Origin of the sequence: Niallia endozanthoxylica, from assembly GCF_008710145.1 — a bacterium.
GTDB lineage: Bacteria > Bacillota > Bacilli > Bacillales > Cytobacillaceae > Bacillus_BD > Bacillus_BD endozanthoxylica.
Genome location: NZ_VYKL01000041.1, coordinates 1 through 57,671 on the forward strand (window position 1 = coordinate 1; position 57,671 = coordinate 57,671).

The 57,671-nt window shown below is 39.1% G+C and carries 40 protein-coding genes (1 of these 40 running past the window's edge); 9 read left to right on the top strand and 31 right to left on the bottom strand.

Annotation, left to right across the window (positions count from 1 at the left end; genetic code table 11):
- Positions 1-233: 233 nt before the first annotated feature.
- The 7 genes from F4V44_RS22705 to F4V44_RS22735 form a co-directional block, all read right to left on the bottom strand.
- Complete coding sequence (locus F4V44_RS22705) at positions 234-923, bottom strand: sugar phosphate nucleotidyltransferase (RefSeq protein ID WP_150442300.1); 690 nt, start codon at positions 921-923, stop codon at positions 234-236.
- The gene (locus F4V44_RS22710; RefSeq protein ID WP_150442301.1) at positions 924-1,901 is read right to left on the bottom strand and encodes a DMT family transporter; all 978 of its coding nucleotides are present in this window, start codon (positions 1,899-1,901) and stop codon (positions 924-926) included. It lies immediately after the preceding gene.
- Positions 1,888-3,768: an NTP transferase domain-containing protein gene (locus tag F4V44_RS22715; RefSeq protein WP_150442302.1), complete on the bottom strand. Its 1,881-nt coding sequence runs from the start codon at positions 3,766-3,768 to the stop codon at positions 1,888-1,890. Before F4V44_RS22715 ends, F4V44_RS22710 begins: the two co-directional genes overlap by 14 nt.
- 174 nt (positions 3,769-3,942) lie before the next feature.
- Entirely contained in the window at positions 3,943-5,433 is a 1,491-nt protein-coding gene (locus F4V44_RS22720) for an N-acetylglucosaminidase (RefSeq protein WP_150442303.1), read from the bottom strand.
- Positions 5,434-5,704: 271 nt separating this feature from the next.
- Positions 5,705-6,454, bottom strand: a complete 750-nt coding sequence (locus F4V44_RS28320; RefSeq protein ID WP_150442304.1) for a C40 family peptidase — start codon at positions 6,452-6,454, stop codon at positions 5,705-5,707.
- A 480-nt stretch (positions 6,455-6,934) separates the two neighbouring features.
- Positions 6,935-7,186, bottom strand: coding sequence for a hypothetical protein (locus tag F4V44_RS22730; RefSeq protein WP_150442305.1), 252 nt, complete (start codon positions 7,184-7,186; stop codon positions 6,935-6,937).
- A gap of 258 nt (positions 7,187-7,444) precedes the next feature.
- Entirely contained in the window at positions 7,445-8,749 is a 1,305-nt protein-coding gene (locus F4V44_RS22735; RefSeq protein ID WP_150442306.1) for a hypothetical protein, read from the bottom strand.
- Positions 8,750-9,202: 453 nt separating this feature from the next.
- On the opposite strand from F4V44_RS22735, the gene F4V44_RS22740 reads away from it, so the two are divergent.
- A complete protein-coding gene (locus F4V44_RS22740) occupies positions 9,203-10,201 on the top strand; it encodes an LCP family glycopolymer transferase (RefSeq protein WP_150442307.1) in 999 nt (332 codons plus the stop codon).
- 384 nt (positions 10,202-10,585) lie between these two features.
- Here the strand turns inward: F4V44_RS22740 and pssE are convergent, their stop codons facing one another.
- From pssE to F4V44_RS22755, 3 genes are read right to left on the bottom strand one after another with little or no spacing between them, the layout of a single operon-like run.
- Positions 10,586-11,065 (bottom strand): PssE/Cps14G family polysaccharide biosynthesis glycosyltransferase, encoded by a 480-nt coding sequence (pssE, locus tag F4V44_RS22745; protein WP_150442308.1) that lies wholly within the window; start codon positions 11,063-11,065, stop codon positions 10,586-10,588.
- Entirely contained in the window at positions 11,062-11,547 is a 486-nt protein-coding gene (pssD, locus tag F4V44_RS22750) for a PssD/Cps14F family polysaccharide biosynthesis glycosyltransferase (protein WP_150442309.1), read from the bottom strand. Before pssD ends, pssE begins: the two co-directional genes overlap by 4 nt.
- Before the next feature lie 6 nt (positions 11,548-11,553).
- Positions 11,554-12,654, bottom strand: coding sequence for a glycosyltransferase (locus tag F4V44_RS22755; protein ID WP_223882009.1), 1,101 nt, complete (start codon positions 12,652-12,654; stop codon positions 11,554-11,556).
- A gap of 547 nt (positions 12,655-13,201) precedes the next feature.
- On the opposite strand from F4V44_RS22755, the gene csaB reads away from it, so the two are divergent.
- From csaB to murJ, 3 genes are all read left to right on the top strand, one after another.
- The gene (gene csaB / locus F4V44_RS22760; RefSeq protein WP_150442310.1) at positions 13,202-14,308 is read left to right on the top strand and encodes a polysaccharide pyruvyl transferase CsaB; all 1,107 of its coding nucleotides are present in this window, start codon (positions 13,202-13,204) and stop codon (positions 14,306-14,308) included.
- Between the two features lie 136 nt (positions 14,309-14,444).
- Entirely contained in the window at positions 14,445-15,614 is a 1,170-nt protein-coding gene (locus F4V44_RS22765; RefSeq protein ID WP_150442311.1) for a glycosyltransferase family 4 protein, read from the top strand.
- A gap of 119 nt (positions 15,615-15,733) precedes the next feature.
- Positions 15,734-17,245, top strand: coding sequence for a murein biosynthesis integral membrane protein MurJ (gene murJ / locus F4V44_RS22770; RefSeq protein WP_150442359.1), 1,512 nt, complete (start codon positions 15,734-15,736; stop codon positions 17,243-17,245).
- Positions 17,246-17,352: 107 nt separating this feature from the next.
- Here the strand turns inward: murJ and F4V44_RS22775 are convergent, their stop codons facing one another.
- The 3 genes from F4V44_RS22775 to F4V44_RS22785 form a co-directional block, all read right to left on the bottom strand.
- Positions 17,353-18,669: an S-layer homology domain-containing protein gene (locus tag F4V44_RS22775; protein WP_150442312.1), complete on the bottom strand. Its 1,317-nt coding sequence runs from the start codon at positions 18,667-18,669 to the stop codon at positions 17,353-17,355.
- Positions 18,670-18,897: 228 nt separating this feature from the next.
- The gene (locus tag F4V44_RS22780) at positions 18,898-19,446 is read right to left on the bottom strand and encodes a transposase (RefSeq protein WP_150442313.1); all 549 of its coding nucleotides are present in this window, start codon (positions 19,444-19,446) and stop codon (positions 18,898-18,900) included.
- Positions 19,447-19,641: 195 nt separating this feature from the next.
- Positions 19,642-21,321, bottom strand: coding sequence for a S8 family peptidase (locus tag F4V44_RS22785; RefSeq protein ID WP_191090814.1), 1,680 nt, complete (start codon positions 21,319-21,321; stop codon positions 19,642-19,644).
- Between the two features lie 317 nt (positions 21,322-21,638).
- On the opposite strand from F4V44_RS22785, the gene F4V44_RS22790 reads away from it, so the two are divergent.
- Positions 21,639-23,117 carry an N-acetylmuramoyl-L-alanine amidase gene (locus F4V44_RS22790; protein WP_191090815.1) on the top strand — a complete coding sequence of 493 codons (1,479 nt, stop codon included), beginning with the start codon at positions 21,639-21,641 and terminating at the stop codon, positions 23,115-23,117.
- 137 nt (positions 23,118-23,254) lie between these two features.
- Here the strand turns inward: F4V44_RS22790 and F4V44_RS22795 are convergent, their stop codons facing one another.
- Positions 23,255-24,157 (bottom strand): S-layer homology domain-containing protein, encoded by a 903-nt coding sequence (locus F4V44_RS22795; protein WP_150442316.1) that lies wholly within the window; start codon positions 24,155-24,157, stop codon positions 23,255-23,257.
- Between the two features lie 325 nt (positions 24,158-24,482).
- On the opposite strand from F4V44_RS22795, the gene F4V44_RS22800 reads away from it, so the two are divergent.
- On the top strand, positions 24,483-25,784 hold the full coding sequence (locus tag F4V44_RS22800) for an S-layer homology domain-containing protein (protein ID WP_150442317.1): 1,302 nt from the start codon (positions 24,483-24,485) through the stop codon (positions 25,782-25,784).
- Positions 25,785-25,912: 128 nt separating this feature from the next.
- On the opposite strand, the gene F4V44_RS22805 is transcribed toward F4V44_RS22800, so the two are convergent.
- From F4V44_RS22805 to F4V44_RS22820, 4 genes are all read right to left on the bottom strand, one after another.
- Positions 25,913-26,917, bottom strand: coding sequence for an S-layer homology domain-containing protein (locus F4V44_RS22805; RefSeq protein WP_150442318.1), 1,005 nt, complete (start codon positions 26,915-26,917; stop codon positions 25,913-25,915).
- A gap of 288 nt (positions 26,918-27,205) precedes the next feature.
- Complete coding sequence (locus F4V44_RS22810; protein ID WP_150442319.1) at positions 27,206-28,282, bottom strand: S-layer homology domain-containing protein; 1,077 nt, start codon at positions 28,280-28,282, stop codon at positions 27,206-27,208.
- A 198-nt stretch (positions 28,283-28,480) separates the two neighbouring features.
- A complete protein-coding gene (locus F4V44_RS22815; protein WP_150442320.1) occupies positions 28,481-29,776 on the bottom strand; it encodes an S-layer homology domain-containing protein in 1,296 nt (431 codons plus the stop codon).
- Between the two features lie 247 nt (positions 29,777-30,023).
- On the bottom strand, positions 30,024-32,489 hold the full coding sequence (locus tag F4V44_RS22820) for an S-layer homology domain-containing protein (RefSeq protein WP_150442321.1): 2,466 nt from the start codon (positions 32,487-32,489) through the stop codon (positions 30,024-30,026).
- 719 nt (positions 32,490-33,208) lie between these two features.
- Here F4V44_RS22820 and F4V44_RS22825 point away from each other — a divergent pair.
- Complete coding sequence (locus tag F4V44_RS22825; RefSeq protein WP_150442322.1) at positions 33,209-34,768, top strand: sensor domain-containing diguanylate cyclase; 1,560 nt, start codon at positions 33,209-33,211, stop codon at positions 34,766-34,768.
- A 178-nt stretch (positions 34,769-34,946) separates the two neighbouring features.
- Here F4V44_RS22825 and F4V44_RS22830 read toward each other — a convergent pair whose 3' ends face one another.
- Positions 34,947-36,416 carry an S-layer homology domain-containing protein gene (locus tag F4V44_RS22830; protein WP_150442323.1) on the bottom strand — a complete coding sequence of 490 codons (1,470 nt, stop codon included), beginning with the start codon at positions 36,414-36,416 and terminating at the stop codon, positions 34,947-34,949.
- A gap of 298 nt (positions 36,417-36,714) precedes the next feature.
- Here F4V44_RS22830 and F4V44_RS22835 point away from each other — a divergent pair, with 298 nt between their 5' ends.
- Positions 36,715-36,963 (top strand): hypothetical protein, encoded by a 249-nt coding sequence (locus F4V44_RS22835; protein WP_150442324.1) that lies wholly within the window; start codon positions 36,715-36,717, stop codon positions 36,961-36,963.
- On the opposite strand, the gene F4V44_RS22840 is transcribed toward F4V44_RS22835, so the two are convergent.
- From F4V44_RS22840 to F4V44_RS22870, 8 genes are all read right to left on the bottom strand, one after another.
- A complete protein-coding gene (locus F4V44_RS22840; protein WP_150442325.1) occupies positions 36,956-38,791 on the bottom strand; it encodes a SpoIID/LytB domain-containing protein in 1,836 nt (611 codons plus the stop codon). The genes F4V44_RS22835 and F4V44_RS22840 overlap by 8 nt on opposite strands.
- A gap of 380 nt (positions 38,792-39,171) precedes the next feature.
- Positions 39,172-39,816 carry an acetate uptake transporter gene (locus F4V44_RS22845; protein ID WP_150442326.1) on the bottom strand — a complete coding sequence of 215 codons (645 nt, stop codon included), beginning with the start codon at positions 39,814-39,816 and terminating at the stop codon, positions 39,172-39,174.
- A gap of 209 nt (positions 39,817-40,025) precedes the next feature.
- Positions 40,026-40,967 carry an HD-GYP domain-containing protein gene (locus F4V44_RS22850; protein ID WP_150442327.1) on the bottom strand — a complete coding sequence of 314 codons (942 nt, stop codon included), beginning with the start codon at positions 40,965-40,967 and terminating at the stop codon, positions 40,026-40,028.
- 177 nt (positions 40,968-41,144) lie between these two features.
- Entirely contained in the window at positions 41,145-42,149 is a 1,005-nt protein-coding gene (locus tag F4V44_RS22855; RefSeq protein WP_150442328.1) for a C40 family peptidase, read from the bottom strand.
- Positions 42,150-42,610: 461 nt separating this feature from the next.
- Positions 42,611-44,836, bottom strand: coding sequence for an S-layer homology domain-containing protein (locus tag F4V44_RS22860; RefSeq protein ID WP_150442329.1), 2,226 nt, complete (start codon positions 44,834-44,836; stop codon positions 42,611-42,613).
- A 137-nt stretch (positions 44,837-44,973) separates the two neighbouring features.
- Entirely contained in the window at positions 44,974-45,411 is a 438-nt protein-coding gene (locus tag F4V44_RS22865; RefSeq protein WP_191090816.1) for a hypothetical protein, read from the bottom strand.
- A gap of 33 nt (positions 45,412-45,444) precedes the next feature.
- Entirely contained in the window at positions 45,445-45,600 is a 156-nt protein-coding gene (locus F4V44_RS27595) for a hypothetical protein (protein ID WP_191090817.1), read from the bottom strand.
- A 14-nt stretch (positions 45,601-45,614) separates the two neighbouring features.
- On the bottom strand, positions 45,615-46,481 hold the full coding sequence (locus F4V44_RS22870) for an SPFH domain-containing protein (RefSeq protein ID WP_150442331.1): 867 nt from the start codon (positions 46,479-46,481) through the stop codon (positions 45,615-45,617).
- Between the two features lie 243 nt (positions 46,482-46,724).
- On the opposite strand from F4V44_RS22870, the gene F4V44_RS22875 reads away from it, so the two are divergent.
- Positions 46,725-47,765 (top strand): FUSC family protein, encoded by a 1,041-nt coding sequence (locus F4V44_RS22875; protein WP_150442332.1) that lies wholly within the window; start codon positions 46,725-46,727, stop codon positions 47,763-47,765.
- A 286-nt stretch (positions 47,766-48,051) separates the two neighbouring features.
- Here F4V44_RS22875 and F4V44_RS22880 read toward each other — a convergent pair whose 3' ends face one another.
- The 4 genes from F4V44_RS22880 to F4V44_RS22895 all read right to left on the bottom strand — a co-directional run.
- Positions 48,052-52,341 (bottom strand): S-layer homology domain-containing protein, encoded by a 4,290-nt coding sequence (locus tag F4V44_RS22880; RefSeq protein ID WP_150442333.1) that lies wholly within the window; start codon positions 52,339-52,341, stop codon positions 48,052-48,054.
- Positions 52,342-52,676: 335 nt separating this feature from the next.
- Positions 52,677-53,783, bottom strand: coding sequence for an S-layer homology domain-containing protein (locus tag F4V44_RS22885; protein WP_150442334.1), 1,107 nt, complete (start codon positions 53,781-53,783; stop codon positions 52,677-52,679).
- 282 nt (positions 53,784-54,065) lie between these two features.
- Entirely contained in the window at positions 54,066-57,185 is a 3,120-nt protein-coding gene (locus F4V44_RS22890; RefSeq protein WP_150442335.1) for an efflux RND transporter permease subunit, read from the bottom strand.
- Positions 57,182-57,671, bottom strand: partial view of an efflux RND transporter periplasmic adaptor subunit gene (locus tag F4V44_RS22895; RefSeq protein ID WP_150442336.1) — the 3' portion only. 920 nt of this gene lie beyond the right edge of the window; the window shows 490 of its 1,410 coding nt (coding positions 921-1,410); its start codon lies off the right edge, out of view; the stop codon is at positions 57,182-57,184. Before F4V44_RS22895 ends, F4V44_RS22890 begins: the two co-directional genes overlap by 4 nt.

A 57,671-nucleotide genomic window follows, 5' to 3' on the forward strand; every position in this document is an offset into this window, starting at 1 on the left:
AAGAACGCCACATTTGTGGCAACGTCTGTGTGACCCACATCCTGTGGGCCCCAACTAACCATCAGTGGGGGATGAAGAAAACCCCACTGATGGTTAGTTTCACTTTATAAATTGGAATTTACTAGAAACCTATTATAGGATACTCCCCCCTATTCTAATCGGAATCCCCCATACCGCTATGCCACACAAAAACACCTGAAGTTCAAAACTTCAGGTGTTTTTCCCGTTAGAAATTACGATTGCTTGACCAATTCCTGGACGCGATTATAATCTTCAATCGAATCAATTTCATAACTGTCGTCTGAATTAATCTTTTGCAAATAGACATTCAAACTTCCTATATTATCTTTTACGATATTGTCCCAGTACAAATCCGCAAAGTCTCCGCCTGTAATAGCTTCTTCCAATTTTCCGACAATGTATTCTCCGTCTTCTTTTGACCAGAAGGAAATCCCGCAAAGAATATAATCCTCGATATCGCTGCAAATTTCAAGGTCATAAATCTTCAAATTCTCATCATACCTGATGACCCATTCATCTTTGAAATCCTTCTTCACTGCACTAAAGTACATCGACCGCTGCGGGTCCGGCAAAAGAAAGTTTCGGGTTAAATAATTATCGGCGTCAATCACGTAGGATCCAGGCAGGTAATCTTTTACCAAATACATCGTATAAATATTGTTATACACATCATACTTATCATTATGAACAAGGGTGACGCCGTATTTTTCTGCCAAATAAGCAAACTTTTCCTGCAGGTACCCTGTAACAACAATGATTTCTTCTACCCCAATTTCCTGCAAATACTCGATTTGGATCTCAAGCATCGGCTTGCCGTTCACCGGAACAAGCGATTTAGGGGTAGTTAAAGTTAAAGGCCTTAATCTAGTACCCATTCCTGCTGCTAATAAAATAGCTTTCATTTAAGCGGTTCTCCTAATCTTACTTGATAATAGTTTTTTAAGTGAAAATTCATCAGGTCCAGCTACCGTCAAAACAGAACCCACCAATATCATAATACTGAATAAGAACATTTTCAACGTAAGCGGGGCGCCAAGGAACACAGCACTCAGAATAATCGCCCAAGCAGAATAAGAAATATTTAAGGCCATCGCACGCGTTGGTCCAATTCTGTAAATCGCACTGTAATAGAATAAATAGGAACCCGTTCCAGCTAATGCAATCACTGCAATAAATAGAATTTCTTTACTCATTAACGCCGTTCCCACCAATGGATAGGCATTCATAAATGGAAGAATGATGACACCATACGTCACAGCTGAAACCAATTGTCTCACCTGCAAGGACTGCTCAGGACTAATCTCATCATCCTTCATTCCATATGCCAGAATGACACATTCCATGCCCCAGCCGAATATCGCTCCAAGAACGAATAGAAATCCGATAATATAGTTGTCAGAAGCAAATTCTCCGCTTGAATAGCCTAATAAGAAAATAAATAAAATACTAATAAACAAGCCAATCCAGTTCTTTAACCTTAATTTATCCTTTAATAATAAGAAGGCCATAAAGGCTCCTACAGCCGGATAAATAGCTGAGAAGGAAGCTGTATAAGAGGCCCCGATATACTTAACAGCTAATACATAGCACGTCATTCCAATCGGTCCGCCGAGTAATGACCCAAGTATAACCCATCTGCCGCTTCTTGTTTTTAATTTTGAAAAAGTCGTCTTCAGCTCGCCGCGGAACAGCATAAACACCATCATCCAAAGAGTGGATAAGAAATCATGTAAAAAGGTGCTAACTAAAGGAGCTAAAAAAATCACTTGTTCACTTGATAAAAATAATGTAGAGGATAACACGATTCCAATTAAAATGGTATCGACTGCCCACAATAGCCCGGACAGAAGTCCAAAATACACACCCTTATTCTTTAACATACAATACGTGCTCCTTTATTAGCGGATTCATTAAATATCTTCTTGCACGATTAAAGCGATCCATTCCATAGGTTCCGAAATCATCACCCTTCGCTTCTTTAATACAAGTCCATATACTCCATAGGAAGTCTTGGAAAATCTTGTTCATAAGCATTCTTTTTTGAATGTCTTCTGGAACTTCATCTGACTCTAAGTACAGCCGTAAGAATAGCTCCTCATCTTCTTCCGAAAAATCACATTCAAGAGAATGAGCAGCCAGATCAAAAATGGGATCATTCATGCCGCCGTATTCCCAGTCAATCAAATAAATCCTATCTTCCCCGCTTTTCACAAAGTTCTCTGCAACTAAGTCGTTATGACATGGTACAAGCTGGAAATCCATTCGTTCATATTGACGTTTTAGCTCCATCACCTGACTTTTCACTTCTTCATACGGCTCGTACATTTTTCCATTTACCTCTTGTAAAAGCTGTTCATATTCAACCATTTTCGCAAATACATCGAATTGATTTTCCATCACAGCTCCTGATTGGTGAAGTTTCTTCAGCGCCGATGTCGTTAAGCGCATATTGTCCTCACGTTTTGCTGTGGTCGGGTTCAATGTTTCCGCATGTGGAATCAACCTAGAGATTTTCACACCTGTTTCTTCATTAAAATAAATCAATTCCGTATCAATTTCTAACTGGCTTGCAAGCATGGAATTTACTTTTTCCTCGGAACGGTTGATCATTTTTTCCGTACCATTTCCAGGCAGACGGAGTACATATTCCTCATTCTTGACCATGACCTTGAAATTCTTATTCGTCATTCCGCCAAACGGTTCAATTTTTTGAATATCCGTTGATGCCACTCCCATGGCTTCAACCAAATGATTTTTAATTTGGTTTTCACGGTATTCCGCTTCTTTTCTTTTTAAAATAGGAAACGTAAGCTTCATCACCTGCTCGTGCTGCTTCATTGTATCTATTTCAGCCCAAACAAGGTTATGGATTTTCAAGTAGCCAATATGGTAATGTCTAGCCACGTCTAAAAGCATATATTCATAGTTCATATATGGATTTTGATTGTTTTCCTTGAACTCTTTCACCATTTCAGCAAAAACTTCATAGGAAATTTTGCTGATGCCGACCATTTCTCCGTCCACACGATTAAATTGATGGATGTCCTTTGAAATTTTGTGTAAATAACCATCCTTAATTTCAACGAACGCCTCATCACCAGAGCCCGTTTCACTCGCAATCAACAAACAGTCCCGCTGTGGATGCGTAATCAGCTGGTTAATCGCACTTTCTTCAATTAATATATCCTCTTCAAACAGCAAAAAGTCATCGGTGATTTTTTCTTCCGCACATGCTAGGGAGGCCATAGAGCCTGTCCATTTATACTTTGGATTTTCAATAAATTGAATATCCGGGAAATCCGCCAGCTCTTCTTCTAAAGCTTCCTTTTGGAACCCTGTCACAATAATACACTTGGAAATTCCATTTCTCTGCAGCAGCTCCAAGTTTCTTCTTAATAGAGACTTTCCCTCTACTACTAGCAAGCCTGCAGGATAATCAAAGTCCTTTCTTTTCCCAGCGGCAAGAATAACAACTGTATCAATTTCCTTATAGGACTGCTGATGAATATTAATCTTCTTTTCTTTAAAAGACTCATACTCGCTTTTTAAAAATTCAATGCCTGTCTCCGTTATGTAATAGCTTGTATTTCTGCCTGATTTCTCACTGAAAACAAAGCCTTTTTCTATTAAATCATTAATTACATAGTTTACTTTACCAATAGACAGTCCGGTGCTGTCAGCTATTTTCTTTTGGCTAACATGATTATTTTTATTGATTACTTCCATGATGCGCAGTAAATGTTCCATACCCGCCTCCAAATAGATTCATTTTTTGAATGCATTATGATTTTACATTTCTTTTACTATACTGTAAACAAAATTTACTTTCTTAATATTTGTCAATCACCAACAAGCACGGTAATTTTTACATTTTTTCACACAAAAAGAGGCTGACCATCATGTGATCAACCTCTCATCCTATTATTTAAACACTGGCACATCAAAATGCAATGTATACCAGCTTAACGAATCATATAGCTTTTTCAAATTATTCACTTGCTTAGCAGCCCAGCCGATATCTGTTGCATATTGATGGGTACCAGGCTTTTTCGGATTCCATCTCATCTCATAGAGCGTGTCCTGTTGATAGGTTGGGTTGTGAATATATCTTTCACCAATATACTTGGCGCCGCCAATGATAGCGGCTTCAGGTGTAAACCAACCGTTTTGGTACGCATATTCTGCACCCAGTCTGATTGGATCCACGTCTCTGGCCTGGATACCAAACATATTATATACAACCTTCGGCTCTACTGGAGCACCGTCAACCGTATCAACTAGAATGCCTCTCGAAAGCTCCGACGTTCCATTCCCTGTTTCCAGTAAAGCATGTGAAATAAGATACAGCTCATTAATATTTTCTTTTAAGCTTGCTTCTACAAATGCTTGAGCTCTGCCGTCAAGAATGCCTTTGCCAGCCAGAACTTTGCGATTCAATTCATCCGCTGAAGCTCCGGTATTTTTCGAGAGTAATAAAAATTGATAATATTCCGCTGAATCAACAGAAAAATTCCTTGGATTCACATAATAAGCCACATCCTCAGGCTTTGCATAACGCCACGCATTGAAGCTGATTTCATACCAATTCCCTAAAACAGACAAAATTTCAACCGTATCACCGGCATTAAGTGTACCAACCACACGGTGCCCCTCACTATTGCCTTCTCGGACATTTAATGGGGATGTCGTCACCGTTCCGACTAATGGGTTCACCGGGTCAAGCTGTATGTAAGCTGAATGTACATAGGTCTTATCCTTGCGATATTTATCCGTTTTCGGCAGCACGGACATTTGTTTGTTAATCATGTCTTGAACGGTCATACTGTATGTAGTGCTTGTCGTAACAGAACCTTTATTTAATGCTCCGTTTATACTAAACTCATAAACTACACCGTTAATAGCGTGTTTGCCAGTCAGCATATTTCCACCATTTGTAAAATAATACCATTTCCCGCCATCTTCAAGCCAGCCGGTATGCATGAATCCATCCTGATGGAAATAGAACCATACGCCGCTTTCACTAACCCAGCCAGTCTGCATCGCACCGGAAGCATTAAATAAATACCAGTGACCCCCAAGCTGCAACCAGCCTCTAGCCATAGAGCCGTCTTCACGTAAATAGTACCAACTATTTGCATCATACACCCAGCCGGTCTTCATCGCACCGCCGCTTTCTAGGTAGTACCATTTCCCTCCGTCAAGCAACCAGCCCGTTTTCATGGCTCCATCACTGCCTAAATAATACCAATCCTTCCCATCTTGAAGCCATCTGTTTTTGACAACACCATCAGCTTCTTGATAGTACCAGTGACTATTTTCGTATTTCCATCCTGTTTCCGCCCCTGCAAAGACAGGCTGAGAAAGGAATAGAATACTAAACAGCACCAGCGTCTGAGTAATCTTTTTCTTCACTCTTTTCTCTCCTTTCAAAAATTTCAAACTCCTATTAATATCGGAAAAAGAAAAACTTTATTAATAGCTAACTAGTAAAAATGAAGCAGCATACGCAGTCATCCTGCTGAACAATATCAGAAGTCCACATGACACTGTACACCGTAAAGCATTCTCAATACAGCTCCCAAATAAGCATGACTAGATTTCACCCGATTGAATCATTACCGTCTATACTTCATAAACAGCACAAAAAAGAGCTGGCCATAGAAAACCAGCTCCTTATCTATCCTTATTGCATGACTCCATCACTTGCAATGGTGTAGCCTTCAATCACTGCATCCTTTGCCATTACACCATCCTCATAGAAGTAGTACCACTGACCATCAATTTGAGTCCAGCCTGCAGCCATAGAGCCGCCGGAGTGAAGATAGTATTTCGTATCATTCCAATCAAGCCAGCCTGTCTGCATGACACCATTTGGATCAAAGTAATACCATGCACCGCTGTCCTGAACCCAGCCTGTTAGTTTATTGCCTTCTTGATCATAATAATACCAATGACCATTAGACTCTGCCCAGCCAGGCTCTGTACTAAGAACGCGTTTCGCTCCATAGTATGTACCGCTCCAGTAAGAGCTTGATAGGGAATCGATTCTGACTCCCTTCGTACTGGAAGCGTGCACAAATTGATTATCACCAATATAAATTCCTGCGTGAGATGGCCCCGATTTATACGTTTGGAAGAATACTAAATCTCCATCTTTTAATTCACTTTTAGAAACTGAATCTCCCACATGATACATTTCTGATGTTGTTCTAGGTAATGTATACCCTGCTTGCTTATATGTATATCCAACAAATCCCGAGCAATCAAACCCGCTTGGTGTTGTACCGCCCCAGCGATAAGGAACGCCTATGTAATCATCTGCTATATCTGAAACAGTTTGACCTGTTGCGGCTTCTGCTGTATTATTTCCTACAATGTTTGCACTGAAGAGTAAAGAACATGATAGTAAAGCGCTGATTAATAACTTCTTCATGTTTTGCCTCCGAACATTTACTAATTTTTTCTATTTACAAAAACTAGTATCTCATAATGAATATCGGAATGAGGTTACAGTTTAATTTAACTTGTGTTACAAAAACATTTCAAAAACGACCATTTTCGACCGAAAGAACTTTGAAAACGTTAATATCTCGACATTCTTTTGAAAGGACATTTTTTAATGAAAGTCTATGTTAACAAATAAGGTTGATAAGTTAGATTTTTGACTCATCCTTGAGAAATGGACATTTCTCACTCCTTTCAGCTGTGCTGAAAGGTAGCTTGGTTATGAAGCGACAGAAGAAAATGAATTTCTCCTGTCGCTTCATAACCATACAGCTTTAGATGAGTCAAAAATCAACAATGTTAATAAACACAGCTGCATTTGTTTTGCAGAAAGAATAATAATATTGTTCTCAGGATTTTTAAACAAAAAAATAGACCCTTTGTTTAGGGCCCTTTCTGTTTCTCTCTATTAATAACAGTCGGAAAATAAGGTTTTCTGAAATTCTTTTAATGCTTCATTTTGTATATATGATTTCGCTTGATACTCTTCACATAATTCCTCTAAGAGCTCTGCTTCCGTATCATTCAGTGAAGGGGTGGTTGATAGAATCCATTCCTTTATCATATCCTTCTGCTTCTCATAATGCTCCATATCCTGTTTAATCAACAGCATAAAAAAATCAATTTTTTCTGGGATTGTCCCTGTTTCAGTCAATTTCATTTTCCCTCCACCCTCCATTTATATTTTGAAAATTCCTTAAAATATTAACCTAATTGTAAACGGATTGAACGCTAATTCGAAGACCCTTTTGCGTTTTTTAACATAAACGTAATCAACTTCGACGCTATTCTGCATTTTTTTCAGGAAACTATTTTCTATCCTTCACTGTACTATATAAATATGAAGAAAATATGACTAAAACGTTATTTTTTTTCAAAAAAAAGACGTCTGATACCAGACATCCTCGTAAGATTATCATTATACAGTCTGTTCCCTCGTATGGCGGGAAAGAACCAGCACGATGAGGAAAAAGATAATTCCAATTGGATTGTTTATAAAAGGATTGATATTCGTTAAAAGCAGGACGCCCATAAAAATTCCCAACAGCGAAATATCGGATGTTTGCAAGGAACCCCCGCGCCTGAAACTGAAGTAATAATTACTATACACAAGAAGACATAGAAATAACCAAAAGGCTAGGCCAATTCCGCCTTGCTCCACTAAAATATCGAGAAAGCTTGTTTCAATCCCGGTGACTCGGCCGGCTATCTCTGTTCCGTAACCTTTCCCCCAGACGAGATATTCAGGATGATCGAGCAGCAGGTCTTTGGAATAGAGGAGATAATCAACCCGAACACTGGCACTTGTATCGTTAATCTCATCCGACCCGGCTTCCACACTGCTTTTTTCAAAACGTTCAAGTGTCATGTATTGATATAAAAAGGGAACCGACACCGTGATAATAAGTAAAATAATTGATTTCTTTACGAGCTGTTTGTTTTGGAAAATAGCTTTTATTTTTCCAGAAAAGCCTTTAACAGGTGTTGACATGATGATGATGTCAATAATCATAATCATAAGTACACTGACCATTAAGGCAAATAAAAAGCCTCTTGTTTCTGACCAAAAGATGGAAATGGGGCATAGAATCAGATTGAGAATATCGACCATTGAAAACTTCTTTGTCAGAACCGCATTCAACGACAGGACAAGACCGACAAACACATAAAAGTGACTTTTATAAAAAACACTGTAGCTCGGTCTGAATAATAAGTCATCACCCATTAAGGAAAGCAGAAACATTTTATAAGGCTGAAAATTGCCACTAAACACCGTTTTCCCAAGCAGCGCAATTAGAACAGTAAACAAAGCCACCGCAAAAGCGCTGTATTTGAGAATAGTTATGATTCTTTGTTTTGAGAACCTTTTTTCCGAAATATAATAAGCAAGCGGGAAAAAAGCAGCGAAAAAGGATACTCGTAAAAAATCAGTGATAATATCAGAAAGAGCATTTCCATTTAAATAACCGATAATGGAACTAATAGCAAACCACCCAATTAATAGATAGATGCCGACTGAAACGGGATTCAAGCGGAAGAACGTGTTTACTTCCAAATTTCGGTATGCTTTTTGGCTTATAATCCGATAGAGAAACGTTAACATTAAGCCTATAAATAAGACTTGGCGAATGGAAAGAAACCCGAAATCAATCAGCCTTCCTCCGCCGCCAACAAAAAGCTCAACAAAAAACACTGTCAGCAATATTTTTTCAAAATTATTCATGAAAAGAAGTCCACTCCCAAATTTTGTCGAAAGTATTTATTTTATCCATGTTACAATTTGTTTTATAATGGAAAATAATATCATTTTCCTGAACTTATTATGACAATTGTTTAAATCAAAATACCTTCAGACCATAATGTGCTACAATAGATAGGATTTAAAATCATATATGGGCTCATGTATCTCTTTCATTAAAAAAGATTCCTCTCTTCCTACCCACTTATTATGTAATATATCTCCCAGAAAGCCTATCTTTTTCCAGATGATTGAGAATTGGCTTATTATATGATGAAATACTAGATTAGCTTGAACATTCAACTTAAAATTATAGCATATCAATGGAAAAATATATATAAACGGTTTTAATTACTAGTTGAAGCTTTTACTTATGGGGATTATAATTTCTTTATGACTATGACAATACTAGACAAATTTTTATAGAGGAGAACTTTAATGGAGAAAAGATCAAGAAGAAAAAAGAAAAGACGCCTGAGATGGAAACGAGTAGTTCTGCTTAGCTTTTTTGCTTTATTTATCCTCGGAGGATTATTCGCCTATAATATTTATGGGGATGTAGCAAGTGCCGTTGACAAAATGACGACGACTCTTGACCGAGAAAAGTCCGATAAGCGTGAAGAAGTGATTGAATTTGATGAGAAAGATCCGGTTTCTATTTTATTAGTCGGTGTTGATGAAAGAGAAGATGATGCCGGACGAACAGACTCCATGTTAGTATTGACAATTAATCCAGAATTAAACTCAACAAAAATAGTAAGTATTCCGCGTGATACTCGTGCTGAATTAGTGGATAAAAGCGATTCAAAACGTGATCGCGTTGACAAAATGAACCATGCTTATGCCTATGGCGGCATTGAAATGACAATGGATTCGATTGAGAACTTTTTAAATATCCCGCTCGATTATTATGTACAAGTAAACATGCAGGGATTCGAGGATATCGTTGATGCCGTTGACGGAATTGATGTATACAATGAGTATGCCTTTGAGTTGGATGGCACCTATTTATCTAAGGGGGAGCATCATTTAAACGGTGAAGAAGCCCTTCAATATGCCAGAATGAGAAAAGAAGATCCAAATGGCGATTTTGGCCGTCAGGAAAGACAACGTGAAGTCATTTCAAAAGTTATCCAAAAAGGGGCATCCTTCTCAACGTTAACCAATTATGATGAAGTGTTGGAAGCCTTATCGGATAACATTAAAACAAATTTAACCATGCAGGAAATTATCGGCATGCAAAAGTCATATAGAACTGCAGCTGACAATATTGAAAAAATGCAAATCGAAGGCACTAACGATTATACCAACGGTGTGTATTATTACATGGTTGAGGATGAAACAAGACAGCAACTATCAGACCAGCTGCGTGAGCACCTAGGATTGGAAACACAAGAGCTTCGTGCAAGCAAAGCAAACACAGAGTTTAACGGGTAAAAGAGAATAAAAGCACACCAATCATTGTAAGTGCATAAAAAGGGGGACTGTCACTCCATCGCTTTAAAGCGATGGGGGACAGTCCCCCAGTTGTTTAACATAATCAAATTCGTCTCGTCGAATTTGCACCCGGATTTTTATCACGCTTCAAAACACCACATTCTGTGGTTTCGCCTGACTAGTACATCCTGTCCGTCGTCGAGCTCGCTCGATAAACTACCTCTAAAAAATCCGTGGCATCCGCCGGAGGTTTAACTTCATTCAGCCATGATTTGAACCCCACTGAATTCAAAGAGCTTTTACATTCAGCCCTTAATTTTAGAAGTGGAGAACTTCTGTACCTGCCGCAAGCTTTCGGTACAAAAAAACATTTGCTGAATGAAGTTAAATTCCATCAATGAAATTGCGGAGAATATTGAGGATTTCTTTATTTCCGCTTTTGAATGGTGCAGGCTTGAAAGTTTCGACTTCTTTCAGTACAACACTCATGTCAGTGTTGTCATCCCAAGAGAGAATGTGTCCAGTTTGGTGGAACTGCCTGACAATTTCAATTTGGTGGTTATCGTTATGTTCACCATATTTCACCAAACGAGGGACCGCAATCATCTTTTTCCCCATCTTCATCCCCATCGTAATCGAACCTGTTCCACCATGAGTAATAATCAAATTCGATTCCCGATATAATTCCGCCATATGTTCGTATGTCGTAAAATCTATAAATTCCATTTGATTTGAGCGATACTTCGTATGACCTGCCTGAACCAAAACCTCTTCCTTTATATTTCCTGCCGAAATTTGCTTGTCTACTTCCTTCAGCAACCGGTCAAACGGAAGCTCGAATGTCCCTAACACTACAAATATCAATAGATTGACCCTCCATGTACTGCCTTAGGATAGTGTTTCTTCATTTCCTTCCACTGGACGATGAATAAATCTGCAATCGGATAGACAAGCTTCCCGGACATCGTAGGGGTTGACGTTTTGGCAAAACTCTCAATAAAAACAACTTTTTTACCAAAAATTTTCGCAATGTAACACATTGGTACGGCCGTATGGGCACCTGTTGTGACAATCACATCCGGTTTTTCCCGCAAGAAATAATAAAGAGATTTAAAGAAGTTATAGCTGATTTTAAAGACATACCGAAATAAGTAATTTCTCGCTCCGTATACTAAAAAAGACATACGATATTGCTTGCTCAAATCCTCAGTGATGATTGATTTCTCCGTAATAATATGGTAATCATACTCTTCAAAAAGAGGCTTTAGCTGCAGCAGCTGCGTTAAGTGTCCTCCTAATGATGAGATGAATAATACTTTTTTTCGTTTTTTCGTTTGGTCTTTCATTACATCCTACCCTCCAGTAGGAAAATAGACTTCTATTACCTGATTAAGCATCCGTTCTTGGTCGTTTTCCTCTGCTTTTTTGAATCCGTTTCTTATTAAGTTTGTACGAGTTTCCTCAGACGATAGTACATGTAAAATCGCCTTTGCCAGTTCCTCTGCATTTTTCACAGGAACGATAACCCCTGCCCCGTCCGAAAGTAAGGCTTTGAGACCGCCCACATTCGTGCCAATGACTGGTGTGCCGCAAGCCATGGCTTCCAATGCCACAAGACCAAAGCCTTCAATATGAGAAGGCAAGACAAGGCAATCAGCTGCACTCATCCATAAAGCTATTTCTGATTGATTTTTTGTTCCGAGAAAGCGAATAGCATTCCCCAGCTGGGCTTGCGTCATTTTTGTCTCCAGCTTTTGCTTAAAACCCGCGTCCTTTTCAGCACCTATGATATATAGATTGACAGGCTGATTTGCTTTGATCAGGCTTATACTGTCAACTAATTCCATAAGACCTTTTTGTTCAAGGAGATTACCGACAAAAAGGATAGATTTTTGATTGGATGAGAGTCCACATGCAGCCTTGGCAGCTGCTTTTTCTTGCGGTTTGAAAACTTGGCGGTTTACTCCCATATTAATAATGGAAACCTTGTTGGAATCCACTTGAAAATGATTCGTGATTTGGTGATGGAGCTCATTTCCGACTGCTATTACATGATCGGCATTATGTAAAATGGTTTGAGTTAAATCATGAAGCCTCTTGCTTTTTTTTGCCATTTTATCGATGTCTCCGCCATGGGCCGTGACAATCAAACGAGTTCTAAATAACTTTTTAAAAAGAAGTCCTAAAAATCCGCTCGGGAAGACATAATGAGCGTGTACCACATGATACGCTTTCCCCTTTGACAGTAACTTGGACATCGTTTGAATCAACCAAGCGGAATACTTTTTGATTACATTTACTTTCCCGCTATTTGGATTCGTGACAGCCAGTACTTCTATATGCAAACCTCTCTTTTTTAAAGCATCGACTTGATTCTTCACAAAAATACCAAAACTTTTATATTTACTAGTAGGATACATATTGGTTATCACGAGAATTTTCTTCTGTTTCATTGCTTTTTCACCATTTGTAACCCTCTTATCCTCTCTAGTCCTTGTATAAAAAGTCGTTTTCTGTCAATTCGTAAAATATATTCACGATTTTTTCACATAAAGCCATTATAACAACTTTTACGAAAGATGAAAATCAAATATCGTTAGTTTATTAATATAAGTTAGAAATAAGACAAAAGTTTAGGTACCCTCTAGAACAAAGACCCGGCAGTTTAGCACTTTACCCTGGTGGGGGACTGTCCCCCAGCGGTTTAACGCTTTACCCTAGCGGGGGACTGTCCCCCAGCGGTTTAACGCTTTACCCTAGCGGGGGACTGTCCCCCAGCGGTTTAACGTTTTACCTGAGTGAAGTCCCTTCCTCTGATTCCAATGCCTTATAGTCTTTTTTAGGTTGCGCATTATACCTTTATTTCTTATTATTTAATAGATGTTTCTTTTAGATATAATGGTTTCTGCTTAGAACGTGTATATGTATGAATACATAGTATGCAATTTATATCTGTGTCTAAAGAGGCATGTTTTGTTTATTGGAAGGTAGGGAATTTTATTGAAATTTGTTATTTCTGGATTTTATGGTCTTGGCAATACGGGAGACGAGGCTATTTTAGAAGCAATCATATACAACTTGCGCGACCAGCTTCCAGACCCTGATATTACGGTTTTTTCTCTATCACCGGAAAAAACCGCAAAGGAACACAAGGTGAAGAGTGTGTATCGAGGATGGAAACAACAGTTTAAGGAAAAGGTACAAGCCTTGCGTCGTGCGGATTTGTTAATAAGCGGCGGCGGCGGTTTGCTGCAGGATGCCTATCCGACACGCTTTCTTTTCGGTCCTCTTCCTTATTATTTATTGATTGTCTTTCTGGCCAAGCTATGCGGGACTAAGGTGATGTTTTTCTCCCAGGGAATCGGTCCTGTTACTTCTACATGGGGAAAAATTCTTATGAAGATTTTTGCCAATATGGCGGATTATGTCACCGTCCGTGACCAATATTCGAAGGATTTACTCGAACAGCTTGGTGTCCGCAGGCCTGAAGTGGTTGTAACATCCGATATCGTGTTTGCTTTTCAGCCTAGAAAGGATACGGCTTGTATGGACAGCCTCCCGCTGCAAAACTCGGATTCTCTTGTTGCGGTATCTGTCCGCCCTTGGTTTGACCAAGTAAAACAATTTGAACAAATCGCGCAGATTCTTGATTCACTTATCGAAGAACGCGGGATTACGCCTGTGTTTGTACCAATGGAAGGCCACCATGATGCCAAAGCAAGCGAAAAGGTTTTGGCTCATATGAAATACAGCAAGCACTGTCATATCCTTGGCACTGATTTTACACCAAACCAGTATGTGAATTTTATTGGTGAATGTCAGCTGACGATTGGGATGCGATTGCATGCATTAATTTTTTCAACTATAAAAAGCGTCCCACATATTGGTCTGAGCTATGATAAAAAGGTTGAAAGCTTATTAAAGCGAAACGGAATGTGGGAGTTTTCAGCCGTTCTTGAAGAAATTGATGTGGAGGAGCTCACGGAGCATGCTCTGCATTTGCTGAATGAACGGCAGAAGTACAGTGAAATAATCAGCAAAAATGCTTTGGAATTGAAGCAGGAAGCATTACGCAATGTGGAGCTGCTGCAGGAGAAATTTATGTAATAAATAGAGTGGAATGACAGGTGAATTACATGCTGATGGGTTCTTTTTTATAAAAAGAGAGGAACAGGTAGTTTGGTTCTATTTAAAAAAAAGCAACCCTAAAGGTTTCACCTATTTAAATGGAGGTAACAAGCGCATGAAAATTTTGATAGCCACGGCATATGAATATCCACATATTGGAGGTTTATCAACCCATGTGACGACCTTGAAAGCTGGTTTAGAAGCTAGAGGACATGAAGTGGATGTTCTTTCTTTTTCCAATATCCAGCCGGTTGTCAGGAAACTATACGCTCAGGGCCCAAGTTTTGTCATCAATAAAATTAAAAAAGGCCGCGGCATTTTGTGGACTCATCGCGTTCGGCAAAACTGTTTGAAGTCGCTAATGATAAAAAACAAACATAAGAATTACGATATCGTTCATGCACAGGACCCTTTCTCAACACTAGCGGCTGTTGAAGCAGGCCTCCCTGTCGTATCAACCGTTCATGGCTATGCGACGTTTGAATCGATTAGTAAGGGTTCAATGATTGAAGGAAGCCCGGAAGCAAAGAAATTTCAAGAAATCGAGATTAAAGCTTATACGAGTACAAGAAAAATTGTAACGGTCGATCAACGGCTAAGAGACTATGTGAAGGATGTATCAGGTGCAGAAGGTTTGGCCATCCGTAATTTCATTGATATTTACAACTTCAAGCCTGATAAAGATAGAAAAAATGAATTGCGTGCAGAGTACGATGTATCAGTTGATGAACACGTATTGTTTGTACCAAGAAGATTGGTAAAGAAAAATGGAGTTATTTATCCAGCTTTGGCGCTGCCGGCTGTTTTAAAAAAATACCCAAACACCCGCTTAATCTATGCAGGTAACGGAAATCAAATGCCGGAAATCAAACGAATTGTGGAGGAACATGAGCTTGAGGCCCATGTGACATTACTCGGGGATGTGCCGCACGAAAGAGTGAAGGATTACTTTGCTTTGGCTGATGTTGTAATTGTGCCAAGTGTCCATTCTGCCGGTGTGGAAGAAGCAACATCTATTTCTGCTCTCGAAGCCATGGGATCCGGAACTCCGTTAATTGCCTGTGCAGTCGGCGGCTTAAAGGAAATCGTCGATCCAGGGCAAGACGGCTTGTTAATCGAGGAAAAAAACGTAGAACAGATGTCAGAAGCGATTCTCGACCTCCTCGACCATCCGCAAGAAGGAGCACAAATGGCCCAAAAAGCCAGACAAAAAATCGAAAAGGAATACTCCCATCTAGCTGCTGCCGAAAAATACGAAGAAGTTTATATCGAAGCATTAAAATAAGTGCGTAATGGCTTTATCACATTAAAGCACCGGGGGACTGTCCCCCAGTACTTTAACGTGGTGCTGTGCCGGGGGACTGTCCCCCATTGCGTTAATCTAACAGAAAGCGAATGAATGTTATGTCAGGATTGAAGAAGACGGCTATTTGGATTACGTTGCTTGCGCTGGTTTTGAAGCTTTCAGGTTTTTTGCGTGAGAGTATTATTGCTAGACAGTTTGGAGCGAATGAGTATACGGATGGTTACTTGCTCGCTTTTTCCTTTATTACATTAGTGATTGCGATGATATCCGGCGGCTTTAATAATGTATTCCTGCCGCTTTATGTAAAAAATCGCAAAGAACGGCAGGCGGAGACAGAGAAAAATGCCAATGGTATTATGAACGCTACCGTCTTAATCTTTTTTATCTTGACAATTATGGGATACTTTTTCGTTCCTAGCTTTGTTCCATTTATTTACGGGGCGATGACGCCGGAAACAGAGAAAATTGCAGTTGAGATCACTCAATTCTTCTTTTTATTTTTAACAGCTATTGCTTTGAACGGAATTTTAGACTCCTATTTACAAGCAAGAAGAGTGTTTGTCCCTTCGCAAATTTCTAAGCTGCTTGCGACCTTAATGGGGGCGGTGTTTGCCCTTCTTTTTTCTGATCAATGGGGAATTAATAGTTTAGCGTACGGATTTATCGTCGGCACCCTAATGGGTACTGCACTTCAACTCTATTATTTGCATAAAAGTGAATTCCGCTGGAGCCCTACTTTAAAAGTAGAAAAGGATTTCCGCTCTGCTTTTATCGTATTATTGATTCCTTCCTTACTAAACTCGGTTGTCGGACAGGTCAATATGTTCGTCAATAAAATGTTTGCTGCTGGTACGGTTGAGGGTGCTGTAACCTATTTAAACAACGCATCCCTTCTGGTCAGTGTCCCGCATGCGATTTATGGAACAACAATTGCTGCTATTATTTTTACCTTATTATCAGAACAGGTGGAGCAGCAAAAGAAGTTTCAGGACACCTTCTTTATCGGGCTGCAGGTTTCACTTGTCACCTTAATGCCAATTGCGGTCGGTCTTGGACTCGTTGGTGAGGCGGCTATTTCCTTTGTCTATGAACGCGGAGCTTTTACAGAGGCAGACACCCATAACACCTATTTAGCGATGCTGTACTATTTACCAATGATTGTCACGCAAGGGCTGCAATACATTGTCTCGAAATCAATGTATGCAAAAGGTAAGACCTCTACTGTCTTTCGGATTAGTGTTACCACCATCCTTTTAAATGTACTGTTGAATTGGATGTTTGTTGAACCATTCGGGTATGCGGGCTTAGCATTAACGAGTTCTGTTGTATCTGTATATTTTCTAACTGTATCCACCATCGTGGTCTACCGGGACTTCGAACGTGGGGAAGCGAAAAAACTAGCATCGTTGATTGTAAAAGTAATCCTACCGACTGTTGTCATGGCTGTACCCTTAGTGTTGGTAAATACATTTACACCGATTACCGAATGGCATGCTATTATTCAGCTATCCATCCTTATTCCTCTTGGTGTGCTGTTATATGCAATAGGATTATATGTCTTCTATCGCGAGGCTTTCAGGCAGCTGCTTCGTACGGTACGTAAAAGATAAACGGATGGAAAATATACTGTAGCGCATTAAAGGAGCGGGGGACTGTCCCCCGCTCCTTTAATACAGAAAAGCGACAAGACCTTTAAGTCTTATCGCTTTTTTCAAATCTAATATTTTTTCATTTGCTCATATAATGATAGAATGTGAGTCCCGTAATTTGGATTCATAGCCCATGTCATGCTAAGGTCTTCCCAGTGCGGAGCTTTTCCCCGTTTTACCCATTTGAACCGATTGTCAACGAGCACTTCACCTTGAGGTAAATCATTAGTTGTAGCATACGCCATTAAATGCTGGATTTGAGCTGTAACTCCCTCTTTTACTGAGGAAAAGACTTCTCCCTTCACACCTTTGCTCGTCACACCAAGTCCGCCATAGTTATATTGATCCGGCGTGACTGCTGAGCCTTCAAATCTAAACCATCCTGTCTCAAGTATAGACTGTGCGAACGCTATGTCACCGCGAACACCATATATTTTCCCTACTTCAAAAAAGGCTGCCGCAATTTCATCGATGTCCTGAGCATTAGGGTTCTTTGCTTTTACAAAAGCAGCCATTTTCTCAGCAGACACTGAAGAAGCTCCCATAATACTTAAATGTCCCTCGTGTAGATCAACAGGAACCGGCTCTGGAGTTGGTTCAGGTTCTGGCTGCGGCTCCGGTTTTGGCTCGGTTACCGGTGGTTCTGGCTGTGGCTCCGGCTCTGGAGCTGTTACCGGTGGTTCTGGCTCTGGAATTGGCTCGGTTACCGGTGGTTCTTCTACTGGAGGAACCGGCGGATTATCAAGCCCTTGTGCAATAAAATTCTCATATGTATGAATCATTCGTGAGATAAAAGCTGCCGCCTCGGCCCTTGTCGCAGTATTTTTTGGTTTAAATTCATATGTACCGCTCTTTGTTTTATAACCCCTAACAATATCATCAAATACTGTTCGTGCAACTGCTCGCTTAAAGGTTTGGCCAATTTTTGATTCGTCAGAAAAATTTAGCGGCGCCTCTGTTCTTTTTACATCTAAATACTGTAATGCATTATCTATCATTTGAGCCATTTGATCACGGGTAATCTTATCATTTATCCCGAAGTTACTGTTATCGTACCCTTTTACAATCCCTGCTGAGCTAGCACTATAGATTTCATCAGCAAGTTCTGAGGATTGGGGCACATCTGAGAACTTTGGATCTCCCTCAGGCAGCTCTAGTGCACGTGCTAAAAGTGCTGCAAATTGACCTCTTGTCACTTCTGTAAAAGGTTTATAGCTCCCCTCGCCATACCCCTGCATAATGCCTCTGTCCACCACGGTGCGCATTTCAGGTTCTAATGTTATCCCGGTTATGTCATCATTAGCCGAGGCTCGTAATTCAGTAGCATAAAACAAACTGCATGTCGCTAGCAAACAGCCTAGCAAACCAACCTTTTTCCCTTTCATCACAATCCTCCCAACTTCTACAAATAATAGAAAATATATCTATTATTCTACCATAAATAGACTTATCATTTGTCTACTTTCGTCGGAATCTATAAATATTTAAAAGATAAAAGAAGGAGGTTGACAGAAAGATAATGGAGGAGAATAGTTATTATGGTTTAGTACTTTAAAGTACCGGGGGACAGTCCCCCGGCGCTTTAAAGTACTACCATTCAAGATGCTTTCCTTCTAACCATCCGCTCTCTTTGCTTCAACAAATAATCGATAATTCTCCTTTTTGGGTTCATAAAAATAGGATAAAGCTTTTTGAGTAGTCACATGAGGATCTGTATAATCGGTACTAATATACGCTTTGTAACTGCTCCAAGGATAGCTTTCCGGTGAGATACAAATCCCTGCCTCTAATGGGTTTAAATGTATATACTTGCTAACTTCTAAGAAATATTGAAGCGAATCAATCAGACTTGCTTTATAGCGTCCTTGAAAAACATGTCCAATAAATTCATACCGTTTATTAAAGTAAATAGCATAATGGGTGTTAATCATACTCATAATCTTTTGGGGATGATGGTTGATGGTTTCTAATTGAAGATGAATGTGGTTTGTCATAAGACAATAAGAGTGAAGATGAAACGGATATTGAGAACGGGCATTCTCAAGCATTTCTAAATACCTTTTTCGGTCCCTGTCATCATAAAATAAAGCTGCACAACGATTCCCTCGGTCCGTAATATGATAAGTCGCACCGGGAAAATACACCCTCGGTTTTCTAGACATGACTAATGCACCTCCGCAGTATAAAATAAAACTTTGCACAACTCCATCAATTCGACATGATTCTCTGATTTCCTTTATGAAACTAAAAATATTTTAGAATACTATATCTATTGTGCTTTAACTCTTTAAAGGGGCGGGGGACTGTCCCCCACCCCTTCACCGCATTAAACAAATGAGGGACTGTCCCCCAACGATTTATCGCGTTGAAGTGGCAGTCCCTTGATTTTGGTTTATAGCTTTGGATAGGAAGACACTGAATTGAGCTCTGGTGATGTTTAAGTCTGGCTTGAAGGTTCTCTCTTCATAGCCTTGCGTGATGTTTTGTTCAAATAGACTATTAATCGCGTTGAAATAGTGCTTCTGATTATCCACGTCAGCAAAATGGCTTGATTCTGCATCTGGAAGTTTAAATGCCCGCTGCAGAATCACAGCGACATCTCCTCTGATAATATGGAGATTCGGTCTAAAGCTGCCGTCCGAGAACCCAAATATAATTCCATCGTTCGTTGTATTGTTAATATAACCCGAAGCAAAGTGGCCTGAAGGAACATCCGAAAAGTTCGTGGTTGATGAGCCTCCAGTGTATTTCAAAGCCCTGCCAATCATGGTGACTGCTTCAGCACGGGTAATCGGATTGTACGGATAAAAATTCCCATCATTATTCCCACTGATGATTCCCTTCATGAAAAGATCACTTACTTCTTTTGTATACCAAGTATTATCCGCTACATCCGGAAAAACATTTACTACTTCTTTACTCAAAGGAGGCTGGACCAGTCCATATCCGTATTCCATGTCCTTTCCCGGAGTTCCTAAATCCTCGGCTGATTTTCCCATATGAATCGTGATTTGCTTTGAACTCAAATTAGGATAAGCTTCCATATACAAGGCAGCCATCCCAGCTACAAAAGGCGATGCCATAGACGTTCCAGTTGAGATTCCATATTCCTCTGCTCCAGTCCCATTATAGGTACTAAATATCTCCTCACCTGGAGCAACAAAATCCAAATCCTGGCCAAAATACGAAAATAATGATCTCGTAAATTGATTTTTATCCCACATGACAGACCCAACAGCCAAAACAGAAGGATATCGAGCAGGATATAACACATTTAAGTTACGGTATAGTGCAGTAGGATAATTCCCTGAAGCTGCAACTATAATCATGCCTTGACTTTCAGCTTTTTTTAAAGCTTCTTCTAATAAAAACGATCCATTTTGAGATGTAATGCTTAAATTTATAATATCAAGTCCCTGAGCCATTGCCCATTCAATCCCTTTGACAACATCGGATTGATTTCCTTCTCCTTTTTGATCAAGAACCTTAACCGCATAAATCTCTGCATCTGGAGCGACTCCAACGGCGCCGATGTCATTATTCTGGGCCGCAACAATTCCGGCCACATGGGACCCATGTCCATTATCATCATCATACGAGGTTGTCCCTTGTACAAACGTAGCCCCGCCGGCAATTCGAAGATCCGGATGATCGATTCGGACACCGGTATCAAGTATCCCGATTTTAACCCCCTTACCTGTATAACCTGATTGATTGAACATTTCCAGACCCAGCATTCGATAGCCCCAACTCATTTCTTGAAAGGTCGTTTGAACCTCAGGGTCAGGTTCAATAAACTGAATATTGGAACGTTGAAGAAGATGATCCTTCCATTCAACAGGAATAGTGACAGAAGCGGCATTCAAATCTTCGAAAAGATGATGAACTTCTATTTCTTTATTTTCTAGTAAACTATAATCTATTTCATTATGAAAAAAAATAATGACTCGTTCAGTTAGCTGCTCTCCGCTTACTTTGAAAGGAATAAGCACTAGAAATAAGAATAACAAACAAATAAAATATTTTTGTTTGTACAAGCTAATCCCCCTTTCTCCTTTTATGTACATACTAACTTTAGCTAATTATACACTATTACTAGACGTAATTGAGCCTCTACTAAATGATCAAGCAAAATAATTTTTATATATTTTAGTAAAATTTTTACAAAAAAGGCCCAGTCAAAATGTGCCGTTATTCTAAAGAAAACGTTGAATTTCGACACATCATCCTCTTTCGAAAACCACCCGTCCACAGTAAAAAATCGACAGCTTTATAGATTGATACCGAATATACTAGTATCAGTGCCTAACTTTTGATAAACTGATAGATGATATTTGATGAGAGGAGCAGGAAAATGTCGAAGTACGGCAAGCTAGTTGCAAGCGTCAGCATGTTTATTTTGGCGATTTTTGGAATGTTTAGCTTTCAAAATGGCCACAGCGTTCAAGCCCAAATTAAGTTTGCAGACGTCCCTGATGACTATTGGGCGAAGGAAGAAATTGAGTATTTATATGGGAACCAAATTATAAGCGGGTATCCCGGGAATCTATTTAAACCAACAGATTCTGTCACCCGAGGCCAAGCGGCCAAAATGATTATTAATGCAATTGAAGAAACAGAGTATCACCCGAAAAAAGCGTCCTTTACTGATACCGATGGAAATAGGTTCTCAGGCTATATCGAGCGTGCTGCCCAGCTTAATATTATCGGAGGGTATCCAGATCATACATACCGGCCCAATAATTATTTGACACGCGGCCAAATGAGTAAAATCATTGTAGAGGCATTTGACTTGGAAAAATCACAGAGTTCACAATCAGTCTTCACAGATGTTCCTTCCACTTATCAGTTTGCTTCGTATATTCAAACCCTTTATAATGAGCGGGTTACAAATGGAAACGGCCAAGTTTTTGAACCAGGTAAAAATGTCACAAGAGCGGAATTATCTGCGTTTATCAGCCGTGCAATGGATGATCAGTTTAAAGTAACGGCACAGGAACCAAATCCGGAACCACAACCTGAACCGCAACCTGAGCCAACGCCGGAGCCGCAACCTGAGCCTACACCTGCCCCAGCAACAGGATTAATGGGGGAAATAACAGCAGATGTGCTCAACATGCGTTCAGGTCCAAGCAGCAAATACGGGTTGGTTGCAACAATCCCTCAAAATGCTTCTGTTACGGTTATCAGCCTCGACGGATTTTGGGCTAAAATCAACTATAATGGAAAAGAAGGCTATGTACATAAAACGTACTTAAAATTGAAAAACACTTCCGGAAGTGTCCTGCAAAATAGGATTATTACGATTGATGCCGGACATGGCGGCAAGGATGTCGGCGCAGTGAACGGGAACATCTATGAAAAAGATATTGCGTTAGCTGTCGCAAAGCTTGTAGAACAAAAACTGAAAAATGCTGGTGCAAAAACGGTTATGACGAGATCAGGTGACACGTATCCAACCCTTGACGGCCGTGTTCAAACATCCATTAACAACTATTCTGAGATGTTTGTCAGCATCCATACGAATGCAGCATCACCAAGTGCTTCAGGCACAGAAACGTACTATGATACATCTAAGAATGATAACGGTGCCGAAAGCCGTGAGCTTGCGCAAGAGATTCAGAAAAAACTTATTGAACTAATTGGAACAAAGGACCGCGGAGTTAAGGATAATAGTTTCCTTGTTATTCGCGAGCAGCATATTCCAAGTGTCCTAGTTGAGCTTGCCTTTATCTCCAATTCTGACGATTTGGCAAAACTAACTTCAGCAGAATACCAAGAGAAATTTGCGGAAGCCATTTTCCAAGGAATTCAAAGCTATTATAGTAAATAATACTAAAAAAAGTCCCGCACAACTAAGTGCAGGACTTTTTTTCTATATTCAGCAGGAAAAAGTTTTATCAAAAGTAACACGGGTAATTAAAAAGAAAAAAAGCCCTGCAGAGATGAGTCTCCACAGTGCTTTCCTTTTTAACGCTTAATTTCAGCGATCTTGATTTTCGCATCAACCACTTTATCAGCAACCCCTTCGTATAGCAGGTTTCCTTTTTCATCATAAACAGCAATTTCATGAATACCTGCAGCAGGGATTTCGGTTGTGACAGTAAATACTCCATTAACAACTGCAGCATTTGCTGCAATCGGTTTATCCCCATTCGGAAGCTTAACCGCTACTTTTTCCACGCCTTCCGCTTTCCCAGTAATGGTGATAGTATTGTCATCATTCAGTACTCCAGCCACATCTGATACAAGAACATCTGGAGCCACAACCTTAAATTCCTCTGCTTTTTTTATAAAAATAGCCAATTCACCGCGTGTGGTCGGGGCATTGGCTCCAAAGGATGTTTCGCTTTTGCCATTTGTAATGCCCGCGGTGTAAACAGCTTTCACATAATCGCTAAAAACAGCGCTGACATCTGTGAATGGATGCGCCCCGCCGTCAAGCGGCAAATCATAGGCGATTGCAATCATTTTCGCCATTTCGGCACGTGTCAGCGAGTCATGCGAACCAAAGGTATCGGCTGTTTTCCCGTTGATAATGCCAAGGTCCTTAAGAACATTTACGGCTTTCGCGGCACGCTCAGGAACATCTGTGAAGCCAGAGTCTGGAGCGCCAAAGTTTTCAAACCCAAGAGCTTTAGCTATCCACACAGCTGCATCTGCACGTTTAATTTGCGAATGTGTACCAAAGGTCCCGTCTGCTAACCCATTTGTGATTTCCTCTGCTTCTAAATAGTCAACCGCTTCTTTATAGCGGTCTGAGACATCTGGAAAACTGGCAGCTGAAGCAGCAGGTACGACAGCTGTTGCGACCATTGCGGCTGTCGCTGCGGCTGCTAGAAATTTTCGATATGAACGAAGTTGGTAAGCCATTTTGGTTTCCCCCTAAGGTGTGATTATTTACTTGCCATTTTTACAGGAGCAGGTATTACTTCCTGTATATACCAGGCAAATGATCCTATTTGATATTCTAGCAAACCAGTATAGATTTTCTATATTATTTTAGGAATCTTTATAGTATCTTTACGTTCTTTACATTATTAATATTTTCAATATAAAATAGAGGCTCGTACATTATTAATTCGGAAAGTATTTTCCGATTTTTACAGTATTCTTATCCTATCATTTACTAGGATGGTTTTACTGATTTCCAGCGAATGTTATACCGTTATTTATTAATAAATCAGGGGGAATTCAATTGAAGAAAAAACGTTTCAAAATTGGCTTATCTGTTGTCATGGCATTCTCTTTGCTGGCCGCTCCAGCAGTTTCAGCTGAAAGCGCAGATACAAAGAAAGTAGATTATCTTGCACTGGGAGATTCACTTGCCGCTGGTATGTATTATGATAAGTCAATCGGGAAAGGCTACACAGATTATATTGGCAGCCAGTTGAATAAAATTGGTGTGTTATCCAGCTTTAATAAGCAATTTTCTGTGTCTGGATATACGACAACAAACGTTCTAAATGATATCCAGAACAATGTAGAAAAGAATGGTGTTCCCATTCAAACGGCTATTAAGGAAGCAGAAATTATTACGTTTGATGCCGGGGCAAATGACCTTTTATCATTGATAGAAATTAATCGGGAAAAGATAGAAGAATCTACAATCGACCAAGAAAAAGTTATAGCTGGTATGACGACAGTTGGTCAAAATTTAACGGCTATTTTTACTAAGATTAGAGAACTGAATCCGAATGCAGAAATTTATGTGATGGGCTATTATAATCCGTTTCCAATTCTGCCTAGCCCGTATAGAGAACAGATATTACCTATGCTTGATACGTTAAACAAGATCATTGCAGATACAGGTAAACCGTTTGGAGCGACCTATGTTCCTACAGCCGATTCCATAGCAAAAAATGCTTTTGGCTATCTGCCACGTTTTCTTGAACTGGAAATCCATCCGAACCAAGCTGGATATCTCGCCCTTGCAAATGATTTTTGGAAGGCCATAAATGTAAAAAAAGAAGCAAACTTTAATGATAGTATTCCAGAGGCAGCAAAAGAAGAGATTAATTATTTAGTAGAAAAAGGGATTATTGCCGGCTATGTGAACGGAAGCTTCGGTGCGAATGACCTGATTACACGTGTACAAAGTGCCATCATGCTGAATCGTGCCATTGTGTACAGCGATGATCAGGCTCCAAATCCAAACTATGCCGATGTAACAGAAAGCACATTTGGCTACGACGTGATTGCAAAAATGACACAGGAAGGCGTTTTTGCTGGAAATAATCAGTCGTTTAACCCTGGAAATACGTTAACTCGTGCAGAAATGGCAAAGGTCTTAGTCCAAGCCTTTAAATTAACAGGCACCGGAAACAAAGGCTTCAACGATGTAGCAAGTGACTACTGGGCTGCATCCTACATCAGCATCCTTGCTGAAAATGGCATCACAGTGGGCTATAACGACGGCTCATTCAAACCAAATGAACCTATCACAAGAGCCGAATTCTCCATCATGCTATCACGCTCATTGAATGATAGCTTGAAATAGGATACTGCATGAAAAGGGAGCAGATTTTACCTCTTTAAAGCAGCGGGGGACAGTCCCCCAGCGCTTTAACGCGCTGAGGGGACTGCCCCCTTTTTTGGCTATAATCCTATCTATTTATGTTTACATGTTTAGTTAACAAAAGGTACAATGACTTTTGTTAACTCCACTAATACTTCTTCTCCGTTGACCGCTTTAATAATTCCAACATTTGGTGCATAATAAGTAACCATGCCATCTTGATCCGTCACTTCTACTACATCTGTGAACGTACCTGCTGGCGTTGTGAGCGTCAAATCTGTTGCTGTAATTTTATAAGTGGCAAGAATCTCATCCCCATACTCTATCTTCCAAGTGTGGCCGGTTTTTACGGGATTCGCAAGCATTAATCGATATTCTGAATAAGGAGCACCTAGTAAATACCCTACTTCAGCCTGTCTTTCGACAATTTGATAAGAGCCTCCAAATTCATCATTGACATTCCAAAGATTCCAATTTGGATATTCTTCGTCCGCATAAACAAATGAGAAATTACCATTCTCATTAGAGTGGTATTGATAAATATTGCTTGTATCCTTTACGTAGGATACCGGTAGATCCACCTTAAAGTCATCATTTAGTGCACGTGCGAGAAATGCGGAAAACTGGGCTCTTGTCACTTTCTCATTCGGACGGAATGTGTTGTCAGGATATCCTTGTGTAATATTTTCGGCTAGGATTCTTTTAATATGCGTGTAGCTCGCCATAGCAGAAGAAATATCTGTAAAAGGAGCATTCACTTCCACAGTCAGATTGAAGGCTCTTGATAAGAAAATCGCCATTTGTCCTCTAGTAACCGTTTCATTCGGACGAAAGGTTTTATCCGGATACCCCTGAATAATTCCCTCCGCAGCCGCAGAAGCGATATAACCACTGGCAACCTGATTTGCACTTACATCAGAGAACGTAGTTGCCCGCTGTTTACCATCTAAATCTAGTGCCCTGCCAATCATAATGGCAGCAGCAGCTCTTGTCACTTCCTCATCAGGACGAATGGTTCCATTTGGATATCCTTTTACAATTCCTTTGTTTGCTAGGTACATGATTTCATCATAAAAACGGTGACCTGAATGAAGATCTGAATATGACGTTGTCAAAGCACTTACACTCAAACTACTGCCTAAAGTCAAAACAACCAACAAAAATAGCAATCTAATTTTCTTCAAAACTCCATCATTCCCTCTCTTTTACTAAAGGAAAAAATATCCTCCACCTTGATTATATTATAGAATGCAAGTTCTAAATTAGATTTCTAACGACAATATTCTTATTGTTTAGCACATTAAAGCGGCGGGGGACTGTCCCCCGCCGCTTTAATGTGCTAAACTACAAAGACAAAACCGAGAGCGTTGTTTTACTCCGGTTTTGTCTTTTATGATTATTTATTATTGATTTTCTATTTGAGTTAGTTCTGTCACGGTATACCCTTCGTACACTTCTTTAATACGACCCACGTTTGGAGCAAAATAAGTAACCAATTCATCATTGCTAGTTACCTCTACTACGTTGTCAAAAGTTCCCGCAGCGGTTGTAACTGTCATATTGGTTGAAGTGATGACGTATTGAATTTCGTCGTCATATCCTGTACCCCAGGTTTGTCCAACGACTACAGGATATTTTAGGTCCATGTAATACTCTGATTCAGGATATCCCAAGTAATACCCTTCACTGTCTTCTCTTTCTAGCAATGAATAGCCAAACTCATAGCCGTAACCATAGTCTGTGTATACATCCCATAAATTCCAACCATCATATTCTTCATTTGGATACTCCATATAGAAACTTCCCATATAATCTGACTCATAATAATATACTTTCGAAGGATCCTTTAAATAGCTCATTTGTGCGGGTGGCATTTCAACTTTAAACTTATCGTCCAAAGCACGTGCTAAAAAGGCAGAAAACTGAGCTCTTGTAACCTTTGCATCTGGACGAAATGTGTTGTCCGGATATCCTTGTGTTAAATTTTCTGCGATAATTCTTTTAATATGTGTATAACTCTTCATAGAAGGTGAGATATCCTTAAAAGAAGCATCAGATTCCACGGTCAGTTCAAACGCTCTTGATAAAAATATCGCCATTTGCCCTCTTGTAACTGTTTGATTTGGGCGATACGTATTATCTTCAAAACCTTGAATAATTCCCTTTTCCACTGCAGCCGCAATATAGCCACTTGCCTTTTGATCCGCACTAACGTCCAAAAACGAAGTATCGCGCTGTTTTCCATCTAAATCTAACGCTCTGCCAATCATAATAGCTGCTGCAGCTCTCGTTACTTCCTCATCTGGACGAAATGTTTCATCTGGAAAACCAGTAATAATCCCTTCTCCTTCCAAGTAAACCATTTCCTCATAGAATCGCTGGCCTTCTTGAAGGTCTGTAAATGTGGATGCGAGCGCACTTCCACCAAAACTGTTTAAGGCAAAAATCAGTAAAACAACTAAAAAACTTACCTTTTTCAAAAGATTAACCCCCCATATAAAAAATCTCAGACTATTATTCTATAATATACAACAAATCATTTCTATATAATTTAAATGATTTGTTTAGGTCTCCAGTCATCCAAAAAAAGGAATCAGCGTATCACCCCGATTCCTTCAATACTCCCTCTATTTACCGCATTAACGCATTGGGGGACTGTCCCCCAGCGCTTTAATGTGTTACTGTATTGTAATATTCATTGTTAATACTGTTGCATTGTCAAAGCCGTCTTCGAATTGCGCTTCTAGGACGTAGTTTCCGGCTGGAATGGAATCATATGCCGGTGCATTGACTAGGTTCCATACTCCATTGTTAAAGTAGGTTAAGGTTCCCCATGTCTTGCCTTCGCCGTCTTTGGCTGCTTCTACATCTGTGCTTTTTAACGTGATGGTTACAGGTACGTCTGTTTTTAATGCACTATCTACAACAGTCAATTGAAGACTATTTATATTCGCAACCCCATTATTTGCACTTAAGATAATGTCTGCTTCTGTTTCAACTGCGAAATCAAATTCAACAGAATTCTGCCCTTCCATTACTACAGAACCTTTACCTGCTTCAGGTGCCTTAAAGTCAAAAGCTGTCCCATTTTCATCTGGGTAAAGCACCCCTTCTAATCCAGATAAGTCCTCATGATCAAATGTTAATGTTTTACGATCGTCTGAAAGCACTGGATTTTCCGGTATTAAGATAAGCGATTCTTCACCTGACAGTTCTACAAGCGTATACGCATATTCTGCAATTTCTTCAACTGTGAAATCCTCATGAACTGCTTCTTCAAAGTGTAGCCTTAACGTATTTGAATCAATTAATTCAACGAAATCAATCACAAATGGAGAATAGCTGAAATAAAAATTAATCGTATTAAAAAGAAGATTAGCAAAATCGCCGCGCATAATTTCCTGATGTGTGCCATAACTTGTTGCTGTTTTTCCAGTAGTAATGCCCGCTCCGTACAACGCTTCTATATAGGGTGCAAAAACACCTGCAGCATCTGTAAATGGTGTTTCAACTGCAAGATGATTCAAATCAAACGCTTCAACAAGAAACTTCGCCATCGCACCGCGAGATAATGGCTCGTGCGGCTTAAACTGATCTGCCGTTACCCCTGAAGCAATCCCCTCTGCTACTAGTGCATTAACTGCACCCTCTACACGGGGATTTAAATCCGTAAAACCAGCATCAGGCGCATTTTCTGTATCCAATCCAAGAGTATAGGCTAAAATAACAGCCGCATCTCCGCGTGTTAAATTGTTATATGTTCCAAATTCAGTTTTACTAATTCCTTTTGCAGCTCCAATATCATAAAGGAAGCTTACAGCATCTGCATAACGCGAATTAACATCTTCAAATGAATAGCTAACCACATATTCAGGGTCTTCCAACTCATCAGCAGAAACTGCTGGAACAATTGCTGTTGCCATCATCGCTGCAATCGCTGTAGATGCAAGAAACTTTTTAAGAGAGTTCCCCATTAAGTCATTTCCCCCTGTATAAACATTCTTTTTTTGTAAGATACTATCGCTAATAACACACCTTTTATTTTGTAGCAACAGCTTTGCTGAAGTAATCATAGCAAAAGTCGAAGCCTAAAAATACACGTAAATATTGCCTTTTAATTTGAATGACTTTACCATATTAACGCAATGGGGGACAGTCCCCCAGCGCGTTAAAGCGCTGAGGGACTGTCCCCTATATTTGGCAGCTTATTTATTTTAGAGATTAGTTATTTACGCTAGCGTTTTTTACTTGGTTGTTATTTGCATCAGTTAGCTCAGCGTTGTCAAACTCAACCGTTACTTTATCAGTAGTTTTGATTGCTTCATTTAACGCTAATACTAATTTTCCTGTTGAATCTACTGAATTCGTAAATGTTGCAGTTGTACCATTTACTTTGAGAGTGATGCCTTCAAATTCTTTTTGATCACCATCTAAATCATTCGATTTAACTGCTTCTGAGAAACTTACTACCACCTGGTTGCTTCCATTTACAGTTAGAGCTGTTGCTGTTGGAGCAACGTTTTCTGTTAATGTAAGCTCAGCAGTGTTTTCGCCTTCTTTAAGAGTATTTCCAAATACATCTACAAGGTTAGAAGCGACAAAAGTGTAAGCTCCATTTACAGTAATAAATGATTCAGGTAATGTAATTCTTACTTTATTTTTGTTATCAACAAATTTAATATCCGTACCTGCTGGTAATGCCTTACCGCCGATTGTATAGTTGGAAGCTGCTAGGACTGAATCACTCATGCCTTTATCATCTGTTTCATCAAAAACAATCTCAATGACATTATCTTCATTAGTAATCGATGTAGTAATTACTTCGCCCGCTTCAACGCTAGCTGCAGCTGGACGCACTACACTAAAGTTAATAGCATTTTCATTCGTATTATCATACTTATCTGCAACTGCATCTTTTGCTACTTCAATGACATACTTTTTACCAACTTGCAGTGGAGTCTCTTCATCTAAAGTAAACTCTAATTTATTTAGAACTTCTTCACCGTCTACTGTTGGATGAGCAACAGCAGTAACATCTAATGTTGTTGCACTTTGAATAATTCCATCAATAGTTTTAACCGTTAACTTATTAATTGCTGACTCTGCTACTTCTTCATTGAATTCAAGAACAATCTTACCATTTTCTGTTGCAGAAGCACCTGCTAATGATGCAGCTGTTCTGTCAGCAGTGAAAGTAGAATTAAATTTCACTTCTTTCATTTCATTTTCGCCATCAGTAAAGCCATTTACAACTACTTCAGACGTAAAGAAATCTGTATTGCTTGCAAAGAAATCACCATCATTTGCTTGTTGAACATCGATAACAAATGTCTTTTTATCAGTAGATGTGATATCAGCTGCTTTTACTGCTACACCGCCAATAGTAACTGTTCCTGATTGTACTTCTTCAGAGAATGTAAGAGTCAGTTTATTTCCATTCGTTGACGTAGATACAGTTGGAATTGTAGAGTCAACCTCTTTTTCAAGTACTGTAAATGATAATGTTAAATGTTCCGCTTTGTTTGCAGGTGATGCAGTGTCTTTCGCACCTACGATATCAAGTGTATACGTTTTGCCAACTTCTAAACCTTTAAGTGTAAATGAATCGGTTCCTACTACAGGAGCTGCTTGAACACCGTTTACTGATACCGTTCCAACAGTTGATAATGCTTCATCAAATGTAATTGTTGCATCAGCCGTTGTGCCAGCTTCATTATAATTATCAAATGAAGTTTCTACCACTGAAGGCGCAACAACGTCATCGAAAGTTAATAGAGAAACAAATTTTTCTGTTTGAACCTGTTTGTCCTCTCCATCTTTCAAATCAGTATCTAGAGGTAAAACTGTTACAATTGCATTGTCAACTTCTGTGCTATCCAATGTATAGATCACTGTTGTTCTGTCTTCAGAAAGCTCAGCTCCAACGACCTTTTTACCTTCTAATGAGAACTTAGAAATTAAATTTGCTTCAGTTGTACCTTTTGCAAGTGCTGTATTAAATTCAACAACCATTTGCTTTGCATTTATTGCAGATACACTCTCAACTGCAGGTGTTACTACTTCTTTTACAAAGTTTTCTGCATTATAAACCATCTTAGCGAAATCGCCGCGTTTTAATGCATCATTATAACCAAAGTGTCCATTCTCATAACCGCCAGCGATTCCTGCATCCGCAATCGCATCAACATATTTCGCTAGTTGTGCATTTTCAGCGACATCAGGGAAAGCTGTTTTTCCATCGCCTAATTCAAGTTCGTAGGCATTGGCAATATATTTTGCCATTTGTCCGCGAGTAATTTCTTTTTCAGGAGCAAAGATGCCATTTCCAAAACCACTTACTATATTTAAATCAGCTAATTTTACAATTGCTTCATATGCTTTTGAATTTTCACCAACATCGGAGAAATTATTTTCTGGAATATCTTTTCCATCTAGTAAACCAAGTGCACGTGCAATCATGATCGCACCTTCAGCACGAGTGATGACTTTGTTCGGTTGGAATGAATTATCCTCATAACCAGAAATAATTCCTTTTTCTACTAAAGCTTTGATTGCTTCCTCGTGACGATGTCCATCAATATCAGTTAGGTTAGCAGCAAAAGCCATAGGAGCAACGACGCCAGCTACGATTGTTGTTGCAGTTGCAGTTGCTAGGAATTTCTTCATTGATTTTGAGTAGTTAGTCATGTATAAGATTCCTCCAATGTGTTTGTTAGATTAGTTAGTAGATTAAAAGCTTAATTCACTTGTTGTTTATGAAAACTTTGTGTCAATCAAGCTATGAACCAATCATACCAGGAAAATAGACTCATGTCTTTGGTAGTTATTGTAGTTTATCCTAAAGTTTAGATTAGATTCCATTTCCTTCTTAAGCAATATCACCAAACCCTTAGTTTTATTATATTTTTATAGTTTTTACTTATTTTTTCCATGTATTTATTTTTACTAAAAGAAACGAACTATAAGGAACATCTAATAAAAAATCCGACTTTCTTCTATATAATAATAAACATTTCAATCAATCCATACAAAATATTTACATAAATTTTACTGAAAAAATTATTAGATTATAATAAAATGTTAGATTCTGCTTAAAAATAAATTACAATCTAATATCTATAAGTATTTACGACTATTCGTTTCATATTTGATAAAGTGAAACAACCATCAGCGGGGGTTTTCTTCATTCCCCACTGATGGTTGTTAGTTGAGACCCACAGGATGTAGGTCACACAGATGTTGCAACAGATGCGGCGTTCTTAGTCTGTGATTCCACAAACGGACCTTTACGAGCAGTTGATTCCCCCACCTATCTTCTTTTGTATACTCAGAATCTTGAGGCGGGGGTCTTGCTGCTCAAATTATACTGCACAGGTGTTTTTTATGGTTTGAAAGGGGAATAATATATGTCAATCAAAAAGGGGATTAAGCTAAAAGTAGCGATAAGTCTGCTTGCAGTGTTTATTGTTTGCAGCACGACTATCGTGAACTGGTATCTTTCGGTTCATGCACTAAAAGACACCTTAACTGAAAATTACCTTCAAAACAACTATCGTTATGCTACAAAAGTATCATTAAGTACAAGTGACTTATTTTTCAATATGCAGCAGAATCTCGGCACCTTAGCTAAAATCCTCGGCAGCAAGGAATATAGTCAAGAGGATTTAGATTATTGGAAGGAAGCCAATGCCAATTTTTTTAACTCCATTTTTATCACTGATGAGACTGGTGTTGTTCAATTGATGACACCAAAGGCACTGCCAAATAAAGGCGGTGTAAAGCCGGGAGTACGAATTACATCTGACCTGATGATTCAGGCTTTAAAGGATCAAAAGCCATTTGTCTCTAATCCTTATATGGCACAGACCGGCAACTTAGTCGTACTCATTTCCTATCCTATTTTTGATCAGACTGGTACATATCAAGGGGTTGTGGACGGTACTGTCTATTTGGAAAGCGACAATTCCTTACAGCGAATTTTGAACCAGCATGAATTTCTTGATCAATCATCTGTTTTTGTTGTTGACCAAAACGGCAGGATTATTTATCACCCCAATTCAAGTCGATTGAATGAGTCAATTGCAGACCATCCTCTAATCCAAAAGGTCATACAAGGAAAAAGCGGCTCAGCCGAAATTATCAATAGAAAAGGGCAAGAATATTTTTCCGGATACGCCTATGTGGAGCAAACAGGGTGGGGAATTATCGCGCAAACACCAACAACTGTCATTGAACAACCTCTTCGTGAACTAACAAAAAAAATCATTATTCGTTCCTTACCACTATTATTACTCATTTATTTACTTGCCTGGTTATTTACCAATCACCTTGCAAAACCAATTAACCGTTTAGCGAGTTATTCAGAAGAAGCTACCCAAACGAATAAGCTAGGTTACTCAATTCATCAATTAGAAATCAAGTCACCCATTCATGAGGTCAAGCAGCTTTACAAGCATCTCCATAATCATTTTCAATTATTAAATAAACAAATCCAACAAGATGGTCTTACTGGAATAGCCAACCGAAGAGCCTTTGATCTAGAAATCAATGATTTAATTACGCAGAAAACACCTTTTTCATTAATCATGTTGGATATTGATAATTTTAAAAAGGTTAACGATGAGCAAGGGCATTTAGTCGGCGATGATGTGTTACGATTTATTGCTTCTATCATGGAGGAGGTATCCAGAAAGGAAGACCTCTGCTACCGATACGGGGGAGAGGAATTTGCCATCCTATTGAAAACCAAAGAGGTGGAAGATGCCTATGCCCTGGCAGAACGGCTGCGTCTCAGGCTTTCCTCTACAGTAAGCCCAGCCGGCTATCCCATCACTATTTCACTGGGAATTTCTACTTATCAAAAAAAAGACCCATTCCCGGAAGACATCATCAAAAGAGCAGACAGCGCGCTCTATCAATCCAAACGAACCGGCAAAAACAAAACAACTATTTATGAATTGAGCTAGGATACAGATTCTTTTTATAAAAAATAATCGGTGGACCCTTAACAAAACTGGAACGGGTAAAATAGAAAAAGCTCACATGATGTGAGCTTTTTCTTCTATTTCTTTCATAGCAACTGGTATCCACCCATTATTTAAACACTTGTCTGGGTCGGCATAAAAACTTTGAATCCTATGATTCCTATTGAGCCGCTCTATGCAAGAAGAGAGCAAAGTCGCCGCGTTTTGCATGGTCGTGAGTACCAAAGGTTGTGTCAGATGTTCCATTCGTTACATTATTGTATACAAGTGCAGAGACAGCCTCTGTGTATCTATCTGCTACATCATTGAAAGGTAATTCGCCGTTACTTGCCTGTAGATCGAAAGCTCTTTTAATCCAGATAGCAAGCTCCCCGCGAGTAATTTCACTATGAGAATCAAGTGTCGTCGCCGTTTTGCCGCTCGTGATGCCTTTTGCTTTCAATGCATTTACATGTTTAACAGCACGTTCCGGCACATCAGTAAATCCTGAATCTGGAGCAGATTCAATGTCTAGATCAAGCACCTCTGCAATCATAACAGCTGCATCCACTCGTTTAATGTTTGCTCCTATTCCAAACGTGTTGTCCGGCATCCCTTTTACACCTTTAGAAACAACAAAACTCACTGCATCCTGATATCTTGCAGAAACATCTGTAAAGGATGTGGGCGGAATTGTTTCAGGTTCATTGTCTGCTTTTTTAATATAAGCGGAAGATATATAACCTGAATATTTTTCATCTGCTGTTTTTACCGGCACCCATACAAATCGATTTTCACTATTCATATCTTGATCATAGACAAAATCTCCTGTCACAACCAAAGCGGTATGTTCCGATAAAGAGAAACCACTTTGTATTGTACTAGGCTGCGGCCTTAATTTGGCATTTTCCTCTGTCACTACCACTCGATCATCTTTCTTAAAAAAATAAGCCGATTCATGCGTATCCGTTAGCGTATACTCTTTCGTTAAAAATGTAATATTCTCATCACTTGCAGGATTATATTGAAAATCAGCTGTGCTAAATGGAAATTCTCCTAATTGAGTTCCACCTAAGAAACTATTTTCTTCTATAAATGCAAAAACCTGTTCCTGGTATGCATGATTATTTACAGCACTCGTTGCTTGTTCTAGCGGGCTATTTACAGGCTTTGTACCATTATAGGCCATAACCGGGAAATACCAGTTTTCAATCACCTGTCTATCAGCACCTTTGATTTTTGGCAGGTCACTTCTCTCATACATACTGTTTAAGATTTCAATACCCGCATTTATATTGTAGATGATGTCCGTTTTCAATTTTTCTTCATCATAATTCGATTGATTGGTAATTTGCATGATTCCAATCCCGCCATCTTCAGAAATAATGACGTCTCCATTTTCATCAAAATGCTTCCAACCAGACTCTTTTTCTGCCACTGCTTTAACCACTTCAGGAGGAATGTCTGCCTTTATAGCAGCACTCGTCAATAATTGATTGATTTCTTGAAAAGAAAGATTCACATTCAGGGTCACATCATTATAAGATGATGCAGAATTCAATGTTTGCCCTGTTTCTGCAGACGCAACACCGCAAAACAAACCTGCAGCTACACAAGAAACAACCCCAACCTTAACTATCGAAAACCTCATTTTACAAATCTCCTAACTCTTATAATATTAATCTCTCTATATAGTAACATAAAACATATAAACTTTAAGTCTTTAAAGCGATGGGGGACAGTCCCCCATCGCTTTAAAGACTTAAAGTTCTAATCATTTGTTCTTTTAGTAGAACAAACGAACTATATTATCTTTCTAGATTTCTTCACCTATTACTTCTCATCTATTGGACTCTAATAAATATTTAAAATTTTCTAATAAATTCCTCTTGTGTTCTCTATTAAGAATATTGTATAATTCAGTAAAGAATAAAAAGGAAAAGATAGTAATGGAAACTGTGGTTGGTAAGCCATTGAGATATTTCTTCCTTTTTATTCTTTTTCATTTTATCTCCTATGCGCTTAATCCCACTTCTACTCTATTACTTTTACTTCGCTATTCCTCCATTGCTTACTCTCTTTTTGCCACCCCAAAAAAAGCCCGCAGAAATTCTTCTGCAGAGCTTTTAAATACCATCATCTATTTTATTCAAACCTTGGATGAATACAGAAGAATCCTTCCTACACACCTTATTTAAATTGATTGTCCATTGCTCTTGCCATGAAGGCGGAGAATTCGGATCGTTTTAGCGGAAGGCCGGGTCTGAATGTGCCGTCTGGATATCCGTTTGTAATCCCTTCTGCTAGGATTCGTTTGATATAAATGTAAGATTTGCTGTTTTCTTTTACATCTGTGAAGGTCAACGGTATTTCTTGTTCTAACTCAAAGGCCTTTGCTAGAAAAATAGCCATTTGTTCCCGCGTAACAGGCTCATCCGGGCGGTACGTTTTATCCGGAAAACCAGTAATGATTCCCCGCTCAACCGCTGATGCAATATATCCGGATGCTTTTGATGATGCCGGTACATCTGCAAAGACAGTATGCCTTTCGGTTCCATCTAGACCTACTGCTCTACCAATCATGATTGCTGCTTGTGCACGTGTGACGGTTTGTTCTGGACCGAAATGACCATCTGGGAAGCCGGTAATAATACTTTTACCCAATAAATAAGCGATTTCTTCATAAAAACGATGACTTTCTCGTACATCTTTCATTCCTGGTATTCCCACTGTATATTCTGCCACCAGATTTGTTCCAGGATAATAGAAGTCAAGAATCTGCTCTGCTGTTTGTCCCGCATCTGCCCGTTTCTTTGCTCCCCATTGACTCAAACCAACACCATGTCCGTCTCCAAAGCCTTGCACTTTGATTGCCGTCGCTGTGTTTTCTGTTTTATCTACCAAATAGCTGAGCATCGTACGGTTACCAACCATTGCTCGAATTCTAGAAGCTGAACCATTGATAACTTCAATCTTTTGCAGCACCAAACTTCCTGCAGAATCCACTTGGTCTTTGACAAAAAATTCAACCGTAATCGATCCTTTTGTGACCCTCCCGCTACTCGAAGGTGGAGCAAAAGATAATTCTGGAATGGACACTATTTTTAACTCTTTCCCAAAATAACCATTGTTCTTTAACCATGTTTTAATATTATCGGAAATCAATGGATCCTTTTCATATACAGAACTCCACCATTGATGATAATCCACTAGGCTTTTACCCGTTAAATCCATTTGCGTCTTGTTAAATTCAAACGACCATCGCGTCTTAGGGTCAAAGTCGTCATTTTTCACTATAAAATATGGAATCTGGGTTCCTCCCCAAGCATTTGCATTCGATTCAGTCTTCCCTCCGTTGCTGGCTGAGAAAACGGCATCTATCAGCTTACCGTTATATTTCAGGACCTGGCCTTCCGTTTCCCTTACGGCTACATCCGTATTTGGAAAGCTTAGGTACCCCCCGTATACTTGGTAATTAATCGTATCATCAATGACCCCTGTTGCGTTATGTCTGAAAGCATATGTCCTTGCCGCGACAGCCTGCGCCTTTAATGCCTCTTTCGGCCATGACGCAGGCATCTCAGACGGCAAGACCCCTCTTAAATATTCCTCCATTGGGATACTGTTTATTGGCCGGATTATTTCCGTATTGTTTGCCTTTTCTAGGACAAACTGAAAAGAACCGCTATAAGGACGTTGGTTAATAAAAAGAAGGTTTCCTTCAGCAGCAGGTTTCACTGTTAACAAATCATATTTCCCCATATAGCTAGAACCGGAATATAATTTCAACTCTCTATTTTCAAGCTTAAGTGTATATTCAGTGTTATGTTTCAATAAAGTTTTATTATCTGGCGTGACATAGTCGCCTTGTGTTCGAAGGTTTATTTGAGTTTGATTCCCGAGATAGTTTTTAAGCCTCACCTGCATAACAGGCTCTGTTGCAGCTTCAACCTGTGAAATTGGAATCAGAGATATGACCAAAATGAGGACTAGCGATGATGATAATATTCTACGAAGCAAAAGCAACAAAAGATTCCCCCAAGCATAATCGTATTTTCATAGAAAAAATGAATATAAAAATAATGTTACAATGATTAAGATTGTATAACTTTTTTCCTATTATTATCTTAATCTATCATTCACTATTATGCTTTAGAAAAATAATGGAAGCAGAGAAAGTGTTCTACGCTCCTTCAAACTAGATATACTATTAAAAGTATTCATTCAAATGAATTATAAATATAATGAGTCAATGTGAGAAAAACATTTCTCACATTGACTAGTAAAAGAAGACACCTGTTAAAATAAAAAAACTCTGCGGATAGCTCTCCACAGAGTGAAACATAGTAATGATTATGTTGAAATTTGGAAGCAAAAGACCATTCTCCTACTCCTGGTTGTCATACTTATGCAGCTTTTCTTGCTGCCTTAGACTGTTTCTTAAAAATACCAAACGGTTTTCCTACCGGGAGTACCACTTGACCAAAGTGTGTGTTTAACACAGCTGCAGCTGAGCCATAGAATGACAGCAAAGCAATAAGCAGCTCGGAAATAGCTGCAAACATATGAGAAAACTCGTATGCAATATGGAATGAGCTTAGGGATAATCCAATAAATAAGCAATCAATGAATACGAAAATAAAGAACAATACTTTGTGTGTTTCCATCGCTCCAATGGTCATGAAGACACTGAAGATTAAGTAGCCGATGAATGCAACACCCAGCTGCTTTGAGTCTGCATTGGCCAACAAACTTTCACCGAAAGCGCCCATTTGAATCAACCATGTTGTTCCAACCCCGAACCAAAACAGTCCGAACGCGCTAAAAGCAGTTGTTCCAAATACATTATTATGCTTTGAATCCAGCCAACCTGCTATCAATTGTGCCAAGCCGCCTAAAAAGAAAGCCCATGGCAAAATTAATGACGTACCTTCCGTTAATCCTAATTTTTGTGATGATGCAACAAGCGTTACCATCGCTAACCCAAAAAGCCCAAGGGCAGATGGATCTGCTACAGTTAGTTTTACTGAAGTATGATTTTGATTATTCATATGATGTCTTGTTCCTCCTTGAGTATATACCTATCTAAAGATACATAAATCCATCTCGTTTGTCGATAGTAAACTAACATATTTCGGATGAATGATGATCACTAAATAACTTTTATTTTTTTAAAAAAATACTATATTGTAAAATAGCTCCATAACTAGAGATAAACGCCCTAGTTTCTCAAAAAAAAAAGAAGCAGGGGACTCCTACCTCAACCAAACCTTCTAAATTCTTGTTGTTCTTTCTTACCTTCCTGCTCAAATAAACTCAAAAATGCATCGACCACTTCAGAATCAAATTGCGTTCCTTTATTTTTGCGGATTTCATTAAGTACATACTCTAGCGGAAGCTTGTCTCGGTAAATTCGTTTTGAACTCATCGCATCAAACACATCTGCTACCGCAACAATCCGAGCTACTAAAGGGATTTGCTTTCCTTTGATACCTTTAGGATATCCCTTGCCGTCATATCTTTCATGATGATATAACACAATATCTAACACACCATTTTCTCTATAACTTACGACGTGTTTAATCATTTCATATCCAATTGTTGGATGACTCTTGATGATCTTATACTCCTCATCTGTCAACTTTCCGGGTTTCGATAATATATGTTCAGGTATACCAATTTTCCCAATGTCATGAAGCAGCCCGCCCATACGAATAACATCACAAAGATCTTTTGACAGTTTCATCCTCTTCGCTATTTCAACTGAATACCTCGCTACATTTTCAGAATGATGCAAAGTATAAGTATCCCTTGAATCTAAAGCCTTAGCGAGAGTTGTTGTTAATTCAATATTATCTAACTTCGTTCTGTGAACATACTTCATTAACCCCGCTGAGATTCCCGTTACCAATAGATAGGTAAACAAATGAATGAGGAAAGTACCTATTGTTAAATGAGAATCAGCAATTAGAAAATATCTGCAAGCTACTACAATAATCGTAAATAAAACTAATAACCATGCGGGTTTATTATAAAAGCCAACCCCTAGAAAAATAACAGCAAAAATATACAAGATATAATAATTACTTTCACTTTGTAAAAAGACACTATTCAAGATAATACTAAAAGTCAAAAAAGTAAAAAACCCATAACGAAAGTAAACTGGGTTATCTATCCATTTATTTAATAATTGATTGATCATGGCCCCCTACCTTTACTTTTTCGTATAAATAACTTTTTTAGTTTATCATTGATTTAAGTGAAAATAACTATTTTTTAAATAGTAAACTGTTACCAATAAGCTGAAAGTGAAAATTATACGACAAATGGACAAAAAAAGCTTACAACCTATATTTCAGATTGTAAGCTTCTATTATTTCTATTTCACATTCATCGCATTGTAGATTGCTGTGGTGAAGAAGGCACGTGATGCCTGGTTTGTTGCAAAGTAGCGATCACCAGCGAAAACGCTTGTTTTATCAATACGGCTCATCGTTACTATTGCGTCATGTGCCCAATAATCAGGACCAACATCGCTATATGGATGAGCCGATGCTGCTGTAAAAGTTTTGCCCTGCAGATTAAAGGCTCTTTCTACAATGACTGCCATTTGTGCTCTTGTCATATTATCGTCTGGACGAAAGGTTCCGTCTGGGAACCCTGAAATAATGCCAAGATCTTTCATAACAGCTATGTCTTTTGCAAATCGGTTTGTTGCTGCTACATCACTAAACGAATTCACGCTTTGTGGCTGCTTGTTGAATACTCGATTAATAATGGCTGCAGCTTGTCCACGTGTTACGTTTGCATCCGGGCGGAATGAACCGTCTTCAAACCCTTGAATAACACCCTGCTTCGTTAATACAGAAATGGCAGGATATGCTGCATTGCTTGCGCTTACATCTTTGAACTCACTATCTTCAGAGCCGCCATTAATCACGCGTGTTGCCCCGTAGTATTTAGGTCCCCAATAACTACTGCTTAATGAATCAATTTTAATTCCCTTACTGCTAGTAGCACTGATAAATTCGTTGTTCCCAATATAAAGTCCCGAATGGGTAATGCCTGCTTTATTATATGTTTTTTGAAAAAATACGATATCTCCTGGTTGAAGCTCTTCTTTAGATACCTTTGTTCCCGCATTATATTGATCCGCAGAAACTCTTGGCATGCTTATTCCTACTTTGTCATATACGTAGCGAATAAACCCTGAGCAATCAAACCCGCTTGGAGTCGTACCGCCAAATACATACGGTACACCTATGTAAGATTTAGCTATTTTAATGACCTCCTCTTGCTGAGTACCTGCCGCTGATACAGAGTGCAGAGGAAGAATTCCTATAAGTAATACAATCAATATTATGCGTGTAAAACGCTGTCTCATGCTGTCACCTCGCCGAACTTTCTACCATATTTTCTCGCAATTTATCAAAATATGCTTCATTTCTTTCAACATCATTATTCTATCAGATAAAAATAGATTTTTATTTTACTATTTCATTACAATCCCACGTGAATATTAACAAAATTATAAATTTTTTTACTAAATACACCAAAAGGCCCAACACAAAGCCATTTCTGCCTTCCATCCCATCGAAAAGAAAGGGATAATCTACCAGCATAGAACCTAATAAAACGAGACGATTTTACCACAACTATAAAAATCTTTTTCAATTGGCTGCTAGATACGAACAAAACAAAAACAGCCCTGCGGAGATTTCTCTCTCCACAGAGCTGTTTTTAACTGCTTATTCATTAAAATCGTCATCTCATTCTTAAGCAAGCAGATTTCCAAGAAAAAATGGAAGGCAGGTTAAAAATTTTTCTTAAGTCACCCCTATGCTCCTAGTACATATAAGGGTTTCTTTCGTAAGCTTCTTTTGCTAGACGTAAAATGGATACTGCTAGCTGAGCGTAGGTTACTTCTTGGTCAGGATTGAAGTAACCGCCTTTGCTTCCTTGCAGGATGCCATACGTGTTGGCCAAAGCGACGTGCCCTTTGTATTGACTTTGAACGTTGGCTGCGTCAGCAAACTTCAATTTATAGATGTCGCCTTGTTTCGCCGCTTTTTCCAATCCTAGTGCTCGAATATACCAAGCAGCTAATTCTTCTCTTGTCAGCATCGCATCAATATCAAATTCTGCAGCTCCTTGGTCTAAAATTCCCATAGAGACAGCACGTTCAATATATAAATAAAGGGGATGATCCTGACCAATATTCTCAAAGGTTTGCTCTGAGTCTTCGTGCTCTCCATCAAAGATACTGTAAATCGGAGTCAATGACTTCATTATCACCTCAATCGCTTCACCTTTTGTAATCGAGGCATTTCCATTAAATGCTGCTGGATCCTCTACGCCTATAATACCTGTTTGAATCAAGTAATTTAGTTCCTTCTCCGCCCAAGGATGGGAGACATGCTTTTCAATCTCTTCTGTGTTTGTACTGTTCCATTCACCGGTATAAGCATCTATATAACTATAAATCTTGCCATTAAAGACGGGTACATAGACTAGGTTGTAATGATTGTCCTCGCTATTCTCTTCTGTTACGTAACGAAGCTCAAGATTTATGCCCTCACTGAACTTGGCTGCAGCCTCTTCTTTAGATTTTATTCCTTCCTGCGATGGCCAATTTTCAATCGGAAGCTTTTCGGCACCCAAATTGACTAGTGTTCCATCCTCAGAAATAGACACAAACATTTGGTCCCCATCTACAATGATTCCATCCACTACACGCGGAAATGAAAAATAATAGATTCCTTCCTCAGCAAAGTAACCTTCATCTGTCGGCATCGAATAATCATGAAGATATGAAGGCACATACTCTTTTAAAAATTGAACCGCTTTTGCCTCAGCTTCTTCCTTTGTAATAGACACTCCATTTTCCGGCTCTTCGCCTATTTCATTTAGAAGATCACGTTTCACATCGTAGTATTGGATAATGTCCCCTGTTTTTTGGTCAAATAGCAGCTCTGCCCCGTATCCGCCTCCGTCTTTTGTTTCATACATATATTGGACACTAATAACTTTCTGGCCTAAATAATGCTCCCGCTCGTGAACAGCTTCAATAGTCAGTTTTACTTTATCAGAATCAACCTTAAGCAACTGCTCGGCAAATGCCTTTGCTTTTTCTACCGATAAATCAGAGTCCCTAGGCGGTAATGGGTTAGATGAAATGTACTGAATTCCTTTAACTGCCGGCAGTTCTGAAGAAAAACCGTCAGCATTCTGCCATTGACTAGTCAAGGCATGTACACCTTGTACGCTCCCTGTTTGCTGGTAGACGAGCTTGACATACGGCTTACCTGTTTGAAAATTAAAATCAACCTTGTAGCGTAATTCAACTCCAAGATTATCCTTTACCTTTGCTAATATTTCATCCTTAGGCAGCACTTTCGCCGAATCATCATATGTTTGCTTGCCATTCTTTATGTAATTTCGGAAAAACTCAACAATCTCTCCGTTACCTAGCACAGTAATCTGTATCGTCTGATCTGAAACAGGGATTTGCTTTTCAGTATGGACAAACGAAAACGTATAGCGGATTGGCTCAACCAGTGTTTGAGCTGGAGGATAGTAATCATTGACTGTATCCAATTGATACTCACCATTTTTGGTGAAGCTTTTCAAAAAGGCCGTTGCCGTTTCCTGCGCCTCGTCCTTCGTTACCTTTGGAGGGAAAAGAGCGTCCTGAGCATTAGCCGGCTGATAATGGAAGTATTCAATCTGCAAATCCTTACCGACAAACCCAAAGCTGCCATAGATTTGCTTCCCTTTTACTTCCTTGAAAAAGCTCAAATCATATCGGATCGTGTCATTTTCCGGGAAATAATGTCCACTCGACATTTCAAAATCTTTTTCTTTTAGAAAATCAAACTTACCTGGGAATAAAGACTTTACTCTCTGAATCAAGTCTGCTTTCGTAATCTCTGAATCTACCTCAGCAATACGGATTTGAAATGGCCCCTGCTGCTCATTCAAAAGTGGCGCAGCACCAGCAGTTGGGATAATAAGACCTAGAGATAGGACCGTAGACAAGGGAATAATGCCTAGCTTTTTATAGTTTTTCAATATAGTAACCTCCCAATATTTTCTATATTTCTAATTATATAGTATGATTCTAATGGGAGATAGATACCTTCTCACTAGTTTTATAATAATATGTATGAGAGATTGGCATAGGCCAAAGGATCACGTTCCCTCCTTTTTCAATCTTTCAAATATTTAACCCCTAATCTTGTTGCCCAACCTTCACACCAAAAGGCATCATAAGGAGATAAGCTGTGACCTTTTGCTCTACGATAGCTTCGATAATGGTATCGAACAGCCGATGGGATTGTTACTAGAAAAGGCATAAGCGGACCTAATAGTAAGGTCTGGAAGCTATGTCCATATTCATGAGATTTTAATCTCTTGTCCGCATTTTTCTGAACAAAGAAGAAACCTCCTAAATTTAAGCCGCCCCAATGATTCCCCAACTCAAAATAAACAGCATACCCAAATCTCTTTGGCTTCTTGCCCAGACATATTAATAGCAGAGCAAAAATTGCACCGATTACATTTAAAGGCAGCCCCCAGGTTAACTGCAGCATCCAATAGACGAATGTACGCATAAGACCCCATTCCCTTTCTTTCGGATAAAACAAAACTCCAGAGACTTTCTCCTGGAGTTTTGTTTTCTATTTATCTTTGTCCCTGCCTGCTTCTTTTAATGCTTTTTTCAATAATAATTCGATTTGAGCATTTACACTACGAAGCTCATCACTTGCCCACTTTTCAAGTGCATCGTATGTTTTTTGATCAATTCGAAGCAAAAAGCGTTTTTTCTCAGCCACATTGATTCACAACCTTAATAAATCGTTCCCGTATTAATAATCGGCTGATTTCCCTTTTCCGATACTAATGCCACCATTAAATTATTCACCATTTGTGCCTTTTTCTCTTCGTCAAGCTCCACAATCTGCTCATGGCTTAATTGTTCAATAGCTGATTTTACCATGGAAACAGCCCCATCGACAATGACTTTTCGTGCAGCAAGAACCGCTCTCGCCTGCTGTCTTTGCAGCATGGAATGAGCAATCTCACTTGAGTAGGCTAAATGCATAATTCTTGCCTCAATAATCTCAACACCTGCAACCTGTAATCTTCCTTGTAAATCTTTTGTCAGAACATCCCCCACTTCATCTGAATGCTGCCTTAAGGAGATTTCATAGTCATTATTAAAATTGTCATACGGATACTGACTGGCAATGTGACGCAGTCCCGTTTCACTTTGAGTATGAACAAACTCTTTATAATCCTCCACATCAAAAACCGCTTTCGCTGAATCAAACACCTTGTAAACCACAACAGCTGCAATTTCAATTGGATTCCCTTCTAAATCATTTACTTTCAAACGATCGCTGTTAAAGTTAATCACTCGTAACGAAACATTTCTTCTAGAGGTAAATGGAACAGTATACCAAAAACCTTCCTTCTTAATAACACCTAAATAATTACCGAACAATGTGAACACCTTCGACTGATTCGGCTGAATGATTGTAAAACCTGTAAGGCTAACAAGCAGCAATAACAAGAGAATGACCCCTGCAACAAATGAAAGGGCACTTGCAGATGTAACAAAAGCTCTGACAGAAAACACAAGACCGACAATCAGCACCAGAACAATAAACAAACCAACAAAACCATTCCATTTAGCCATTTCTTTTTCTTTCATATCCATCACTCCTCGTGATATTTCCTTGATACCATTATGATATCACATTGATATTGAAATGTGAAGAAATCAGGTGCCTAATTCTTATTTTGATTCTTTTCCTAAATGATAGCAGGCTCTATTCGTACAGCTTTTCTTTTTATTCCAAAATAAAACAATCAGCTCATTTTATGGAGAATAATAGCCCAAGAACCTGATATAATGGTATTGTCAATTTAGGTATGAAAAGGAGAATATTCTATTGTGAAATTAGGACCGCGCGTCATTAAAACAGGAATAGCTGTTACACTGGCTTTATATATTTGCTCCGTATTAAAGCTCGAATCAGCCGTATTTGCCGGCATGGCTGCTATTTTTACCCTCCAGCCGTCCATTTATCGGACATGGAAACAGGTTTGGGATCAAGTGCAAACGAATATTCTAGGTGCCCTCTTTGCCTTGCTTGGTTTATATTTTCTTGGCAATGATCCGTTCTCAATCGGGCTTGTCATGATCCTTGTGATTGGCATGTCAGTCAAATTAAAAATGGCGGAGACCATTTCACTCACATTAGTGACTGTTCTTGCTGTCATGAGTGCACCTGGAGGCGATGATTTGATGTTTGCCTTACAACGTTTTGCGCTAACCTTTATTGGGATGGCATCAGCCTTAGTCGTGAATATTTTCATTTCACCGCCCAACTTTAAGAAAATATATATCGAAAAGGTAAACAGCGTTTTTCAAAATATGTCGATTTTGATGAGAACGGCTATATCCGATGAAATGACGGAAAAATCATTTCATGAGCAAATGAGACAGCTAGAAAAGGATATTTTAAAACTAGAAGAGCAGTACCGCTTGTTTGATGAAGAGCGCGAAAAAATGGCCAAGCTTAATCAGCTCGACCTGCGTGAAATTGTCGTGTTCAGACAAATGTTTAAATCGCTTCAGCAAGGATTTATTGTACTGGAAGATATTGACTCTTTCTATTTTAAAAGTCAACCATCGAACGAGGATAACCAATTATTTGACCAGCATTTAGAGCTGTTAATCAAGTATCATGAGCTCTTTTTATTAAAATACGATGGAATTATTAAACTGGATGATCAAAAACAGGATGAGGACCGGCTAAAGGAAACAACAGCCTTTCTGGAAAAAGTCATTGCCGCTTATCAGGACCATAACAAAATTCAGCTCACCATTATCGGTTCTTCGATATATAACTATGCCTACCAGATTGACCGGCTCGACCAATTAGTCGAACAATTTATGGGATATAAGGAAAGAGCAAACGGAAACCCATAAATACAATGCAATAGCAATAAATGATGATGCTAGTTATTATTTAAATAAATTGTTTAAACTAAGAAAAGCCTTGAAATGTGTTACATTTCAAGACTTTTCTTTTTTTATATGGTCTTATCTAATTCATCAATGGTAAGTACTGTTGAACCTACCAACTTTTCTATTCGCAAGGCCAGGAAAAATGATAGAAAAGCTCTGCAGAGTTTTCTCTCCACAGAGCTTTTCTATCGTCTATCTATCTATTAATCTTCCCACAAAATGTAAGTCGTCATAGCGACAATTCTTATTAGTTATTGCGTTTTAATTTAACTGTAACTGTGATTGGTTCAGCAGCATTTCCTTCAGCATCTTCCATTGTTAAGGTGATTTGTGTTTCACCATAAGGGAAACCTTCCGGTAAGTTTAATGTCGCAAGGAAAGCTTTCGCCGTGTCTTTATTGAGCGTAATACTTCCATCTACATTATTATCAAGAATATCAAAGATTTTTTCAAAAGCTTTGATAGCTTGCACGCGGTCAACTGTAATGGATCCACCTACATCAATGTTGTCCCCGATGTCAGAAACTAAAGCACTAGCACTTGATGAACTAAATGTAATTTGTCCATCTCCGCCTGATAGATTGTTCCAAAAGCTTTCTTTAGCTAGTTCCCCTTTTATAAAGCTCACATTAAGACTTCCGCTTAAGGAGCCTATGCCAGGAAATAAAGCATTTATACTTTCTTCGCTAAGAGCAACCATTCCAGTTTGATCAGCTAGTAGATCCCATAAAGCTGGGTTGCCAAATAAAGTCCGGACAGTTGCTACATCAAGCGTAATTTGTCCATTGTCACCAGCAAGATTGTTCCATAGATCTTCGCTACCGATTACAGCTTTTACCTCTTCTGCATCAAGTGTAATCGTATCACCAGTACCAGGAAGTACTTCTGATTCAACATACTCAATCAACGTTCTTACATGATTTACATCAAGTGTGATACTGCTTCCTCCATTAGCCAGTTGGTTTAATAAGTCTAAGCCGCCAGCTAAAGCTTTTACCTGTTCTACATTCACATCATATGTGATGAATCCATTTTCAGGAGATAACGTTACCCCAGCTGCAAGGTCATAGCCAAGAATGCTATCTTTTGCTGAAATGGTTACATCACTATCATCTTTAATTATAAATGAGAGATTTGCTAAGTTTTTAATATCTTGTGGTGAAAGTTCGATTACATAACCATTTTTCGTAAGGTCAATTGTTTCACCATTTAATGTATAGATTGCTGATTGAAGTACCGGTGCGGTAATATCTTCGTTTAAACCAACAATTTGAATTACTTTTGTGATTGTTGATGATTTACCATCAGCATCCATAAGATCTTGATAAGTGATTGTCAATTGTCCTGGTGCGCTTGCTTCATAAGTCCCTACAAATTCCCCAGAATCTGCAATCTCTTTTAAAGCAACTTCTTCTGCACCGACTGTTACATTAATCGTCTCTTCAGTCTGCTCATTAATGTAATCCTTATCTGATACAGTAATTTCTACATTACTTCCAACAGCAGCTCTATCTGGAACAGCAATCGTACCAGTTGCTGTTTTTTCTTTAACTGTTACCGTGAACTCTTTTGTATCGGCAACAGTTCCATCACTATCACTAAATGTTGCTGTAAGTGTGACAGTTGCATCACCATCACCTGCTTCAGGACGTGTTACTTTTCCATCATGTCCAATTACACTTACATCAGAAGACTCCCATGTAATTCTTACCCCATTCTTGTAAGAACTAGGTAAAGTCAGGTTATTTATAACTGCTGATGTATTCTCTAAAGTAAAATCTCTTTTCGCAATGGCAACATCTATCACAGGTTTAATATCTAAAAGTGAAGGGTATCCATCTGCAGGTCTATTCGAAATAACAGTACCAATAATTCCCTCTACAAATGGACGATCTAATTTTAACCCCGCCACTAGCGCGTCAATCTGCTGCTCTATTGTAGCATCTTTATCATTTATTGTATCAAGTGTAGATGTAATTTGATTCTGTACTTGTTGTAATTGACCTGCTAACGTAATACCCGGTGCAGGCTTAATTTCATAAACAGCACCTGAGATTACTAATCCAGGTAAATCTTCATTTATTTCCAAAGTAGTAATAGCAGCTCCAGGACTAATAGCTAAAGACGAGATAGCCGCTCCAGGATTAATTGTTAGAGAAGATACAGCTGCTCCAGGGCTAATTGCTAACGAAGGTACAGAAGCTCCTGCATTAATTGCTAGAGAAGATACCACCGCTCCAGGATTGATAGCTAGTGAAGGTGATCCTGTAATTGCAATTGGTTGATTAAATTGACCTGCTAAAGCAACAGTACCAGTACCTGTAATTTCAACATTTGCATTACTTGCTGCACCATTGAGTTCTAACTTTGTTCCATTAGAATCACTTACCGCAATAGAACCCGTATGTGTTGCACTACTTGAGAATGTGGCATCACTGACATCTTCAATAATTGTTTGGCCATCGACAGTAACTGTCTCTTCTAATACAACTGTCGCCTTTTCAGTATCAACTGTTAAATTACTTGCAGCACCCTGTAATTCAATGTTTCTCAATGTAATAGTGCCTTCAAATGGTCCGCTAATTTCTAAGCCTTGAGTTAACACAAGCGTTCCTGTTTCTGGTCCAACCGTAATATTACCTGAACCTGTTACATTGACTACTTGTAGTGTATTCGAAGTTCCTGCCTGACCCAATTCAGCTCCAGCTGCAGTCACAGAATTACTAACTTTTGTTACATTCCGTTGTGTATTCAATCTACTATCTTGTGCTACAACATATACGTCATATTGTGATCCGCCTGTTAAGCCAGTAATAATTTCTGTATGTGCTTGCCGAGTTACATTGAAAGAGCCTGCCTTAATTGCATCTTCAGTCCCAGTATGATCTTTCCCAGCCTTAACATTAGCTACCGATGGAGCAGTTGCCCCTTTAGCTACAACAACATAATAAACTTTCCCAGCCTCATTTAAATCAACAGCTACATTAATCTCACCTTTAAGTGTTCCTGTTTCAGCAGTTGGAGAATTATCAAAAGTTGGTGGAGTTGTATCGCCACCACCGCCTCCGCCTCCACCGCCACCTGGCGATGTCCCAGCATCAGGGTTATCCTCTCCATTAATCTCATCGATATCCTGTTTTACTTCATCGTAATTCTCGATAATATCGCTTGCTCTTAATCCTTCTGGCAAAACAAGATTCTCAATTTTACTGCCTTCTTTAAGTGTAATTTTAGTAGTTGCACTGTTAACTATTAACTGCTTAACGTTTGCATCAATTTCAACCTGCTTTGCTCCGCTTTGAAGTGTTATTTTAGGAATAACCACTGTGCTATCCGCTGAGATGCTTGCATTTGCTGACACCTTTATTTCAAGCACTGTTGTTGATCCTTTTAATTCAAGGGCAGCATGCTCTTGGTTCAATTCTATTACTTTTAAAGTAGAGTTAGAGAAGACCAATTTTGCTTTCTTCTCAGCTGCTGCCGTCATCGAAGCAGATGATACGGATTCATTTGAAACAACTGTTTTTCCTTCAACTGTCAACTTATCAGATGAAAAACTATTTTTCACCGCAGATCCGATTGTGAAGTTGCCTTTTACTGTTATATTTTTCACCGTAACATAGTCACCGTTAATAGTAACATCGCCATCAATAACTGCATTTTTTCCATCTAACACAAGCTGGCCATTCTGACCGGATTTTCCACTCTCAGTAATTTCAAGAGATTTTACACTTATAATGACTCCATCTTTTTGTTCAAATTGAATCAAGGCATTTTTTAATACCGCCGCATTCTCAGCATTAAAAAGCTTTTGGAGATTTTCATCCATCTTATAGGATTGACCATCTATAACCACGGATGAGTCTGTAACATTCTCTATAACATCACTTTGCGATTTGATTTTTTGAGCACGGTAAATAAAGGTTGCCAGCTGACCACGTTTAATCTCATTATGCGGAGCGAAAGTAGTTTCTGTTACCCCTACGGTTACACCGTTATCGTATAATGCCTTAACAAACTCTGTATACCAACTAACACTCGGTACATCTGTAAATGCTAGAGAAGTATCTTTGTTTTGCTTTAATCCAAACGCGTTGACGACCATTTTCGCCATTTCGGCACGTGTAATGGTTCTATTTGGCTCGAACGTATCAGCTGTTACCCCGTCAACAATTCCCGCGTCCACTAAAGCAGCGATTGAACTATAAAAAGTACTATGCTTACTTACGTCTGTAAAACCAGGATCTGATACATTCGTAACATCCAGCTTCAGAGCCCTTGCAATCATGGCAGAAGCTTGTCCGCGATTAATTAATTGGTAAGGTTTAAATGTTCCATCGTCAAAACCTTTAATAATTCCCTTTCCAGATAGATCAATCACAGCATCATAGAAATAAGTACCTGGCTCTATATCTGTAAAACTAGCAGCTTTTACATTTAATACATTATAAGGTACAACTGTAAGCGCCGATGATGCTGCAATGGTTGTTCCAACTGTAGCAGCTAAAAATTTTCTGTATTTTGTAGAACTAGACAAAATAGACCCTCCTCAAAATCATACATAGTATTCTATTATTTCATTTTCTTTTTGGACCATATATTCGATACAATCGTAATGATATTGTATTATCCAATATAATTCTTTAGTTTTAGTACCTTTTTACTATTATTAATTCATTAAAAAACGATCATAATTTCAGATAACCGTCTCCCATTGGTCATGGAAGACAGTCAACCATTCACTTTACAGCAAACGATTCTAGGTGTTTGATCTTCACCCAGAAAGAAACAATAATAGATTATTCCTTATCATTTTATTATTTTATACATTATTTGGCAAAGAAAATGTTCATTTTTCGCAATATTCCTACATTATTTTAATAAGAATCTAAAGGTAATATTTTTTGAATTAGAACTATTGTTTTTATTAACTAATGTTCCGTTAATATCAAAAGAATCACGTGTTTGACGCATTTCATTCAAATTATAACCAAAGCTGCTAAGAGACTTAATCATAGATACAAAAGAAAGATTGTTTGAGCCTTTTGTTAATTCCTGACCAAATTCTCCCATACTATTGGTTACAACTAAAGTACTATCTGCAGATACAGACATGGATCCTGAATAGATATCCTCATTATTTGTAACATCGGAAATATCAAAAGTGATTATCCCATTTGACTCTATTCCCTCGATTTTTCCAGCTGCGGTAGTTAAACTAATACTATTGATAGTAAGTGGTTCTGGTTTTGGTGCAGATCCTCCCCCACCCCCCGGTGCAGGTACTGATCCAGTTCCTGGAGCTGGAGCTGGAGCAGGCGCCGGTACTGGTTCTGGCTGTGGTGCAACTTCTCCAGATAATACTCGATTTGAAAACACTGAAAACTCTGCTCTTGTTACCAAGCCTTTGGGATCAAACAATCCTTCTGCCTTGCCATTTGTAATTTGATTTTGATAAAGGATTTTCACATCATTTGCATGTGCAGAAGATACTTGATCAAGGTCGTTTAACTCTACTGATACAGTTGAAATAGGCTTTAGATCAAATGCACGAACAAGAACAGAGGCCATTTGTTCTCTTGTTAAAAGATCTTTCGGACCAAAATTACCATTAGACGATCCTTTAAAAATGCCAGCTTCTTTTACAGCTGCCGTTACATTAGCAAATTCTGAAGTTGCTGGAACATCCTTGAATCCCGATCCACCATTAGTAGCTTCAAGACCTAGAGCTCTTTTAAAAATAATTGCTGTTTCTATACGGTTCACTGGTCTATTTGGTTTAAAACTACTATCCTCATAACCTTGAATAATTCCTTGTGAAAGCAAATTTGAAACTGCTTCATATCCAAAATTATCTTGATGATAATCTGTAAACGACTTTTCAGCAGCACTGGTCTGTGGAACGAATAAAGAAAAACCTAATAAAAAAATAAAGAGTACAGAAAAAAATTTGTATCGCTTCATACGTACTACCAACACTCTCCTTTATATATATCTCGACATATTATAACACAGATTTTGTTAATTCATCGGGAAATACTTGATACTAAAAATGGATTTTTTTGTCTATCCATTCAACCTTATGGGAAACTTAGGAAATGAATGGCCCTTTCATAATTTTCGACAACGAATCAAGAAAACAATGGAACTAAAAAAATGGCTCCAGTTGAATACTGAAGCCATCTAATGGCAGCTTAATAGTAGCAAGTTCGTTATTAAACTACCCGGAATATAGGGTAGAACTAGTTTTATCCTATCAAACTATTGAGCTTCAACATTTTCAGATTGATGATGGTTCAGTTCCTCCGTTATTTTTTTGGATTTTCTTCTAGTGAACTTTTTCATTTTATTTGATAATCCATCTAGATAGGTGTAAATAACCGGTACAAATAATAAGGTAAAGAACATAGAGAAGGTTAGACCAAAGATAATCACGACGGCCATTGGCTGCTGTGATTCAGCTCCTTCTCCAAGTGCTAATCCTAATGGAATCATCCCTAATACCGTTGTAAGTGTGGTCATTAGAATTGGCTTTAGACGAGACGGTCCTGCCTGCAGGATGGCTTCTGTTCGGTCCATTCCCCTGCTTCTGAGAATATTAATATAATCGACCAGAACGATGGCATTATTGACGACAATTCCCGCCAGCATAATAAATCCAATGAAAGCTGGAACACTGATTGGAAGTCCTGTGATAAACAGTCCCACGACAATCCCTATAATCGCTGTCGGCATGGAGAACATAATGACAAACGGATAAAGGAAGGATTCAAACTGAATCGCCATGACCGCATAGACTAGGAAAATCGAGAATCCAAGCGCAAGAGCCAGGTCTGCGAAGGATTCCATCATATCCTCTGATTGTCCGCCAATCTGGTAGGAATAGCCATCAGGAAAATTCATCATACTTAGCTCTGCCTCAATAGCCTTCGTGACAGCTAGAATATCAGCGCCCTCCACATCACTTGTAACATTTACTTGACGCTGCTGATTGTCCCGTGAAATGATCGATGGTCCCTGAACCTGAACAAGCTCAGCCACCGTTGATAAAGGAATCGATGTACCAGACGGTGTTTGAATCATCATCATTTGAAGGTCACTGATACTTGAGCGCTGCTCCTCAGGTAAGATAACCTTAATATCAATTTCACTGCCATCTTCACGATAGCGGGTTGCCACCTGACCATTAATCCCCAGCCTTACTTCAGACATAATCTGCTGATACGTTAATCCATATTGTGAGGCAACCTGACGATTGACTTCGATAAGCATTTGAGGCTGTGTCTCGGAAGTAGAGGTTTCAGGATTTTTCACCCCATCCACTTCTGATATGAGCCAAAGAACCTGCTGTGACAGTTCTTCTAAAATAAGCTGGTCTTCCCCATTAATATTGATTTGAACAGCAGCACCTCCACCTAATCCAACGGTAGCTTCAGATATCGTAATGTCAGCACCGGGAATTTCAGTGACTGCCTGACTAAGCTTATTCGATAATTCTGAGGTAGTCATGTCACGTTCACCTTTTGGAACAAGTTGAATCGTAAAGCTGGCTGTATTCGCACCAGATCCGATACCAAATCCAGATGACCCTACAGATACATAGTTTGTCGCAATACTATCTTTATAAGGTTCTAACTTGCCTTCAATCTCTTGAACAACCGCTTCTGTCGCTGCCAACGGCGAACCGCTTGGCGTTTCAACGGAAATCGTAATCTGTCCTTGATCGGAGGTAGGAAACAGACTTGCCCCTAATTGTGTGACAAGCGGCAGACATCCGACAATCAATAAAGAGACAATCCCAACGGTCGTTTTGCGGTGACCGATACAGTACGCCAACGCTTTTTTGTAAAAATCCTCAAAAGAACCAAATAATCGATCAAAACCAGATTTCTTCCCGTTTTCTTCCTGCATATCTTTCGTTAATAACTTAGAAGATAACATCGGGACAAGTGTTACCGCGACAACGAGCGAAGCAACTAACGAAAAGACAACCGACAGGGCTAATGGAGCGAATAAATCAGCTGACAATCCTTCTAAAAAGATAATGGGTAAAAAGACGACAAGGGTCGTTGCGGTTGAGGCCACAATCGCCCCTGATAATTCCTTTGTCCCTAAGATTGCGGCATCTTTAATTGAATGCCCCTTTTGCCTGTACGACACGATATTTTCTAAAATAACAATGGAGTTGTCCACCATCATACCGACACCAAGTGCCAAACCACCAAGCGATAGAATATTTAAGGTTTCACCTGAAAAATACATCATCACAAAGGTAGCAATCAACGAAATCGGAATAGAAATTCCAATAATAATGGAGGAGCGGATGCTTCGTAAAAAGACAAACACGACAACAATGGAAATCGCTGCTGCCAACAGCATATTTGATGTAACAGAACTAATCGAGCTGCGGACAAAGGTAGAGGAATCCAAGATAACAGTAAGCTCCACTTCTTTCGGCAGCCTTTCTTTGACTTTTTCAATCGCATCATACATGCCGTCTGCCACTTCAACCGTATTTCCGTCCGACTGCTTCATAACAGACAAGACAAGTGCCGGCTTTCCATTCACATAGGAGCTTGCACTTTCCTTCTTGAATGTATCATTCACCGTACCAATATCCGCTAATTTAATTTCTTCACCTGATGGAAGCTTTAATTTCATATTATTAATATCTTCTACAGACTCAAATTCTCCATTAAAGCGGACCTGCAGTTCTTTTGAGCCCTTTGTAATCGCTCCTGCTGATGAGGAGCTGTTTTCTGCACCTAACGATTGAATGACCTGTGACGTAGTAATCCCGTATTGAGCTAAAAGAGCTGAATTAAGCTCGACCTGAATTTCCCTTGTTTTAGCTCCTGCAATGGATACAGATGCCACACCTTCTGAACGCTCTAGATAAGGTGAGACGGTATCCTCGGCAATCTTAACTAAGGCTTGGGGCTCATCTCCTGTTAAACTTAGCGTCATTACAGGCATTTGCTGCGGATCAAAACGAAGAACCGACGGGTCATTCGCATCCTCCGGCAGCATGCCTTTGATTTGATCCACCTTTTCCCGTACCTCTAACAGCGCATTATCTAAATTAATACCTGACTGAAACTGCATAATAACCATAGAGGAATCGGACATGGCCTGCGATTGAATGGATTCAATCCCTTGAATCGAGGAAAGGGCTCCTTCCAACGGTTCATTAACCAGCTTCTCAACCTCCTCAGGAGCTGCACCTTGATAGGTTGTGGCAACGACCGCTATCGGAAGATCAATCTTTGGAAAAAGATCAATGGCTAAGTTCGTAAGTGAAACAAAGCCCATCGCCAGGATCCCAAGGTACAGCATAATGACACCGACGGGTCGTTTAACGGCTGTTTCTATAATTTTCACTTACGTTCCTCCTTAATGATCCTTACTTTGTTTCCATCCATTAAGGTATTCTGTCCTTTTAAAACAATCGTGTTCTTTTCAGAAAGTCCTTTCCCTTCGATTGCCGTTAACTCTGTTTGTGCATTCTTAATCTTTACAGGCGTTTGAACAGCTTTTCCATCCTTAACGATAAAGACAAACGTATCTTTTCCTTTTTCAACCACGGCATCTGTCGGTACAAGCAATGCTTCCTCGCCTACTGCTGTTTCCTGAACCACTTTGGCAATCATACCTGGTTTAATTTTTCCAGCATGCTCCGCGACAGCCGCCTCAAGTACATAAAAACCTGCCTCATTGGCGACGTTGGAGATATAGGTAACAGTGGCTTTAAACGTTTCGTTTAAAGATGGAATTTCTACACTTATTTCCTGGTCCTTTTGAAAAGAAGTTAATTGATCGGCGCTTAACTGCGCCTCCACAAGGATTTGATTTAAATCAACAACTGTT

Coding starts and splice junctions, on each gene's coding strand:
- F4V44_RS22850 (WP_150442327.1), bottom strand. CDS start 40,967: ATGATCAATCAATTATTAAATAAATGGATAGATAACCCAGTTTACTTT.
- F4V44_RS22835 (WP_150442324.1), top strand. CDS start 36,715: ATGGAAACTGTGGTTGGTAAGCCATTGAGATATTTCTTCCTTTTTATT.
- F4V44_RS22870 (WP_150442331.1), bottom strand. CDS start 46,481: ATGAAAGAAAAAGAAATGGCTAAATGGAATGGTTTTGTTGGTTTGTTT.
- F4V44_RS22710 (WP_150442301.1), bottom strand. CDS start 1,901: ATGTTAAAGAATAAGGGTGTGTATTTTGGACTTCTGTCCGGGCTATTG.
- F4V44_RS28320 (WP_150442304.1), bottom strand. CDS start 6,454: ATGAAGAAGTTATTAATCAGCGCTTTACTATCATGTTCTTTACTCTTC.
- pssD (WP_150442309.1), bottom strand. CDS start 11,547: ATGAAAGACCAAACGAAAAAACGAAAAAAAGTATTATTCATCTCATCA.
- F4V44_RS22830 (WP_150442323.1), bottom strand. CDS start 36,416: ATGAGGTTTTCGATAGTTAAGGTTGGGGTTGTTTCTTGTGTAGCTGCA.
- F4V44_RS22795 (WP_150442316.1), bottom strand. CDS start 24,157: ATGGCTTACCAACTTCGTTCATATCGAAAATTTCTAGCAGCCGCAGCG.
- F4V44_RS22825 (WP_150442322.1), top strand. CDS start 33,209: ATGTCAATCAAAAAGGGGATTAAGCTAAAAGTAGCGATAAGTCTGCTT.
- F4V44_RS22765 (WP_150442311.1), top strand. CDS start 14,445: ATGAAAATTTTGATAGCCACGGCATATGAATATCCACATATTGGAGGT.
- F4V44_RS22705 (WP_150442300.1), bottom strand. CDS start 923: ATGAAAGCTATTTTATTAGCAGCAGGAATGGGTACTAGATTAAGGCCT.
- F4V44_RS22820 (WP_150442321.1), bottom strand. CDS start 32,489: ATGACTAACTACTCAAAATCAATGAAGAAATTCCTAGCAACTGCAACT.
- F4V44_RS22740 (WP_150442307.1), top strand. CDS start 9,203: ATGGAGAAAAGATCAAGAAGAAAAAAGAAAAGACGCCTGAGATGGAAA.
- F4V44_RS22735 (WP_150442306.1), bottom strand. CDS start 8,749: ATGAATAATTTTGAAAAAATATTGCTGACAGTGTTTTTTGTTGAGCTT.
- F4V44_RS22855 (WP_150442328.1), bottom strand. CDS start 42,149: ATGAGACAGCGTTTTACACGCATAATATTGATTGTATTACTTATAGGA.
- murJ (WP_150442359.1), top strand. CDS start 15,734: ATGTCAGGATTGAAGAAGACGGCTATTTGGATTACGTTGCTTGCGCTG.
- F4V44_RS22780 (WP_150442313.1), bottom strand. CDS start 19,446: ATGTCTAGAAAACCGAGGGTGTATTTTCCCGGTGCGACTTATCATATT.
- F4V44_RS22815 (WP_150442320.1), bottom strand. CDS start 29,776: ATGGGGAACTCTCTTAAAAAGTTTCTTGCATCTACAGCGATTGCAGCG.
- F4V44_RS22775 (WP_150442312.1), bottom strand. CDS start 18,669: ATGAAAGGGAAAAAGGTTGGTTTGCTAGGCTGTTTGCTAGCGACATGC.
- F4V44_RS22755 (WP_223882009.1), bottom strand. CDS start 12,654: ATGAAACAGAAGAAAATTCTCGTGATAACCAATATGTATCCTACTAGT.
- F4V44_RS22715 (WP_150442302.1), bottom strand. CDS start 3,768: ATGGAACATTTACTGCGCATCATGGAAGTAATCAATAAAAATAATCAT.
- F4V44_RS22790 (WP_191090815.1), top strand. CDS start 21,639: ATGTCGAAGTACGGCAAGCTAGTTGCAAGCGTCAGCATGTTTATTTTG.
- F4V44_RS22845 (WP_150442326.1), bottom strand. CDS start 39,816: ATGAATAATCAAAATCATACTTCAGTAAAACTAACTGTAGCAGATCCA.
- F4V44_RS22730 (WP_150442305.1), bottom strand. CDS start 7,186: ATGAAATTGACTGAAACAGGGACAATCCCAGAAAAAATTGATTTTTTT.